Genomic DNA, 56,256 nt, shown 5'->3' with positions numbered 1-56,256 from the left:
CAAGTCTCGCCGCGCCGCTTGTCTCATCCGCTCTCGCGCCTGAGGCGCCGCGCTTACACTGCCGCGCATGCCAAACATCATCCGATTGTCCGGCAGCAGGCGGAAGTAATGCAGCAATGTCCGCGTGTCATATGCCATCTGATTGGAGAACCAGCCTGACGCTTGAGTTCCTCCTCAGACAGCGGGCGTGTCATCAGGATATTGGATTGCACCGGAAGATACTTGCCCGCCAGCCACTCCGGCATATTTTCAGAAGAATATCCGTTAGTGGCTAGCAACACCTTCTGCGCGCGCAAATGCCCCTTACGCACCTTCAGAACATACTGCCCATCATCAGCAGGCACGATGCTTAGCACTTCAGTTTGCTCATAAAAACGTGCACCTTGAGACTTCACAGCAGCAGCGAGGCCGCGCGCGTACTTGTAAGGGTGCAAGGCAAACCCAACGGGAATTGTCAGGCCAGCGGAGAGCCCGGACGCGTTCATTCCAAGTTCAGTCAGCTCATCCTTGCCATGAAAATGGCAGCTGATCCCGTAGCGTTTTTGAATGTCGGCAGCCGTATCTTTCAGCTGATCAACACGCCGCGGTTTATGCGCTAAGACCGTTTCCCCTTTTGAGGCCACATCTGCGTCGATCTCATACTGATCCAGCAGCTCGGCAACTAGATCAATGGCAGCTCGCTCCGCATAAAAATACCGCCGCGCCTCAACCTCGCCATAGCGTCGGATCAGCTCATCATCCTCCGCAATGGTCCCACCCAGACAGCAGAACCCGCCATTGCGACCTGAGGCGCCCCAGCCAATATGCCGGGCATCCAGCACAGCAACATCAACGCCTTGCTGAGCAAGCTTCAATGCGGCAGACAGGCCCGTGTAGCCACCACCAACAATCGCAACCTCACAGGAGTGCTCCTCCTGCAAGGGTTCACCCAGAACTTCCGGTTCAAATGCACGATGCCAGAAGTTCTGTGTCACCGGTTGCTGACCATAAGCATCAGCCTGAAATATGCGCTGCAAACTCAACCGAGTCTGTGCCTCCTCAAAAGCTACTTGATGCCTTGAGCAGTAACATCGGCAGCCGTCATATCCAACGCACGATGCGCCTTTTCAATCAGCTCATCCACCTCGCTGCGCGTGATTACCAGCGGCGGTGAGATGATCATGCTGTCGCCAACATGGCGCATCACCAACCCGCTCTCAAAGCAATGATCCCGGCAGATAGTGCCAACAGTACCTCTTTCAGCTTCAAACGACGCACGGTGTGCTTTGTCCGGCGAAAGCTCCAGAGCCCCAACCAGTCCACAAATCCGCGCCTCTCCAACCAGAGGATGCTCTCCCAGCATCTTCCATTTCTCAGCCAGATACAGCCCTGTATCATTCGCCACTCTTTCGGGCAGACGCTCATTCTCGATGATTTCAAGGTTCGCCAGTGCCGCCGCACACGCAGCTGGGTGCGCTGAGTAGGTAAAGCCGTGGTAGAACTCACCGCCATGCTCAATAAAGCCCTTGGCAACTTTCTCACTCACCACAACAGCACCAATCGGCAGATAGCCGGAAGACAGCCCTTTGGCGATCGGCATCAGATCTGGTTTGAAGTTGAATGTCTGCGAACCAAACCAGTTACCAGTCCGCCCAAACCCACAAATCACCTCATCTGCAATCAGCAGGATGTTCCTTTCCCGGCAGATACGCTGGATCTCAGGCCAGTATGTCTTCGGCGGAATAACAACACCACCCGCGCCCTGAATAGGCTCACCAATAAACGCGGCCACGTTGTCCTCGCCAAGGCGATCAATCTCCGCTTCCAGCTCGCGCGCCCGCATCAAACCAAACTCGGCGGGGTCCATGTCTCCACCTTCGCCATACCAATAAGGCTGGTTGATGTGGGTGATATCAGGAATTGGCAGCCCACCTTGCGCATGCATCGCACTCATGCCGCCCAGACTGGCCCCTGCATGGTGGACCCATGATAAGCATTGTGGCGAGAGATGATGGTCTTCTTGGTCGGCTTGCCTTCACTCGCCCAATAATGTCGCACCATACGCACTACGGTGTCATTAGCTTCGGATCCAGAGCCCGCAAAGAACACATGATCCAGCTGGTCCGGTGCCAGTTGGGCAATTTTCCCTGCAAGCGCGATGGCTGGCGGATGCGAAGTCTGGAAAAACGTATTGTAGTACGGCAGCTGCTGCATCTGCCGATGAACCGCCTCAATGATCTCCGTACGGCCATACCCCACATTCACACACCAGAGCCCAGCCATTCCATCAAGGATTTTGTGTCCCTCAGAATCCCAGAGATAAACACCCTCAGCCCGCGTGATCACGCGTGTGCCTTTAGCATTGAGGGATTTGGTATCCGTAAACGGATGCAGATGGTGGGCTGCATCTTTTTCCTGAAGAACATGGGTTGGCGGAAGATTAGCGATATAGTCCATGGGGGGTCTTTCCTTCCGAAAACATACCTGCCGCGCAATCTGGGCAAGAGAAGCAAACTCCCCATTATTTTGTGATCACAAATGAGAGAGAGTCAATCTCTATGTCTCAACCCCGACCACCATCGCCATCTTGCTAGTTGGCTCTCGCACCATAGAAACACTGCGAGAAGCAACAGATCATCAGGCTTTTTCAGAAAGGCTGAGGGACTCGCGGATGAACCCCATTCCTTGCGCGATGTCCTCTTCCAAAGCAGTTTGCAGTGCCTTCTGATCTCGTGCTTTCAGCGCCTCCAAAGCCTGTTTGTGCTGGTCTTCTAGATTCGCAGTGCCGGACCGTCCGTAAACAAGACGCATGAATGGACCGAACTGAACCCATAGGTTTTTGACGAGCTTGATAAGAACTTCGGACCGACTTTTTGAGTACAGATAAAAATGAAACTCGTAGTTTCCGCGCATGTAGCCTTCGACATCGCCTGTCTCCAAGGCAAGATCTATCTGATCATCAATGTCTTGCAGCGCCTTTATATCATCATCACCCAAATGGAGCAGAGCTTTAGATGCCAGCTCCACTTCCAGCAGGCGGCGAGCAGACCAAATTTCATCGACAATCTCTTGGGAAACATCGGGAATGGAAACACGTCTATTACCGTGTAATTCCAGCGCATTTTCTGCAATCAGGCGCCGTACAGCCTCGCGTACCGGCATGGCGCTCACCCCCAGCTCATCCGCCAGACCACGCAGGGTCACGGCCTTACCAGGAAGAAAGCCTCCAAACAAAATCCTCTCCCGCAACTGCCGGTAAACCTGCTCATGCACTGGGATGCCCGCGTCAGCTGCAACAGCACTTTGTAAAGTCATCTTACTCATGAAAGAACTATAGAAGCCCACGAACCAGCTGCAAAGATAATTTGATCACAAACTATTGCCTAGCTGAGAATTCTGTGGTCATCTTTCAAAACAGGCACACAAAAAAGAACAACGGAGACTGCCGGATCCAGACAGGCCAGCACCAATGCTGCGCAGCAATTTGAGGGGAAGATGAAATGAGCTCAAACTTCAAGTCCAGACTGACGGGAACTGTGGCAACCGCGATGATGGTTGCACTCGCAGCCAGCGCAGCACAGGCAGAGGGCATCGTCAATGTCTACAACTGGTCAGACTATATCGACGAGAGCGTCCTGAAGGATTTCGAGGCTGAAACCGGCATCAAGGTCAATTACGACGTCTTCGATTCAAACGAGGTTCTGGAAACCAAACTGCTCGCAGGCACCACTGGCTATGACATCGTTGTTCCAACCGGCAGCTTCCTTTCACGGCAAATTCAGGCAGGCGTCTTCCAGAAGCTGGACAAGGATGCCCTTCCCAATCTGAAGAACATGTGGTCCGTCGTCTCCGACAGAACTTCCATCTACGATCCGGGCAACGCTATTCCATCAACTACATGTGGGGCACCACCGGCATCGGTTACAATGTTGAAGCCGCCGCCAAGCGTCTGGATGGTAAGCCGGTCGACAGCTGGGAAATCATCTTCAATCCGGGCATCCTCGCCAAGTTTCAGGACTGCGGCATCCATATGCTGGATGCTCCAACAGAGCTCATCCCGGCAGCCCTCAACCACCTTGGCCTGAACCCGGACAGCCACGACAAAGCGGAAATCGAGAAAGCTGCAGAGTTGCTCAAAACCATCCGTCCATACGTGCAGAAGTTCCATAGCTCCGAGTACATCAACGCCCTTGCCAACGGCGACATCTGCCTCGCAATCGGCTGGTCCGGTGATGTGTTTCAGGCGCGTGACCGAGCCGCGGAAGCGGACAACGGCGTAACCGTCAACTACATCATCCCGAAGGAAGGCGCCTTGATGTGGTTTGACCAGATGGCAATCCCGACAGACGCTGCCAATTCCAAGGAAGCGCATATGTTCCTGGATTACATCATGCGCCCGGATGTCATCGCCAAGGCCTCCAACTACGTGGTCTACGCTAACGGCAACAAAGCCTCTCATGAGTATCTGGATCAGGAAGTGCTGGAAGATACAGCGGTGTATCCTGATGAAGCGACCATGGAAAACCTATACGTCACAACTCCTTACCCGCCAAAAATTCAGCGCGTTGTGACCCGTGCCTGGACCGCTGTGAAGTCCGGTCAGTAACTCCTGGCTGCCGCGGGCAATCTTCATTGCCCGCGCGCTCCCATGTTTCCTCGGAAGCGCAATGAAAACAGAGAGTGGAGCGGGCCACTATGGAAACTCTGGTCAACACGCAACCAGTCTGCAAGTTCGCACCTTGGGAAGATCCCACCCAGGAACCCTTGGTGCGTTTTGAAAATGTCACGAAGAAGTTCGGCGACTTCACTGCCATAGAGGATCTAACGCTCAACATCTACGAGCGTGAGTTCTTTGCCCTTCTCGGCCCATCCGGCTGCGGCAAAACCACCATGATGCGTATGTTGGCTGGCTTTGAATACCCCACAGCAGGCAACATCATGCTCGGCCAGAGCAATCTACAAAAAGCCCCGCCTCACAAGCGGCCCGTCAATATGATGTTCCAGTCCTACGCCCTTTTCCCGCACATGACGGTGGAACAGAACATCGGCTTCGGACTGAAGCAGGAAAAGACGCCCAAGCCAGAAATCAGACGACGCGTAGAAGAAATGCTGTCGCTGGTGCAGCTGGAACCCTTCGCCAAACGCAAGCCACACCAACTCTCAGGCGGCCAGAAGCAGCGCGTTGCCCTTGCCCGTTCGCTTGCCAAAAAACCCAAACTCCTCTTGCTGGATGAACCCCTCGGCGCACTGGATCGCAAGCTGCGCGAGCAGACCCAGTTTGAGCTGATGAACATTCAGGAACAGCTCGGCCTCACCTTCGTCATCGTCACCCACGATCAGGAAGAAGCCATGACGGTGGCTAGCCGCATCGCTGTGATGGACCACGGTAAGATCGTTCAGGTCGCCACACCCGCTGAAATCTACGAGTACCCGAACTCCCGCTACTCCGCAGACTTCCTTGGCGACGTCAACATCATCGAAGGCCACGTCGACGTCACCACGGGCGAAACAGCCAGCCTCCACTGGGCGGAAGGCGAGACGCCGCTAGCCGTCTCAACCAAACTGCGCCCACAAGCAGGCACCACAGCATGGCTCGCCGTACGCCCGGAAAAGCTGCGCATCTCCAAGGACAAACCAGAGAACACAGACAACTGCGTGAAAGGTGAAGTCTGGGATATCGGCTACACCGGCAACATCTCCACCTACCACGTCAAAGCTTCCAACGGCACGATCCTGAAAACGCAGGTGTCCAACCGCGAACACCTCGCCGACCGCCCAATCACATGGGAAGACACCGTCTATGTCTACTGGGAAAAAGGCGCCGGCGTCTTTCTGGAAACGTGAGGTGAGCCATGGCCGTTGCAGACATCACCTCACCCACGGAAGAAACGCAGGATACCACCAATCTGGACGCAGGTTGGGGCCGCAAACTACTCATTGCTGTCCCATACATCTGGCTCCTGATCTTCTTCCTCGCGCCATTCGCGATCGTTCTCAAGATCTCCCTGTCAGATGTCATCCTCGCACGTCCGCCCTACTTTCCAACCTTCGACTTTGCTGAAGGCTGGCAAGGCTTCTGGGCCATGTTGCAGGCGTTTGATCTGGAGAACTATGTCTGGCTAACCGAAGACTCGCTTTATCTGAACTCCTATCTCAGCAGCCTCAAGATCGCCTCGGTTTCGACCTTGCTCACGCTCCTGATCGGCTACCCGATCGCCTACTCCATGGCCAAAGCTCCCAAGGAGTGGCGAGCAACACTGTTGATGTTGGTGATCCTGCCCTTCTGGACCAGCTTCCTCATTCGCGTTTACGCATGGATTGGCATTCTGAAAAAAGAAGGTTTCCTCAATTACTTCCTGCTCTGGACAGGCATCATCGATGAGCCACTGACGATCCTGAACACAGACGCCGCCATCTACATCGGCATCGTCTATTCCTACCTGCCTTCATGGTGCTACCGCTCTACGCCGTGCTGGAAAAACTGGATGGATCATTGCTGGAAGCGGCAACGGATCTTGGCTGCTCTCCTATGAAGGCCTTCTGGGTCATCACGCTTCCGCTTTCCCTGCCTGGAGTATGGGCGGGTTGCTTCCTCGTCTTCATTCCTGCGGTGGGTGAGTTCGTCATTCCTGATATTCTGGGCGGCTCCAGCACCATCATGATCGGCAAAACGCTCTGGGTGGAATTCTTCTCCAATAGAGACTGGCCGGTGGCCTCAGCGGTGGCAATCCTATTGCTGCTCATGTTGATCCTGCCCATCATCTTGTTCCAGAAACAGCAGGAGAAACAAGCGGAGGCCAGCCAATGACCCGCTTCAACTGGTTCAACACCACAACGCTCACACTCGGCTTTGCCTTCCTGTATCTACCGATCATCCTGCTGATGATCTACTCTTTCAATGAATCCAGACTGGTCACCGTTTGGGCAGGTTTCTCCACCAAATGGTACCAGTCCGTCTTCTTCAATGAGAGTTTCATCAACGCCGCCTGGGTTACACTGCGCGTCGGTTTCATCTCCGCAAGCGTCGCCACCGTGCTCGGCACCATGGCCGCACTCGTTCTCAACCGCGCTGGCCCCTTTCACGGCAAAACCCTGTTCACGGGCATGATCTATGCACCCATGGTCATGCCAGAGGTCATCACCGGTCTGTCGCTGCTCCTGCTCTTCGTCTCGCTGGACTTCACCAGAGGTTTCTGGACAGTCACGCTGGCCCACATCACCTTTTCCATGTGCTATGCCGCCGTTGTCGTCTCCGCCCGTCTGGTAACGTTTGAACGCAGCCTTGAGGAAGCCGCACTGGATCTGGGCTGCACCCGCTTTTCAGCCTTTATGCAGGTGACACTGCCCGTCATCTTTCCGGCCATTCTGGCCGCATGGCTGCTGGCCTTCACGCTGTCGCTGGATGATCTGGTCATTGCCTCCTTCGCCTCCGGCCCCGGCGCCACAACATTGCCCATGAAAATCTATTCTCAGGTGCGCATTGGCGTTTCACCTGAAATCAATGCCCTGTCTTCCATCCTCATCGCTGTCGTTGCCGTTGGCGTGGTCACCGCCTCGCTGGTCACAAAACAGGCACAGGTCAAGCGCATGAAGGAAGAACGGCTGGCCATAAGCTCAACCTGATCGAGGAACGAAACGTGTCTGATGTAAAACACCCATCCTCGCTGGATGAATACTCGCATGGAGATCTGGCCTACACCCGCTCCACGCCCTACGGCACCATAGCTGAATCCAGCTATGCCGGTGCGCTCAGCTTCATGCGCCGCAAATTCACGAAAGACCTGACGGGCGTTGATGTCGCCGTTCTGGGCATTCCATTCGACACCTCCGTCAGCAACAGGCCGGGCTGCCGTTTTGGCCCACGCGCCATCAGGCAAGCCTCCTCTATTCTGGCTTGGGATCATGCATGGGGCTGGTCATTTGACCCGTTCGACCGACTTGCCGTTGTCGATTACGGCGATTTCATCTTCGATCCCGGCTATCCCATGAGTGTTCCTGAGGAGCTGGAACGTCAGGCTGCTAAGGTTCTTCAAGCAGATGTCGCTACACTCATGCTAGGCGGAGACCACTTCAGCACCTACCCCATGCTCAAGGCACATGCCCAAAAGCACGGGCCGTTGTCTCTCATCCAGTTTGATGCCCACAGCGATACATGGACGGACAACTCCACCCGCATCGATCACGGCACCATGTTCTACAGGGCTGTGAAAGACGGCCTGATCAATCCGGAAACATCGATACAGGTTGGTATCAGAACCAACAATGAAGACACGCAAGGCCTCACCACAATTACGGCGGACTGGGTGCGTAATAACGGGGCGCAGGCCACCATTGATCGCATGCTTAAAGTCACCGGACAAAGCGCTTGCTACATCAGTTTTGACATCGACTGCCTCGACCCAGCCTTTGCCCCGGGCACAGGCACACCAGTGGTCGGCGGGCTGAACACCGGAGAAACACGCGAGATACTGCGCGGACTTGCAGGAATAAACCTGAAAGGCATGGACCTTGTGGAAGTGGCGCCTGCCTACGATCATGCTGAAATCACGGCTCTTGCCGGAGCCACATTAGCGCTGGACTTGCTATGCATCTACGCCAGCCAAACCACCAGATAAAACAACAGACCAGATCACGACCAGAAGAGTTCGCATGCCTACCCTGACCGCTGTAAAGCCGCAATTGGATCAGTTTCGCCTAGAAGCCGATGCCTTCCTGAAACAACACCCGGATCTGGAAAAGATCGAGATCCTCTACGCAGGTTTCTGCGGCCCGCTCAGAGGCAAATGGCTGCCTGCCGAAATGCTGCAAAAGCTGACAGAAGGCGGTGTCCGTCTGCCTCTCTCAACGGTCGCCTTGGACATATGGGGCGTCGATGTTCCAGCAACTGGCCTCGCCATCGAGCGCGGTGATCCGGACGGTGTGTGCATTCCCATTCCCGGAACTTTGAAGCTCGTGCCATGGGCTAAAGTGCCGACCGCACAGGTGCTGGTGACACTCTTTGAAATTGATGATCAAAAACCAACTCCGCTGGACCCACGCTACGTGTTGGAAACGGTGGAGAAGAAATTCCAGAACAAGGGCCTGACACCCGTTGTCGCCACGGAGCTGGAGTTCTACTTCATCGATATTGAACCCGGCCCAACCGGCCTGCCACTGCCACCTTGCATTCCCGGCACCAATCAACGCCTGGAAGCTTCGCAGATTTATGATCTGGACATCATGGCCCAGTTTGAACCTCTCCTCATGGAGATCAATCAGGCCTGCAAGATTCAGGATATCCCGGCAGACACCACCATTTCCGAGTTCGGCCACGGCCAGTTCGAGATCAACCTCTTGCACGTGCCAAGCGCGGTGGAAGCGGCAGATCATTGTCTGATGTTCAAACGTGTTGTTCGCCACATCGCCCGCAAACACGGCATGGATGTCACGTTCATGTCCAAGCCATACGGCGAAGAAACCGGCAGCGGCTTCCACGTTCACACCAGTCTGCTGGATGCACATGGCACCAACATCTTTAGCGGCACAGCGGAAGAAGCCAATCCCGCGCTCCGCAATGCCATTGGCGGCCTGCTGGACACCATGCTGGACATGCAAATTCTGTTTGCCCCACACGCCAATTCCTATCGCCGCCTGCAACCCGGCTCCTACGCCCCCATCACGTGCTGCTGGGGCTACGATCACCGCGCCGCTGCCATTCGCGTGCCTGCAACCCACGGCAAAGGCGCACGGCTGGAACACCGCGTAGCTGGCGCAGATGCAAACCCTTATCTGGTTGTTGCTGCGATTTTGGAAGGCATTCATCTCGGCCTTGAAAACCAAAGCGACCCCGGCATGCCCATCACACTGGAGGCCGACCTGACCCAATATGACCACCTCACCGGAAACTGGGAAGTCGCCATCCAGACATGGCTGCAAAGCAAGGCCGCTGAACAGATGAGTACAGAAGAGTTCCACCGCATGTACGGCACCAGCAGAACGGCAGAATACGAGGTATTCGCAACAACAATCACAGGATTTGAGTGTCAGACCTACGCCAGGAAGGTCTGACACCTCATCGAAAGCATGGTCCCTGTGTTGGAAGCTAAAGTATAGCCGGGGACCAGCCTCAAATCGCAGAGCTTAGCTCGGCTCCTTGATGTTCCGTTCCATCAGCTTTTGATAAGCGCGTGGAGACACCCGGTTCAACCACCACGCCAGACTGGCGACACGACCAACCGGTTTCATACGGGTCTTGCGTTCATAAGCTTTGTAGATGATCTCCGCCGCCCGCTCCGCGCTCATGTAATCAACACCATCCGTTGAAGACCCCGGACGCACCAGCGTTCTCCTGCTTCTCAGCCCGGCCCACATTGGTGGCCACGAACGACGGCGCAGCAATCAGCGTGTGTACGCCGTAAGATTTCTCCTCTGATCGCAACGAGCTGAAGAACCCTTCCAACGCATGCTTACTGGCCGCATAAGCTGTCCGCTTGATAAGTGGTGAGAACCCTGCAACAGACGAGATCGCCAGATGACACCCTTTGGAAGCCCGCACCGCTTTTAGAAAAGCCCGCGCCGTATGCACCGCCCCAAAGTAGTTCACATCCAACACCTTGCGATGTGCACTCAGGTCCATATCCGCAAACAGTCCGATATGGGTAATGCCTGCATTGTAAACCACCAGATCGATGCTTGGACGCTCCGCAAGAACCTGCTCGGCCACCTGCTCAACTGCGCCACCATCAGTCAGATCACACGCATAGATGCTCTGCTTTTCATGACTGCCAAGAGCATCCAGCCCCGGCCCCGGCAAATCCAGTAGGACTGTATGCCAGTTCTCCCGCTGCAACCGGGCCGCAAGCGCCTGCCCCAGTCCACCGGCACCACCCGTTATAACCGCTGTCTTCATCAAAGCCCCACAGATACGCGCCAATGTTCAAACACCTCTGCACTCGTCTTCTCCGGCGTATAACCGAACTCAGACTTCAACCGATCATTGGCCAGCACAGGACGATATTGCAGAAACCGAACCTGCTCCGGCCCATAGCGCGACAATCGCAGCGGCTTTGCAACGCCCAGAACGAATTTGAGCAACCACGAGGGCAATTTCAGAACCGGCTTTCTCAGCACCTCCCCAAGCTGCTGTAAAGACAACGCCCCATCCCCGGCAACATTGTAGATCCCAGCAGGTGCCTCAGTCGCAGCACGCAGCAAGATGCGGGCAAGATCCTGCGTCCAGATAAACACAAACGCACTGTCTGATCCGGCAATGCCAAGCAGCCGAGGTTTATGGAAGAGTGAGGTGATCTGGTTGTCCATACCACTCCCAAGCACTGTCCCAACCCTCAGCACCACCTGCTCCAGCTCAGGCGCCTCATCTCGTGCTTTGGAAAGTGCCTTTTCTACCAGACGCTTGTGATAGGAATACGCAAACTCCTTGTTTCCGCGAAGGCCATCCTCTTCACGCAATGGAACCGGGTTATCCGCATGGTACCCATAAGCAGCGCCGGATGAGGTCACCACCAGCCGCTTCACGCCAGACCGGATCGCCCCATCAATCACGGCCTGCGTGCCTTCCACATCAACCAGATACTCAATCTCCCGCGTAGAGGTGGCCGATGGCGTCACAATGGAGGCCAGATGCACAATCACATCCGGTCGCTCCTCCTCAATCACCGCGCCAACCCTATCCGTGGTTACGTCCAATATCCGATATCGGGCAATCTCAGGCAGATCAGCAGGCTCGCGGATATCGGTCGCAACAATCTCCAGATCCGTCTGCGCCAGCTCCTTCAGGAATGCTTGCCCAACACCACCTGCAGCGCCTGTTATCAGCAGTTTGGTCATAGCGTTGCCTCCGCTGGAACCTTCACCGCCTTACGTGCCATGAAGCTGGCCAGCGCCAGACCGCTGATCGCATGCCAGATCCCCCAGGCTGCGGCCACAACAGACATACCGCCCAGCCCGCCAAAGAAGCTGAAGATCAACACCAGCCCGAGACCGGAGTTCTGAATGCCCGTCTCAATGGTGATCGCCCGCCGGTCATAAGCCGACACGCCCGCAACCGTCGCCAGCGTATAGCCAGCAGCCAGTGCCAGTCCGTTATGGAAGATCACCAAAGCAGCTACAGCGCCTACATAAGCCAGAAAGAAGTTCCAGTTGGCCACCAGCGCGATGAAGATGAAACCGATGAAGATCCCCATGGACGCCAACCGCAGAGGTTGCCGAATTTTCGCAGCAAGGCGTGGCTTCACCCGGTTGAGCAGAATGCCAAGAAACAGTGGTAGCACCAGCATGAAGCAAACCGTAATCGCAACTGAGAGCTTGTCGATATGTGTCTCCTGCAGGATCGCCCGCGTCGGCCCATAAAGGCTGCCCCAGAACGCGATGTTAAACGGCGTTGCCACAATCGCTCCCACCGTTGCAAAGGCCGTCATGGAAACAGAGAGCGCCGCATTACCGCCCGCCCGATGCGTGATGAAGTTGGAGATATTTCCACCCGGACACGCCGCCACCAGAATTAGCCCCAGCGCGATGGAAGGCCTTGGCTGCACAAGCAGCACCAGCAAAAACGTCAGGCTCGGCAACACCAGAAACTGCGAGCACAGGCCAATCACCACAGGTTTGGGTGCCAGCGTCAAACGTTTGAAGTCTGCAGGGCAAAGATCAATCGCGATGGAGAACATCACAATCGCCAGAATGCCATTGAGCAGCGTCAGTGAGCCGGAGTTGAAGTTGAGAACAACAAGGTCAATGTCACTCATGCCATCTCCCTCTTCAGCGCCTGCGTTCGTTTGTTGAGCGCGGAGCGATAGCTCTGTTTGTCCACGTAGTAGGCCATGCGCGCCAGTTTCAGGTAGTTCATTCCCCCGGTTTCACGCGCAAACTCTTTTGCCTTCTCTGCTTTGATCGCTTCTGCCGCAGCGCTGCCATCCTTAAGCCCGCGCAGATACCGCGCAACCAGCTCCGCCTGATCATGCCGCCCCTGCCAGCCCAGACCAGTCGCTTCAATCATGCCCATCACAAACAGATCATTCCGTTCCGGATGCATGCAGTTCAGGAACAGATGCGGCGCATCACCCTGCCAGTTCAAAAGTTCTTTATCGATGAAGGGGTAATGCAGCTTATAACCAGTGGCCGCAACAATCAGGTCATATTCCGCTTCTTCACCATCACGGAACCGTACCGTGTTTCCATCCAGCTCCTTGATATCAGCGCGAATGCCAATATCGCCGTGACCGGCATGATAGAGAATGAGCGAGTTCACCACCGGATGGCTCTCATAAAGCGCATAGTCCGGCTTTGGGAAGCCATAGGCCTGCGGATCACCAACAAACCATTTCAGTATTTTCTGATCCACACGTCGCTTCAGCCACAACGGCAGCTTCACCGCACCTCCCATGGTGTCCGCTGGTTTACCGAAAACATACTTGGGAACAAAGTAATAGCCACGCCGCATGGAGATATCGCAGTGAATGCCATGATGGATCGCATCAACGGCAATGTCGCAGCCTGAGTTGCCCGCCCCGACAATCAGCACCCGCTTGCCCGCAAATTGCTGTGCACTCTTGTATTTGCAGGAATGGATCAGCTCTCCCGCAAACTCGCCCTCAAACACTGGCATGTTTGGTTCTGACAACGTCCCATTCGCAATCAGCACCCCGGCAAACTCAGCTGAATGATCTCCGTCTTGATCTTTCCAGCTGACGGCCCACCCCGCACCGTCACCACCCAGCGGGGCAACACGGGTCACTTCCGCCCCAAAGTGATAGCGTCGCTTCAAATCAAACTGCTCGGCAAAATCCTGAAAGTATGTTTTCAGCTCACGATGACCGGGATACTCGGCGATATGATCGCCCATCGGAAAGTCCGTAAACTCGGTCATTTTCTTTGAGGAAATCAGATGCGCAGACTCATACATGGTCGATTTGGGACCATCAATATCCCAAAGCCCACCCACATCGCTGTGCAGCTCAAACCCCTGAAAATCTATTCCCTGCTCAATAAGTGTCTTCGCCGTGGCGAGCCCCATCGGCCCTGCCCCAATTAAGGCATAGCTCTCCTTTGAAATATTCACTGTTCGTCCCCCCTCAGAACTACAATTAGATTGAACAGTCGTACAAAATAAGGCAAGCTCTTTTTATGATTAAGAAGATTTCGCAGGAAAAACAAAGACAAAGAGCACCCTCAAAAAGCTCTTTGGAGACACGTCAGAAGATTCTCGACGCGGCTGAACACCTGTTTGCTTTTCGCAGTTATGACGCGGCATCCATCAGAGATATCGCTCAAAGAGCAGACGTGAAACTGGGCCTCGTAAACCACCATTTCGGCTCCAAAGAAGATCTATTCTTTAAAACAGTCGAGCGCCGCGCTGAGGAGTTGGCCCGCCTTCGTCTGGATGCACTGGACTTGCTGAAAGCATCCGGAGAGACGATCACCCTCAGGGGGGTTCTGGAGGCCTTTTTTTACCCTTATCTGGACAAGGCCGAAAACAGCGGTCCCGGCTGGCTCGCCTATGCCCGACTGGTGGCCATGGTCTCAGCGGAAGAACGATGGAGTACGATCTCCAGAGCTTGCTTTGATCCCACTGCAAAAGTGTTTCTCACTGAGATCGCAAAGCTCTACCCAGAAACAGACCTTCGCAAAGTCTCCGCCACCTTTGTCTTTTCCATCTCCTCCCAAATCGCCCTGTGCACCTCCGCCTGGCGTGTGGATGCGATGGCCGGCAAAGATCACACTTCAGGTATTGCTGAGCTGAAGACCTTGCTGGTGGACTTCGCCACGGCCGGCATCCATAGCGCACTGTCACAACAGGCACCCAATATATCTGCAAATGCATAGATAAAACGCTATAGTTTAATTATTTTAAGCTTGAATATATATGTATTTGTATGTACCCTCCATCTATTCTTAGGGCTTAAGCAATAGGTTACAGAGCGCATTTCATATAAAAAGACGTGTTAAGAGCGATTTTGCAAACTGACAAACCAACTCAGATTCATCAGGAAAAATCAGCGTTAGACTGAGCTCACCAGAGCATTTGGATCCAGCATTGACGAGAGCCCGCAGACAATTGCGCCAAACCTACGGAACACCGGCGCAATCTGGGAGGGATCTATGAAATTCAATTCTTTAAAACGTGCATTTGCATCTGTTATGATGGGTGCAGCACTTCCATCCATGTTGTTTGCCGGCTCCGCGCAGGCAGAAGAAATTCTCAAAGCAGTTTCAGCATTTCCAAAACCACTCGCGTTCACCCAGTCCTTTCTGGGCTATGTGGATCTGGTCAACGAACGCGGCAAAGGCGTCGTACAAATCCAGCATATCGGCGGCCCGGAAGTCTTCCCTTCCAATCAACAGGTGGCAGCAGTTGAACGCGGTATCGTAGACATTCACTACGGCCCTGCAGGATACCACCTTGGCTCCATGCCAGAAGCTGATGCGTGGCTCGGCTCTACCATCACTGCTGCTGAAGGACGCAAAAACGGCGGCTTTGCGCTGATGGAAAAAGCCTTCAAAGACCGCCTCGGCGTCAAGCTGATGGCCCACATCGACTCTGGTATCAAGTTTCACATCTACACCATCAGTGAGCCGCAAAAACGCGCGGATGGCAGTGCGGACCTGACAGGTAAACGCCTGCGCACCTCACCCGTTTACAAGAGCTTCTTCGAAGCACTGGACGCCATTCCCGTCTCAGCACCAGTGCCGGACATCTACACCGGTCTGGAACGCAACGTGTTTGATGGTGCGGGCTGGCCAATCGTCGCCATTCAGGACCTTTCATGGGATAAGTTCCTGAAATACCGCGTCGATCCTGGTTTCCTGCAAACGGATCTCTCCATCGTCATGAGCCCGGCCAAGTGGGAGAGCCTGAGCCCGGAAGCTCAGAAAGTCCTGCAGGATGCAGCCATTGAATATGAGCAAAAGTCTTACGACCAGTTCCAAACCATCATCGCTGCCACAGACACCAAGGTGCAGGAAGATGGCATGACTATTGTTCGCCTGGAAGGCAAAGCTGCTGACGACTATCTGGACAAAGCCTATGACGCTGTCTGGAACCGCATGAAGGCCAGCAACTCTCCGCTCTATGATGAGCTGAAGAAAGCCTATTACCAGCGTTAAACATGGAAGGGGCACCAGCCCCTTTCTCCTTGCAGAGAGAACCCATGTCTCTTCCCAAAATCTACTCCGGTCTCATCACCGGCCTTGCGGTGATTGGCGCCCTTTCCTTCGTGTTCATGACCTTCGCCATCGTAATCAACGTGATCCTGCGCAACACAGGGCAACAACCCATACAGGCGACCACCGCCCTGATCGAATACTCCTTGCTGTTCGCCACCATGGCCGGTGCGCCTTGGCTGGTCCGTCAGGGCGGGCACATCGCCATCACCTCATTCACCAGTTTCCTGCCACCAGTCATGAAAACAGCACTGGGCCGAGCCGTATTGCTGGCATCCGCAAGCATTCTTGCCGTACTCAGCTGGCGGGCGACCTTGCTGACAGCGCAGATGTGGGAACGCGGCACTTATGACATCAGATCAATCGCCATTCCTTCGTGGATTCTTTACGCCTTCCTCGCAGCGGGCTTCGGATTAATGGCACTTGAGTTCTTCAGGCTGCTACTTCGCGGAGATATCTACTCCGGCGAAAGCGCACAGCACTAACACCAAAGAAAAGGACCACACCTATGGACTGGCACCTTTCTCTGGTCGCAATGTTCACCACCATTCTGGCTTTGATGGCCATCGGCATGCCGGTTGCTGTTGCCTTTCTGACCATCAACTTGTTGGGTACACTCTACTTTATGGGTGGTCTGAGCGGCATTGATCAGCTCATCGCCAACTCCACCACCTCCATCACCAACTTCTCGCTGGTACCTGTACCTTTGTTTCTGGTGATGGGAGAGCTGCTGTTTCACACCGGTCTTGCCATGCGTGTGTTTGATGCGCTCGACAAATGTTTCGGCGGTATCAAAGGACGCCTCTCTTACATGACTGTGGTTGGGGGAACAGTCTTCGCAACGCTGTCCGGCTCCTCCATGGCCAACACCGCCATGCTTGGGTCAACCTTGATGCCGGATATGGTCAAGCGCGGATACAAACCGCATATGATCATGGGCCCAATCGTTGCCACCGGCGGCCTCGCCATGATCATCCCGCCCTCATCCCTTGCCGTTCTGCTGGGTTCTATCGGACGCATAGATGTTGGCGCACTGCTGATTGCAGGCATGATCCCCGGCCTTTTGCTGGCCCTGATGTTCATCCTTGTCATCCGCACCCAGATCTCACTGGACCCGGCTTCAGCGCCCGGTCACCCGGATGTAAAAGCCTCTGTGCCGGAAATGATCAAAGCCGTCACCTTCGACGTTCTACCCATGGGATTGGTCATCTTCGCAGTGGTCGGCCTGATCCTGCTGGGCTGGGCAACACCTTCAGAATCTGCCGCTTTCGGTGTACTGGCCGTAGCATTCCTCGCAGCGCTCTACAAAAAACTGACGATTGAAGCGATCACCAAATCTCTGCGCGGTGCACTGATCGTGTCAACGCTCATGCTGACCATCATCATCGGTTCCACCACCTTCTCGCAGATTCTGGCCTTTTCAGGAGCTTCTTCGGGCCTGATCATGTGGTCATCCGGCTTTGATCTCAACGCCTACACTATGCTGGCCATCCTGTTCCTGACACTGGTGTTCCTTGGCATGTTCATGGATCAGCTTTCCATCATGATGCTGACCCTGCCGGTCTTCATGCCACTGGTCAGCCTCTACGGGTTTGATCAGGTCTGGTTCGGCGTGGTCATGTTGCTGGCACTGGAGTTGAGCCTCGCAACACCACCATTCGGTCTGCTGTTGTTTGTGATGGTTGGCGTCAGCCCGAAAGGAACAACCATCGGTAACGTGGCGTGGGCCGCTTTGCCTTACATACTCTGTACACTCGCCCTGATTGTCGTGCTTGCCATTTTCCCTGAGCTGGCAACGTGGTTACCTCAAATCACGCGATAAGACGGGCTCAACTGGCCTTGAAGCGGATCACCTGCTTCAGGGCTTTTTCTTTTCTTTAAGTCTCACCTAATCAAACTCTGGCACGCGCCGCTCCAGAAAGGCATTGATCCCCTCCTGAGCTTCATCACCACCCAGCGCCTCCGCCATGGTGTCCCGCTCCAGATCCATCTGAGCTTCAAAACTGTTGCTGTCAGATGCTGCAACCAACCGCTTGATCGAAGCCTGAGCCCCAGCCGGACCTTGTGCAATGCGATCTGCCAGCAAATTCGCCTCAACCAGTGCAGGTTTATCACTGAGAACATTCACGACACCCAGTTGATGAAGCCGTTCGGCTGAAACAGGCTGCCCCAACAGACACATTTCAGTGAGCAATTGCCGGGGGATCAGGCGTGAAAGCGAAGCCGTCGCCCCGCCATCCGGCACCAGTCCCACCTTCACATAGGCCAGCGTAAACTCCGCCTGCCGATCCGCCACCACGAAGTCACAAGCCAAAGCCAGAGACACACCAGCCCCTGCTGCACCACCATCGACCGCCGCAATCACCGGCTTCGCACAACTCTTCACTTTTCGTACCAGATTATTGGAGCTTTTCGATATTATTTTTTCGCTCAGCAATTGTCATCTCGCGGCGCTTGACCAGCGTGTTCAGATCTCCACCCGCGCAGAAGTAACCACCTTCCCCCATCAGGATAACGGAGCGGATCTCAGCCTCCTCATTGGCCAGATCCAGCGCCTGCGAAAGCCCCTCGTAATACTCCGGTGAAAGCGCATTGCGACGGGAAGAGTTGCAGTTCATGACGATGAGGCGATCGGCTTTCCGCTCAACGCTGACAAGAGAAGCCCGTTTCATCATGAGATCTCCTGCGCAGCTTCCGCCTGCATAACACCAACAAAGCGTTCCAGATGGTAATCCACATCACCCAGCTGATGGTCGATCATCATCAGGCGTTTCGCATAGTGACCCAGAGCGTACTCCTCAGTCATCCCGATCCCGCCATGCAGCTGAATGGTTTCTTCGCAAACCAACTGAGCGACCCGGCCAATCAGGTTCTTCGCTGCACTCACATGCTTGTCCCGTAAGGATGGCTCGGCAGACAGGTGCCCGGCCACATTGATCAGTGCGGAGCGGGCCTGCTCAATCTCGATGAGGACAGTCGACATCCGGTGCTGGAGCGCCTGAAACTTGCCCAGCGCACGGCCAAACTGCGTTCGCACCCGCAAGTACTCAACCGTCAGATCCTTCGCCGCGTCCATAGCACCAACCGCCTCAGCACACACTGCAACAACACCAGCAGCACGCGCGGCTTCCAGAGCAGGAAGAACAGCTTGCGAAGCCCCCAGACGCGCAGAAGTCGGAACCTCCACATTCACCAGCGCAATGTCGCTGGCATGATACCCATCCAGATTGGGATAGGAGTACCGCTCCACACCCGCAGCATCAGCATCCACCACAAACAACAGCAAACCTTCATCACCGCGTGCACTCAAAATCAGCTTATCCGCACTCGGCCCACCAATTACCACGCTCTTGGTGCCATTCAATCGATAACCGTAATCGATCTGCTCAGCCTTCGTTTCCACCGCGTCCAGATCATAGCGCGACTGAGGTTCTTCCAGAGCTGGCACGACCTTCAGATCACCAGCAATCACCTCCCCAACCATCACCTTCTGCGCATCAGAACCAAGCACGCTGAGCAAGTGACCGGCCATAACGCCAGAGGCCATCAACGGCTCCACACAGGCAATGCGACCCAGCTCCTCAAACACAACGGCAATATCAAAACCACCGCCGCCAAAGCCACCGTCTGCTTCCGCAAACAGCGCACCGATCACCCCAAGCTCAGCAAAATCACTCCAGACCTTCTCCGAGTAGCCTTGCCCATGAGAAACAGCGGCAGAGCGCTGCTCACTGCCATAGTTATCAGAGAGATAGCGATGCAACGTCTCCTGAAGCATCCGTCGTTCTTCGCTATGATTGAAATCCATGGAACGCTCCTAGAGACCGAGAATGGCTTTGCTGATGATGTTGCGCTGGATCTCGTTGGATCCACCGAAGATGGAAAGCTTGCGGTTATTGAAGTAGCCCGGGCTCACAGAGGAAGCATAATCCGGCCCCACACCTTGCGCATTCGCTCCGCTATCCAACCCTTCAGAGACAAACGGCATGGCGTAGCGCCCAACCGCCCGCCGTGTCAGATCATTAATTGCCTGCCGGATCTCCGTGCCCTTGATCTTCAGCATGGAACTCTCCGCCCCTGGGGCCTGCCCAGCTGCCGCTTTGGCAATCATGCGCAGGTTGGTGGTCGCCATCGCCATCAGATCAATCTCTATCTGCGCAATCCGACCTGCAAAATACGGGTTCTCCAGCAAAGGCTTTCCACCTGACATCTGCTTGGTGCAAATCTCCTTCAGATGAGCCAATCCTGCAGTTGAAAAGCCAACACCAGCAATATTGGTACGCTCATGGGTCAGGAGGTACTTGGCGTAAGTCCAGCCTTTGTTCTCCTCTCCAACAAGGTTGGCCACCGGCACCCGCACGTCCTCAAAGAACACTTCATTCACTTCCTGCCCGCCATCTATCAGCGTGATGGGCCGAACAGTGACGCCTGGCGTCTTCATATCAATCAGCAGAAATGAGATGCCTTCCTGCGCTTTAACCTCGGCATCCGTGCGCACAAGACAGAAGATCCAATCCGCATGCTGTCCCAGTGTAGTCCAGGTTTTCTGACCGTTGACGACATAGTGGTCACCATCGCGAACAGCACGGGTCTTCAAAGAGGCCAGATCAGAACCCGCCCGCGGTTCCGAGTAACCCTGACACCACCAATCCGTTCCATCCAGAATGCGGGGAAGAAAATGATCCTGCTGAGCCTTACTGCCAAACTTCATCAGCACGGGCGCCAGCATGGAGAGCCCGAAGGGGACGGTCCGCGGCGCATCAGCAAGACAAAGCTCCTCCTCAAAGATATGCCGATAGACTGCATTCCAGCCCGTGCCGCCATGCTCAACAGGCCAGTTGATCGCCAGCCAGCCGCGCGTGTTCAACGTCGCATGCCATTCTTCATGATCTGTCTTGGAAAGACGCTTACCCAACCGGACTTTTTCCGAAAGTGTCGGCGAGAGGTTCTCTTTCAAAAAAGCGCGAACCTCATCGCGAAACGCCAGCTCATCAGCTGAATAGTTCAAGTCCATATGCCGCCCTCCCCGCTTCACTGGACATAACTGTCGGGAAAGGCTGGTACAGAACACACCACCTCACCCCATCATGAGGTCAGAGTATCGCGCATCCAGATTATTTCAATATGTAATTTACAATTCCATTATGTAGAATTTAAAAGTTACCCATAGCAGTCAGCACGCCAATCACAGCCAGAAGAAACGGGAAGAAAACTCAACCGCGGTTCACCAGAACGGAGGGCAAGCCAAGAGCGCGCTCCAGCTCTTTCACTCTGTCACGCAGCTTCGGCCCTACCTCGTCCTGCATGCGCTCATAGCTCAGCATATCCGGCGTCGCGCCACAGCTGATAGCAACCGGCTCGCCAAAGTCATAGGACCGGAACCCCGTTGAAACTGCATTGATGTTCTCAGCATAACGCTTGTCTTCATCAACAATCACAAAGCCTTGCGCCAACAGCTGAGAGTACCCCGCTGCTCGAACAGCCTCCAAGTCCTCAACAGAGATGCCCTCATCACGCCCATGCACACGCTCACACACCTGCTTGAACTCCTGATCGGACACACTGGCAGATAAGCATGGCCTGAAGATGAGCCGGTGATCGGAATACGGTGCCCTACTTCCAGCCAGATGGCAGGTACACCCTTTGGTCGCCATGTCTTGGTCAGCAGCATCTTGTTTTCATCAAGCACCGCAAGCAGCGCAAGCGTACCCGTTTCATCCGCCAGTTGCTGCATCATCGGGTTGGCCGCTTCAATGAAGGACACAGAGGCGCTTGCAATGTTGCCCAGCGCAAGAGCGGCAGGACCAAACCGGTACCGGTCATGCCGCCGTGCATGACTAAGGTAGCCAAGCTGCTGCAGGGTGAAGGTCAATCGGGAGACTGTAGACTTAGGGATTCCGGTGCGCTGAGAGATCTCCTGATTGCCAAGGCCGTCATCAGAAGCCCGGAAGGCCCGTAAAACCTGCAGTCCACGTGCCAGCGTTGTTGCAAACCGCCGGTCTTTTTCTTCATGTCCCGTCAACGCTCAAACCCCGTCTCAATCAGTCACACCCATTTGCCTAGCATAGATCACAGTCCTCAAAGAACACCCGCTTAGCGTGCAGCCGCACTTCTCCAAGAAAAAGGAGGATCACACCTCCAGCCATTCCCGCCGGATATCATCTCGCGCCCGGAACTCATCAGGTGTGCCGTGATAAACAATCTCTCCATGCCCCATCACATAGACCTGCTGTGCAATCTTCAGCGCAATGGAAAGTTTTTGCTCCACCAGCAGGATGGAAACACCCGCTCGCGCAATCTCGGCGATAAGCTCCCCCACTTGCGTTACGATCTTGGGTGCAAGACCTTCTGTCGGTTCATCAATGATGATCAGGTCCGGATCACCCATCAGCGTCCGACATATGGTCAGCATCTGCTTCTCACCACCAGAGAGCACCCCAGCTGCCGTATCTGCCCGTGATTTGAGGTTGGGGAACATGTCGAGCATCTGCTCAATGCTCCACTTGCCTGGCTTGCGCATATCCTTGATGCCCAGCAGCAGATTGTCTCGCACACTCATCATAGGAAAGATGTCGCGGTTTTCGGGCACATACCCAAGGCCTTTACGCGCAATGCTATGACTTGGCTGGCCGGAGATGTTCTCGCCCTTGAACCAGATGTCTCCCTTTGGCGCCACCTCCCCCATAATCGCTTTGGCGGTGGTGGAACGCCCGACGCCATTGCGCCCCAGTAATGCCGTTACGCTACCTTTGGGTACATCCATGCTCACTCCGCGCAGCACATGGCTTTTGCCATAAAACGCGTTCAGATCGCGGACTTTCAGCATTTCATTTGAAACAGGAGTGCTCATGCCGTCACCTCCGCGAAATCTGCCTCATCTCCCAGATACGCTTCCCGAACCCTTTCATTGCCGCGGATCTCCTCTGGTGTTCCAGTTGCGATGATCTCACCATAAACAAGCACGGAAATCCGATCGGACAGCCCAAAGACAACCCCCATATCATGTTCCACAATCAGCAGGGTTTTGCCTTCCGTTGCCATCTCAATCAGCTCGATTGCCCGGTCGGTTTCAGAATGGCTCATGCCCGCTGTCGGTTCATCCAGCAAGATCACATCAGCCCCACCAGCAATGGTGATGGCAATCTCCAAAGTACGCTGATCCGCGTAGGTCAAAAGCACGGCAGGCACATCAGCCTTCTCTGTCAGTCCTACCTTCTCCAGCACTTCTGCTGTCTTGCGTTGCACTTCTCTCAAGTTGCCGATGTTGCGCCAGAAGCTGTGCCCATAGCCAAGTGACCACAGCACCCCGCAGCGCACATTCTCTCGCACGGACATGTTGGCAAAGATGTTGGAGACCTGAAAACTCCGCGATAGCCCAAGCCGATTGATCTCATAGGGTTTCAGGCCGGAGATCTGCCGCCCACCCAGACTGATTGTGCCGGAACTTGGCGGAAACGAACCGGAGATCAGGTTGAATAGTGTAGACTTGCCAGCCCCGTTCGGTCCAATGATCGCGTGGCGCTCTCCTCGTACGATTTCTAGAGAGACCCCTTCAATGATCTTTGCAGGACCAAAGCTTTTACGCACATCCGTCAGCTGTAAAGCAGGAGCTGTCATGAGCCAGTCCCTCCCTGTCTGGAAAGCACTCTGAGCAAGCCCATGCCGACACACGCCAACACAAGGCCAATCACCCATGGCATCACCTGATCTGGCGCCAGATGCCAGCCAAACGGCTCAAACGCTTCGCCAAAACCATTGGAATGACGAACAGCCAGTTCCACCAGCACAACAACACCTGCTAATGCAAGCAGCGCAGAAATCAGATAAGCCCCAAGCCGGAGGAACTCCTTCACTCCAAAGGAACTCTTGAAAGCATTGGCCCCACTCAGCAACAAACCAGCAAGACCGCCCGGCGCAAACAGGATCATCCCGATAAACAACAGGCCCAGATAAAGCAGCCAGGCTTCAGAGTAATCAGAGAGGTTGGACTGCATATAAGTGAGCACTACAGCACCAAGGATCGGCCCGGCAAAGTAGCGGGCACCGCCGATGTACGCCATCAGCAACACCAAACCGGACGGCACCACACTCAGGCTCTCCGGTGTAAAGATCTCATAGTTCACCGCAGACATACCGCCCGCCAAACCAGCAAACCCACCGGCAGCAATGAACACCAGATAGCGAACCCGGTTAGGGTTATAGCCCACAAACTGAACCCGCTCCGGATTATCCCGCACCGCTTGCGCCAACTTGCCAAGCGGAGTTCGCGTGAAGGCATACATCAATGCTGTACCAAGAAACGTCCAGAAGGCGATGAACCAGTAAACCTCGCCCAGAGGACCAAGCGACAAGCCAAACAGCTCAATGCCATTCATCCGGTCACCGGTGATCCCCTCTTCTCCACCAAACACGCTGATGAACATAAACCCGGCAGCAGCCACCAACTCGGCAATACCAAGCGAGATCATGGCAAACGGCACCCCAGCCCTCCGGCAAGATGGCCAGCCGATCACGGCTCCCGCCAGTGCTCCGCCAGCAAAGCCCACCAATGGCAAGGCAAACATGGGAAACGACGTCCATACACCACCATCATAGCTGGCGTTCTCAATGGCGTTCATCGCATGCATCGCCGCATAGCCACCAAGGCCAAAGTAAACCGCATGGCCAAATGAAAGCATACCCGCCTGCCCCAGCAACATGTTGTAGGAGAGCGCAAAAACCATGTTGATGCCGATGGCATTGAACAGCGACAGCCATGTTCTGGAAGGCTCAAACAGCGGAATGCTCAAAAGGATCAATGCAAGCAGCAGAAGTGGCAGTACCCGTGTTGCAAACTTGTAGCGCGCACTCGGCGCCAGATCAGGCAACCGGTCAAGACTGTAGTCGGTCAAAACTCACGCTCCCCCATCAGGCCGCGCGGACGCAGCATCAACATCAAAACCAGAAGAATAAACGGCAACATGGGCGCCAGAGACGCAATCGTAATGCGCCCGACATCTCCATCCGCACTCAAACCTGCAAACGAGAAGATCTCGGCAAAGCTGGCATCAATGGAAATGGCGAAGGTCTGCAAGAAGCCAATCAGCAAGCTGGCGATAAACGCCCCTTCCAAACTGCCCATACCGCCAACCACGACCACCACAAACACAATCGGCCCAATGGAAAACGCCATGGAGGGCTCAGTCACCAGATAGTTGCCGCCGATTACGCCAGCGAGCCCCGCCAGCGCACATCCCGCTGCAAACACCAGCATGAAAATCCTCGGCACGTTATGTCCCAGATGAGACACCATATGCGGATGGGTCAGCGAAGCCTGAATGATAAGCCCGATCCGAGTACGCTTCAGCAGGTACCACAGTCCCGCCAGCATCCCGATGGACACAGCCAGCATGAAAATCCGGTAAGCCGGATACTGCGACCCGAAAAGTTCAAAGAGAGAAAAATTCAACTCAGGTGGAATCTCGTAGGCAACAGCAAACTTACCCCAGATGATCTTCACCAGCTCCTCAATCACATAAGCCAGCCCGAAAGTGAAAAGCAGCTCGGCCACATGCCCGCTGGCGTGCACTTTGCGCAAGCCCCACTTTTCAACGCACGCTCCAGCGGCTCCAACGCAAATCGGCGCCAAAAATAACGCAAACCAGAATCCAGTGTGCTGGCCAAGGGTAAAAGCAAAATAGGCACCCAGCATATAAAAGCTGGCATGAGCCATATTAAGAACGCCCATCATACTGAAAATCAACGTCAATCCGCTGGACAGCATGAAGAGCAACAGGCCATAGATCAGCCCGTTGAGCAGAGCAAAAACAACCGTCTCCATAACATCCCCTAGAAAACTGGGCGTACTCAGACCCGATTGCCCGAGCACGCCATTGATCAGACGAGAATGTTAGGAAGGACGCCGCATCCTGCACGTGGTCGGTGTTTCAGTCGCCGCTGCCGGAATGGTAATATCTGTCTTGAACCCGTAACCGGTGTTCTCAACATCACGGGCAACACCCTCAGAAAACGTAGAGATATAAAGCGGTTGCATCAGCTGGTGATCATCCGCTCGCATGGTCACCTCACCATAAGGGGTCTCATAAGTCATCCCTTCCAGCGCCGCCGCAATCTTGGGAACGTCCACCGAACCCACACCGTCAACCGCTTTATCCAGCATGTTCATCAGCGTGAAAACACGCTCATAATAGTAATCGAGGCTATTGGTTTTCTCAAAATCATCCACCCGAGCCATCTGCTTCTCAGAGGCTTCAATATTTTCATGGAACTCGGTGATCTGCTTCACCAATCCAACCGCGCTTTGCCCCATGGCCGTCGGAGCCCCGAGACCACCACCATAGAACGTCAGATACGGCACGGTGTGACCAGACGCATTGGCTGCCTTCACCAGCAAGGTCATATCTGTCCCCCAGTTGCCGGTGAACACAACATCAGCCTTCGCACTCATCATCTTCTGAACGTAAGGCGTGAAATCCTTAACCTTGCCAATAGGATGAAGCTCAGCCCCAACAATCTTGATATCCGGACGTTTCTCCTCAATCATGGACTTCGCAGCAGCCGTGAATGCCCGCCCGTAAGAGTAATCCTGCGCCAGAATATAAGCGGACTTGATGTCTTTCTGATCCCGCAACCAGTCCGTCAGACCCGCCATTTTCATGTCCACATGCGCATCAAACCGGAAGTGCCAGTAGTTGCATTTCTTGTTGGTGAGCGCGGGATCAACCGCCGCATAGTTTAGGAAAAGTACCTCTTCTCCCGGATTACGCTTGTTGTGCTTGGCAATCGCGTCCGTCAAAGCATTGGCAACACTCGACCCGTTCCCCTGCGCGATAAAGCGAACACCCTGATCAATCGCCTTCTGCAGCTGAACAAGGCTCTCTTTCGGATTGATTTTATTATCAAAAGCAACCACTTCCACCTGCATGCCGCCCATGCCACCTGCAGCATTAATCTCATCTGCCGCATACCGGAAGTGCTTTAACCCCGCATCACCCGTACTCCCAAACGGACCAGACAGCGGATCAATATAGCCAATCTTAATTGTCTCAGCTTCCGCAGAGAGAACTCCACCGGAAAGCAGAAGTGCAGTTAGACTAGTTTTCCAGAAAACACCTTTAGACAAAACAACCCCTCCCCCAAAATGATTTTTCTTTATAATTTTATTAAGGCAATGAGATCTGCAACACGTTCTATTGTCAAGCAATAAGTAAAACTCAATTCTACATAGTGACTTAAGCCAGTTTCACATCCATTTCACATGTGATTCAGCCGCAGAAAGTCTTCATCACAAGTAACGCCGCAGCAGTATTGTATGCGGCCTGCAAATTTCTTCTTCAAACACCAGTGTTTTGTATCAAACAGCACAACACCTGCATGAGACGCCCCCTACAGAATAACGCAGATAAATCAGTAGAGTTAGGGACTGTCGAATGGACAACTTCAAAATCATTCACGACTTGATGGTTGAAGTCGGGCCGCTTCTGGAAGCCTTGGAAATATCAGAGTACGCCGAAGCAAAAACCTGGACCATTCTTCTGGAAGATTTCCTGCTCATTCTGGAGAGTGATGAGGACAACGGCATCCTACACATCTCCACGATCCTCGCAGCCCCAACACCAGAAGCACGGCAGGAAACCTATCAAAAAGTCCTCTACTACTCCGGCGAGCAACAAGCCGAAGACAACTATCGCGTTGGTCTTGTTGAGAAAGATGGTGACCTTGCGCTGATCAAGACAGAGTACACCAACAACCTCGACAAGAACAAACTCTACACCACGCTCAAAAACTTCGTCAGCGAAGCCTCAAAGCTCAACGACATGATCGAGACCAGCGCCGCACCCCAAATCGCGCTGACTGAAAACACCGGCGAGATCATCTTACCTGCGTAATTGGCATTTCCGTGCAGGAAAAACCCGAAATCATCTCTTAAATTTTTACTCAAGTGTTTGCTGCGGCACACCTGTGGCTTTTTCCAATTGTTAGAAGCGAAAGGTGAGTTGGCCTGAAAGCAAGAGCAGGCTGAAATCAGGAGCAGGACGTGCAAAAAATCTTTCAAACGATGTCGCAGAGAAATGACGTTCTCTTGGCATTTCTGTTGATCGCAATCGTATTTATGATGATCCTCCCGTTGCCGACGGTTCTCGTGGATACGCTCATTGCCATCAACCTCAGCCTTGCAGCAATCCTGCTCATGGCCGCGCTCTACCTGAAGGATGTTGTCGCCCTCTCGGCGTTCCCGTCCATCTTGCTTCTGACAACCCTCTTCCGCTTGTCGCTGTCCATCACGACGACCCGTCTGATCCTGCTGAAAGCCGATGCCGGTGAAATCATCGACACCTTTGGCAACTTCGTGGTGCAAGGCAATCTGGTCGTCGGTATTGTTATCTTCCTGATCCTCACCATCGTGAACTTCCTCGTAATCACCAAGGGCTCCGAACGCGTGGCAGAAGTTTCCGCCCGCTTCTCCCTTGATGCGATGCCGGGCAAGCAGATGTCTATCGACTCTGACATGCGGGCCGGCCAGATCGAGCTGGACGAAGCAAAGCGCCGCCGGTCCAAGCTGGAAAAAGAAAGCCAGCTTTATGGCTCCATGGACGGCGCTATGAAGTTCGTGAAGGGCGATGCCATCGCGGGCCTGATCATCACCGCCGTTAACATTATCGGCGGCGTCATCATCGGCACCTCCCAGCACGGCATGAGCGCTGTTGATGCGCTGGATCGCTACACCATCCTCACCATTGGTGACGGTCTGGTTGCTCAGATCCCGGCTCTGTTCATCTCCATCACCGCTGGCTTCATGGTTACCCGCGTAAGCACCGATGACTCCAGCGATCTTGGCTCTGACATCGCCAAACAGTTGAACGGTGAACCGAAAGCCCTGATGATCGCAGCAGCGATCATGGTTGGCTTCGCGCTGATCCCTGGCTTCCCTTCTGTTATCTTCCTGCTGCTGGCAGCTATCTTTGGCTCCATCGCTTACTTTGCAATGCGCCGGACCAAGACCCAGTCTGCGAAGAAAGACTCTCAGCAGCTCTCAGCTTTTGCCCCGCTATAGCGCCGGAAGGTGAAGCGCAGATGATGCCAGATGAGGACATGGCAACCGAGGTGGAAGCCGCACAGGATCTGGCGATTACCATCACGGTTCCTTTGATCGTCGATATCTCGTCCTCCGTACGCTCTACCCTCAACCCGAAGAAGCTGGACAGAGAAGTCGCAAAGGTTCGCAAGGCGCTTTACTTCGATCTCGGCGTCCCCTTCCCTGGCATCAAGCTGCGGCTGAACGAAAGCCTGCCTGAAGGCGAGTATCGCATCCTCGTCAATGAGGTGCCGGTTGCCCGTGGCGCAGCCCGTTCTGGTTACTTCATTGCCCGCGAAACACCGCCAAACCTTGCCATGTTCAACATCCCTTACGAGGAAGGTGACAGCTTCTTGCCGAACACTCCATCCTTCTGGGTGAGCAACAGGCACTTTGAGCAGGCAACCCGCGCAGGCATTCAAACCCTGACTCTGACCGGCATGCTCAGCCTGCATCTGGCTCATGTCCTCAAGCAGCACGCAGCAGAATTCCTCGGCATTCAGGAATGCATGTTCCTGCTCAAGCACATGGAAAGCGATTTTGACGAGCTGGTGCGCGAAGTAAACCGCGCCGTCCCGCTCATCTCACTCGCTGATGTTCTCAAACGATTGGTCCGTGAAGACATCTCCATCCGTGACATGCGCACCATCCTTCAGGCCATCGTGGAATGGGGCCAGAAGGAAAAAGACCCGCTTATGCTGACGGAACACATCCGCATGGCATTGAGCCGCTACATCACACACAAGTACTCTGCAGGCCAGCACATCATCCCGGCGTACCTCATCGACAAGGACATCGAGGACGAGGTGCGCGGCGCGATCAGACAGACCAGCGGCGCGTCCTATCTGGCTCTGTCACCGGACACCCACCGCCAGCTCATCACCGTCATGCGCAGCGCCATCGGCGATAATCTGGCGCACAACGGCATTGCGCCGGTAATCCTGGTGCCAATGGATATCCGCCGGTTCTTCCGCAAAGTGATCGAGCGTGATTACGCGGATCTGGCAGTGCTCTCCTTCCAGGAGCTGGCACCAAACGCGAACATCCAGCCACTAGAGAAAATCAGTTTACGCGGCAAGGTTGGCACCCTACCAGCCTGATCCCCGAATACCGCGTAAAACCTGCCCTTTGCCCGGGCAGTGAAGGTGGAACCCGAATAACCAAAATCAGAAGCCCCAACTTCGGGTAATCGGGTTCCACCTATTCCTCAGAAATCTTCACATGTCGGGAAAATGTCGTCTTGTTCTGACACCACCTTCCTCAAGTAACTTTCTCTGCAACAGCCCTGCAACAAGCACCAAAAGCACCGCATGACCTGTCATGCAGTGGGGAAGCTAAGATCCCGAAAAACGGGGAGAGCAAGGCGAGCAGGCAGTGCCTGCGCATTGTAAATAAGTTAGTTTCTTCGGCATTGGCTGCTCGCCTCGCCCGGGCGTTTTTGTATGAAACAAGATCTCCACCGAAAGGCATTGGGAGCAGGTGCCTACCCATCAGGATCAGCCCTCACAAAGCACAAGGCTTTGATCAGAACCTCCCCCTCTGAGCAGTTGCTATCTGGAACAGTTTGACCTGTCCGTGACAGCTGCAGCTGCCAGTGTAGACGCCCATCGGGTGACCAGCTTCCGCTTGGTCCCTGCACTAAAGACTTTCAAGGGGTGTTTCAACGAACCCGCCAGATGATGCGTTACTTCACCCGGTAGCCCCGCCCAGCCCACGCCGCACTGACGGTCGGTCCGCCAGCTGCCCGTTTACGTGGACATAAGTTAAGTATGGGGCTGGCAGACCTAAGGGGAATAACTTTTCCGCTCAAGGCATCACGCGCTTAAGGAATGGCTCCACAACATGGCCCCAAATCTCAGGTCCGTTATCCCAAAGAAACACGCCATGACCTTTTTCACCATCTAGTGGCAAAATAACAAGCTCCTGCTCTGCATCACTCTCTGATGTAAAAGCTTCAAAATAGAACTGAGCTAATTTGGGGCTAAATAACTCATCATTATCTGCATAAATCCAGAGAACAGGCACTTTTACGGTAGAGCCGTACGCTCTGAAATCACGCTTAACCCGATCTGTATTGCCTAGTTCATCACGGTTGATTGCTCCAGCTCCGGGAGCGAACGTGACGACTCCAAGAACACCTTCAGGGGCTTTACTGGCAACACCAAGAACGCCATTACCTCCCGCAGAAAGCCCAACAAGAACAACTTTATCATTTGCAACAAACTGTTGCTTCCGGAAATAACTAACAGCGCTCTTGATATCGTGAATAGTCTCTTCAAAAAGCTCAAGCGCATAAGATGAGTTATCTCCCTTCACAACAGAACGCACGCCTTCAGAACGCCCATATCCTCGGCGAATGACCACGGCAACAGCATACCCCCGTGCCAAAAACCACCGGATTGCAGCATCAGGCCGAAAGTCATAAGCACCATCAGTTGGCGCATCCGCCGCCATACCGTGGTTGAAGACCGCCAAAGGAAACGCCCCCTCTCCATCCGGCTTAAAAACAGTTGCCTCCAGCGTGATTGTCCCACTGCCATCTTCCAACTCAACCGGCGCACGCCAAACCTGCATGTTGAGTTCACCGAGTGGTTCACCAATCGCACCAGTCTTAAACTCAGCAGCCTCTCCTAATGCCGGAAAGGCCAAAGACACACCGATGATTGCTAAAGCACACGCCAGCCAACATCGTTTTTTAAATATTGAAAACACAGCAACCTCATTTGAAATACAATTGAATTACAAATCAACTGCAAATGAAGCACGATTCCTTAGTGACGGCAAGTTGTGTTTTTTGAGAGATGCAGCCAGCACAACTCCTCAGAGCATAGGAGCCTTAGCCTTTTGAGAAAGATAACAGGAGCTTAGTTCGGCTTGTCTTCGCCAGTCTTTTTCTCATGCTCAAGATCGATCACACCGCGTTCAAGCGGTCCGTTGTAAAGGATGTCTTTGTTCTGATCGATCCAGACAAGGATCTCCGCAACCGCAGCAAACATATCCTGCGGAATAAGTTCTTCAATCTGCACTTCTGCATGCAGCATGCGGGCAAGTTTCACATTGGCAAAGATCGGCACACCAGCGGCCTCTGCTTCCGCACGCATTTTAAGCGCGGTCAGATCAAGCCCCTTGGCAACAACCAGCGGCACAGCAACTTCATCCGGGCGATAGGAGATCGCAACCGCATAGTGGGTCGGGTTCACAACCACCGCACTGGCTTTGCGGGTGTTCTCAAGGTTATCGCTCATCAGGATTTCCTGAGAAATCCGCTTCCGCTGCCCTTTAATTTCAGGGCTGCCCTCAGACTCTTTATGTTCCCGCTTCACCTCTTCCTTGGTCATCTTCAGGCTCTTGATGTGCGTATGCTTCTGGAACATGAAGTCAAGGATGGCCACGCCCACAAATGCCAGAAACGAAATCCCAAGGATCAGTTTCATGATCGCACCACTGATGTTCGTGATGCAGGGAATACCGCAGGAGAGAGAGTTGATGTAAGCGCCAATGGCATACTTCACGGTGAAGTACAGCATGGTGCTGAGCAGAACGATTTTCAGGATCGACTTAAGAACCTGTACCACTTGCTTGAGCGAGAAGATACGCTTGAAGCCCTCTGCCGGACTGATCTTGCTTAGCTTGGGCATGATGCTGTCGACAGCCCACAGGAAGCCAAACTGTACAAAGTTTCCGAAAATACCGGCAGCAATCGCAACACCGATCAACGGCAGGACAATATCCATAAAAGTGGAGAAGACACCAAACACCCCTTCCCCGGCTGAAGAAGAGAAGTCACGCCGTGTTGCCAGATCGGCAAGATCATCCATCAACCCGACAAGCTTGGAAAAGTTCAGATCCCAGGAGAACCAGAGATAAGCAATCACTGAAAACAACGAGATCGTCGTCGTTACTTCGGTACTCTTAGCCACCTGCCCTTTCTCACGAGATTCACGTTCTCGTTTGGGGGTGGGGAGTTCGGTCTTTTCGCCGGAACTCTGCCCACTCATGGACCGACCTCCAGCTTCTGATCCTGATAGATCTCCTGCCCCTTCTCAAAGATCCCGAACATCTCATCCGTAAACAACTTCAGCTCAATCTGATGCTCCGCCGCTTCCGGCAGCAGGAAAGAGAGATAGAAGGTAAGCAGAATGACAGCCACGCCACTCTTGATCGGCATCGCCAGAATGAACACCTGAATTTGCGGATCAAACCGACTGATAATCGCCAGTGCAAACTCTGAGAGGAACATCAGAATAACCAGCGGCGCTGCCATGATGAACATCAGACGCATGGCATTATCGAAGATGGACAGGATCAACTCAGGAAATTCTTCCGGCAGCACAGGCACAAACTCGGTGACCGGAAAGATCATGTAGGAGTTGTAGACCAGCGTCAGAATGAAGAAGAAGCCCGGTGTCAGGAAGAGGTAGAGAATAAACGCACGGGAGAACAAATCCCCGATCGGCGAGCTTTCATTGCCCAGCATCGGATCAATACTGGACGCAACGGCTGCACCGCGCTGGTTGTCAATCAACGTACCGGCAGACTGCACAGCCCACAGCAGACAGGAGATTGTATAGCCAATCAGGAACCCGATGGCATACTCCTTGAAGAAGTAGACGATAAACATCGATCCGGTGGGCGAAAATCCGTCCACATACTGCAGGTTATAAGGGTAAAGCGGGATCGCAATCACCATGACAACCACGTTGCGCGCCATACGCGACATGAGCGTGGCGTTAAACAGCTGGGATGTCGCAAACACCGCGAAAATGCGCGGAAACGTCAGCAACAACACCAGAAAGGCGTCACGATGGAGTGAGGTGATCTCCGCAATCAGGTTCATCGGCGTTACCTGACCAGTGTCGGGAAGTCGTCAAACAAAGCCTGCGTGAAACCGATGGTCTCCGACCCAAGAAAGCTGGACATCATGAACAGCGTCAGCGCCACGGCAATCAGCTTCACACCAAACTGGATCGTCTGTTCCTGCATCTGTGTCAGAGCCTGCAGCAAGGACACCGCAAGACCAACCAGCGAAGCCACAATGATCGGCGGCAGAGACAGCATCATCACAAGGATCATGGCCTCGGAAATGCGGTAGACGGCGTCTTCTGGTGACATAGGCTACTCCTCTCACATTTCCGGTTAAACGTAGGTCTTGATCAGACCAAGGATCAGGCGCGACCACCCATCAACCGCCACAAACAGGAACAGCTTGAACGGCAGCGAAATGGTCAGCGGCGACACCATCATCATGCCCATGGCGAGCAGGATGTTGGAGACCACAAGGTCAATCGCCAGGAACGGCAGATAAAGCAGGAAGCCAATCTCAAAGGCCTCCCGAAGCTGAGAAACCGTGTAAGCCGGCAGCAGGATCGCAATGCTGTCAGCACTCATGCTGTCAGCAACCTCCGCAGGCCACAGTTGGCGGGAAGCTTCCAGAAAGAACGCCTTTTCCTTACTATCCGCATGCTTGGCCAAAAACTCTTCCAGCGGCCCTTTGGCGGCGACAAACGTCGTCTTCATATCCTCCACCGTGGCGATGGAGTAGTTCCCCTTCTCCAAAATCTCAAAGGTCTGGAGGAAGACTGGCAGCATGATGTAGCCAGACAGAATAATCGCCAGAGCATTCAACGCCATATTCGGCGGAATTTGCTGCACACCCAGCGCGTTACGCACCAGCAGCAAGACCACCGACAGCTTGATAAAGGACGTGGCAACAATGGCCAGAAACGGGACAAGGGCCACGACCACAAGTGCCAATATGAGCGTGAATGGATCAGACGTCATCAGCAAATCTCTGGTTGGGCACCTTCAAGGCGCCTCTGGTTTTCGTTGGCTTTGGCGTGACCTAAAGAAGCTTAAAGGCCTGCGCCCCGATCAGTTTTGGAAATGCGCAGCGCAACGCGCTCATCAATCTGCACCAGATGCCCCTTGGCAATCCGCTTGCCCGCAGCACGCACATAAACAGGTGTCTCTTCATTGAGCGCAGGCACATCAATGTTCACCAACGTTCCAGCCGCCCAGCTCTCAAGCTCAGCAATGGAAATCTCACGCTCATCCACCTCAAAACGCACCGGCACACCCATCTGAGAAAGATCAATGGAACCAATCTCTTCCGCGCCTGCTTCAGCAGTTTGCTCTGCATTCACCTGTTCGGCTAACTCACTCATACCATTTACACTTTCAATTCGTTCGCAGCCCCATCCCTGCTCCACCAACACCAGGTGATGACGGCTGAGCGGCCCGTCCACAGTGATGCGTTGCCCAAGCGCGGGCGCATCCAGAACGACAAGATCTCCGCTGCGCAGATTGGCAACATCCGCACTCGGCAAAGCCGCTTCGCAAAGGGTCAGGCTGATGGAGGTGTTCAGTTGCTCACGAACAGCACGCCACGCAGGCTGAGCTGTCAGCGGCAAACCACCTAGCAGACTGGAAAGCGCATCCGGCCTCACACCAACTTTCGCCAGAACCGCAGGCCCACCAATCTCGCCATACCGAACTGAGAACCAGCTCAGCTGCTCCAGCTCACCAACGGAAAGCAGCGTAGAAACTGATTGGAACGGCAGCTCAGCCTGAACCTTGGTGAAGTCCGCTGGCAGTTCATTACGTAGGTTGACAACAATGCCCTCAATCAGTGCATCACGTAGCCCTGCATCCAGCTCCAGAACATCCGCATAAGCCAACGGCACACTCAGCTGAGCTTCAAACGGAAAATCTTCCAGCACGAGCACAGCAGTTGCGCCGGTATCCCCACGCAGCATGCAGCCTTGCGCGAAGGACGAAGGCGCATCGCACACCTGAAAGTTCAGCGTGTGCGTGCTCTCAATCGTAATGTCCTGCTCCGCATAGCTGAGCGCGGCGTTCCAATAGTCGAGCGGATCTGTTTTAGTTTGATAATTCAATGCATTCATGACGTGGTGCTGTTCCCCGCAAAGATTGAGGAAAGTCCCATCATGGAAGAAGAACCGGCATCAACGCTTTCAATCTCCTGCTGTTCCAGTCGATCAAGAATACGGATTTTCCGGTCAGGAAAACGCTGCTGCAACGTGCTCATAAGACCCTGCGCGGCCGCCTGAACCTCACCAGCAATCCGGTCACCGGTGACGCGTTCCAGCACAACGGCAAGCCCACCTTGCGTAGACATCACCTTCAACCCAGCAAGACCAAAGCGGTTGGCATCAAGAGAAAGGCTCAAAACGCGCCCATCGCTCTTATCCGCCATGGCTTCCGCCCGCATGGCCTGCTCAATCTGGTTCGCAATCGCCGTCATCGCCTTATCAACGCGCGCTTCTGTTGAGGTCTGGCGCACGGAGCTGAACAGCTCAGAAGGGTTGGAGACGGAAATTGTGCGGGCTTCAGCGGGATCAGAAGCAGCCAGCAATCGCGCATGGCTCAGGTCCAGCGGGTCAGTCTGCCCTTGCTGCGATCCTTCGCCCTCATCCTGTAAAGCATCTTTGGCGAGAACTGGAACGGATTTGCCCTCGGCAGTACGCAGCTGTTCCTGAAACAGGCTGACATCATGACGGTTAAGCCCGTCAGAGAACCTGTTACCCTGCTGCTTGCCGGACATTTTGCCGTGTTCTCGCGGCTGCTTGCCACGGATATTTTCAAGATTTTGCTGCTGCTCAAGAGGCTGCGAACCCTGAGAAACCTTCATACTTCCACTTGCCTTCGCCCGGAAAACTGCTCCTCGATCTCCTGCTCCTCCGCAGCCTCCATTAAGGCATTGGCTTCACTCCGAAGATCATCCGCAACCTTTCCATACTTATCTTTGATGCGAAGTGCTTTTTGATACTCAAGGCGGGCGGCCTCCGCATTTTTAAGTGCGCGATCATAAACATAGGCCGCGCGTTCCGCTGCGTCCTCCAGCTTTTTCACCGCGTTTTCAAGGATCTGCGCCTGCTCTTTCACTTTATCGAGATCATCGGTTGAGATGACCTTCTTGATGATTTCCTCATAAAGCGCGTCTTGCTTGGCAGGCAGAGCGGCGCGTTCGTCCGCAGCCGTCTTGCGCTTCTGTTCCAGCTGCTCCTTGGCACGCCGGACCTTTTCCAGCTCAGCATTCAGTTCACGCTGAGCCTTTTGCTCCTTAAGTGTCTTGACCAAATGTAGCTTTTTTATCTGGTTGATCACGCAACTGTGCTCTTCAGCTTGCCAAGGGCAACATCAAACCCGTCAAACTCATCCGTGCGCTGCTGCAAGAACTCCTTGATCGGTTTGTTCTTGGCAATCGCCAGATCAGCCTCTGTATCCGCGCCTTTCTGATACTCACCAATCTGCACCAGCAGCTCAACTTCCTCATACTTTGCCAGCAAGGAGTTCACTTTGCCGGACATCTCACGATGTTCAGGGGAAGTGACTGCCGTCATCACACGGCTTTTGGAGTTCAGAATATCGATGGCCGGATAATGGTTGGCTGCGGCCAGCTTGCGCGACAGCACGATATGCCCATCCAGAATGGATCGCGTTTCATCAGAAACTGGCTCATTCATATCATCGCCTTCCATGAGCACCGTATAGAACGCAGTAATTGAGCCCTTATCATTCATACCAGCCCGCTCCATCAGGCGCGGCAGCGTGGCAAACACAGAGGGCGGGAAACCGCGACGGGTTGGCGGCTCGCCAACAGCAAGACCGATCTCACGTTGAGCACGGGCAAAACGGGTCACGGAGTCCATAAGCAGCAACACACGCTTGCCCTGATCGCGGAAGTATTCTGCAATCGAAGTCGCAACAAACGCAGCTTTAGACCGCTCCAAAGAACTCTTGTCTGACGTCGCAACCACAACAACAGACTTCTTCATGCCCTCAGGTCCAAGATCATGCTCAATGAACTCGCGCACCTCACGGCCACGCTCACCAATCAACGCCAGCACGGTCACATCGACTGCTGCGCCTTTCACCAGCATCGCCATCAGCGTGGACTTACCGCCACCAGCCGACGCAAAGATGCCCATACGCTGACCTTCACCAGTGGTGAGCATACCGTCGATGGCCCGCACACCCATTGGCAAAGGTTTGTCGATGATCTGACGCTGCATAGGATCTGGCGGATCCTGATTGACCGGGTAATGGGTCTCAGGCATAAACTCCTGATCAACTCCGTCAATGAAGTTGCCCATGCCGTCCAGCACACGGCCCAGCAGCCCTTCGCCTACAGCAACGGTTTGTACGTGCCCGGTTGGACGTACCTCGGTATCAGGCCCGACACCATAAAGCTCACCAATTGGGGACAGCAGTGCTTCATCATCATGAAACCCAACCACTTCGGCCATGAGCCTGCGACCGGTTGAGCGGGTATAAAGCTCTGCAATCTCACCAATTTCCACCTTGGGCACGACCGCGTGGATGAGCGTGCCCACCACTTTGCGCACCCGGCCTGTTAGCGGATAGGGCTCCACATCAGTTGACGCTTTGACCAATGCACGACCAAGCCCCGGCAACCGGGATCCGATCTGCTTGCTGCGCTCTTCAACATGCTCAGCGGGTTCAATGATGGAGGCCATTATCCCTCCGCAAGCTTATTGGTGGACGCTTGACCAGATGATGTTCTGCGCAGGATCTCTTCAATCTCTTCCAGCCGAACCTGCAGGTTGCCATCCACACGGCCAACAGGTGCATCCAGCACGATATGCGCACCTTGCAGCTCGCCATCCTCAACGATCTCAAGAAACTCAATCTGCTTGAAACCATCGGTGATCGCGCGAGTCATCGCCGTTGCTTTGACGTACATTTCCGGTGCCACATGTAAGCGAACACGCTTTTCAGCGCGCAAGGACTTCAGCATGCTGCGCGCCATCAAGCGCACACGCTCTGCATCATCAAACTCATCCAGCAAACGGCGCAGCAGTGTAATGGTCACGGTGACAACATCATGTTCCACCTCTCGCAGGCGCGTATCCAGCAAAGCTTGCTCCGCTATAATACGCTCACACGCCTCCGACTGCGCCTTGCGAACGCCGTCTTCATATCCCTGCTTTTTCTGCTCTTCATAAACACGCGTCGCATCCTGCAGAATTTCCTCTGCCCTGCGCTGCGCTGTCGCGATGATCTGATCAGCCGTTTCAACAGAAGCAAACTCAGCTTCCTTGATGATGTGAGTGCCTGGCGTCAGCTGAGCGCCCAGCTCTTTCAGTCTATAAATGCTCGCCATTGTGGCAATCTCCGACGCAAATACTGGACAAAATGCTCTTGCTGCTCTGCTCGCATCACCTGCAAGCGAGCGCTGAGTTTCTCGTTAAGTTCATTGGAAAAACGTAGGTGCACCAACGGTTCAAGCTTCTCATCAACCGCACTTACAAAAGCCAGAATACCTTCAGCACCAATCAAAGTGAGAGCCTGCAAAGCCTCTTCATCGCTGCCGCCACATAGCTGATCAAATGCATCATCTTCTTCAGCTGAATATCCAAGAGTGCCAAAGAAAAACGCCACATCACGGATGGCGATATCAAACACATCCTCGCCGAACAGCGCTTCCATCCGTTGGCAATGGCTCTTGAGCACAAGACGCCCGATCATGTCATGAACGCGTGCAATCGCGATTATGCGCAACACACCGCCAAAATCCTCAGCACCCAGACTGCACAGCATCAACGCCAATCGCGCCTGATCAGAACCAGTAAGTTTGTCAGTTGCAGCAGCATCAACAGCAAGGCCATTGAGCCCAAGCAAACGCGATACATGGGTGTTTAAGGGACGGCGGAAATCATCATGCCCGGAAAGACCGCGCAACACGCCAAGCTCCAATCCGGCTGCAGCCAGATGGTCATCATGCGCAAAGGCAAGAGGGTTCAGCAAAGATGCAGCAAGTCTGGCCTGCAAAGGCCAGACTGCAGAGTGATGTGGAGTGCCCGTCATCATGCCCTATCCTGCACTAAGCAAGTTCTTCAGGCAGAAGCTCGTCGTCTTCTCCACCCTTGCTTTTTTAGTGCCAGAGCTGAACTGCTTGAACAGCAGGAAGCCAACGCCAGCAATCAGCAGCAGCAGCACAACACCAACGCCGCCAAGGATCTGCCAGAAGACACCGGCATCATCACGGGCGATACGCAGTCCAGGAAGCACAGCTTCATACTCCTGTGCAGTACGCTGAGAAACAGGCTTCAACTCACGAGCTGGCACAAGCGCAACCGAGACATTGGCGTATTCAACGCCCTCAATCGCATTGCTGACCAGTCGCTTGATCTGCGGGATCAGAAACTCGATATCAAACTCAGGACGATGCTTGATGAAGATCGCAGCAGAAGACGGCTTCACTTCTTCACCCAGATCTGCTTTTTCCGGCAAAACGATGTGAACGCGTGCAGAAACGATACCGTCAATCTCGGTGATGGTCTCAGAAACTTCCTCGCTCAACGCATAAATAAAGCGAATGCGCTCCTCAAATGGGGAGGAAATAATGCCAGACTTCTGGAAGACCTGACCCAGCGTATCACGCGCACGCTTCGGCAGCCCGTTTGCATTCAGGATTGTGACCGCACGCTGAATATCGTCGTCATCCACCTGCAGGGTCACGAGCCCGTCACCCAGACCAACTTTCTGAGCAGACACACCATTTTCCAAAAGCAGGCTCAGCATGGTGTTTGCTTCCTGTTCGGACAGGTTGGTGTACAGATCCGTGTTGCAGGCGGCCAAACCAATCACCATGCCTACAATTGTAATAAAACGCCGAATATTCATTTAGACTTTCACTATACCTATTGAATGCGCAGTCTTAATCAACGCATCAAAGCGTCCATACCTTGCGTGGTTTTGCCCGCAATTTTCGAGCTCACATCAACCAGCAAAGAATAGTTCGCCACTTCAATCTGCATGTTGATCAGCTTATCGAACTGGCTGAGCTGCCCACCTTCAGAAATCGCATTGATGCTGTCACTGGTCTCAGCAAAAACACCCCTCACCTTGGCAAGGCCGTCAATGAGGAAGTTGCTGTCTGTTGGATTGACGGAAGCAACCTGAGTAGGCGCTTGAACCGCAGCCACATTTTGCGCGGCGTTCACCTGATCCACACCACCAATCACCACGTTGCCATTGACGATCTGGCCGGAAACTGGCGCTTGCACACCACCAGCAGCACTCAGCGCTGTCTGAAACTGATCTTCAAGACCCGTCACGTCGCCCGCTGCTGCAGCGCCAGTCGATCCTGCTCCACCCTGCAGCGCCTGCTGCAGCTGAGAGGTGAGTGAACTGTCCAAAAATGTTGTCATGAATGCTCCTCACTATTTGCTGAAACTCGTTTCGCCTGAGGTCAACGCCTATTAGCGGACCATCATCGCACTGACAGGATTGGCAAGCTCATCCCTGGAGGAAAGCGCCTGAGCCGCGATCTCCGCACACGGCGTGCCCGCAGCCATCTCGCAAACTTCACTCAGGATCTCACAGGCCGTATCAATCTCGCCCTTCCGCAACAGCGCAAGACCGCGATAGGTCTGGATCGTGTCAGTTGGCGGCGCATTTTCAAGGCAAGCAAGCGCCTCATCAACATTGCCACGCGTCATCGCAGCAAGACTACGCCCCAAGGGACCAGCCTCCTGATCAGGGCGCATCACCTGAAACGCCTTGAAGATGGAGTCAGCATGCTCGGCAAGACCATAGGAGACAGCGATAAAGCCCAGCTCTGCAAGCATCTTGACGGTTTCACTATCAAAATCTTCTACGTTCATTCCACCCTCATTCCAAAGCCTGCATGCGACTTGCTCCAATCATTAAGCAAGCCGCATACGAATTCTTGTTCTCAGTCGATCAAGCAGGTCTCCCCACTCGAACCTAACGATTTTCCCAACGCGCGCCCTTGTGAGCCGGCACTGGCGGAGGAGTTTCCCCTAAAGGTGTTCCATCCCTCGAGATGTTCCCATAAATCGGCTGATCATCACCAAGAAGCACATCAGGATAATCGCCGCTGTTCTCTACAGCACTCTCTGTCTCTGAATTTGCGTAGAGAGGTTCATTGTTCACAGTGCCACCGGTCTCCAACCTCGCGTAGGTTGGATCAAGCAGGAAGCTCCCCGGCTCAGACAACTGCCCATTGTTATGGTCCAATCTGCTGTAAGGGTTCTCATTCTCAATGACCTGGCGATCAATATCAGCCAGCACCCGCGCAGCTTCCTTACGCTCATTTGCTTCTGCAGCACGTTGCTGATTTGGCGTGTAATGCCGAAGGATCGGAGCACCTTCTGTATCGCCGCCGCGCTTGTTAACTTCTGCGTACAGTTGCTCACCAAGTTCTGGCGTACTCTGCCCACCTTCAGAACGAACAGGCGCCCCCTCTTTGCCGCCCGGCAGCTCTGAATATGCCAAGCCGTAAATAGAGTTCGGCAGAACCACTGCACCGTCCCTATCAATGAAGCGGCCACCTGTTGGGTTGATAGACACCTCTTCGTAGGCAGCGTCAGACAAAGCTTCATTCACCAGCTCATTGATTGTGGTGCCAAGCTCCTTCAGCGCACCAAAACGCACGTCATTGTCATGAAATGTCGGATTTTTCTGAATACGCTCAAACGCAGCACTAAGAACCTCATCAGTCTTTGCCTGATGGTTTTGAACGCCACCCTGTTGTAAGCCCGCCGAAATTTCATTCTTCGCCAGCTGGGTAAACACAGGCCAGTTGTTCAGCTTCTTATCGTGAGTTTGCAACGCATTGCCAAACAGCTTACCGCCTGTCAGTTTCGCGACAGATGCTTTGGAAACCTTACTGTTTCCATCCTTTGTATCTGCCTGATAAATCGTTTCGCCGCCTTCGGTCCTTTGACCTCCAATACGAACCTGCGCATTATCTTTAACAAAATCTTTGTTGGCTTGATGATCGATACGATCCAAAACAGCTGACAAGTGATCTGTGCTGGAAAAGCTAACTCCGGTCATGATTGCCTCGCATTCCTTTAGCCTCAAACGGCTAGTGATTTGATATCTCTTGAGTTTAGAATGCACGCTTAAGGCGATGAGGTGAGTGCCGTTGGTTACAGGCAGAGGAAATTCTTTCAAAAAAAGCGGCAAAACACGAATTGGTTATTCTTCGTGATCTCAATGACTTAAGGTCAGGTATCAAACAGCACAAAGGCCGGTCCGTTCAGAACCGGCCTTGCTGACACAGCATGATTTCCGCTCAAGATCTAAGCAACCGCCATCTGACGAGCAATCGCCCGCATCTCCAACTCATCCCAGGCTTTCATTTGCTCTTTGAAGCTTCGCATCTGATCATTGGAAGCCGAGATACTCGCTCGATCTGCCGACCCGAACGCTTTGAGCATGATCTCTGCCAGAACCTCTTCCGCAGTCTCGTCTTGAACACAGCCACTGGTCCGGGCCAGATAAATGAGCCCTAACTCGATCGTCTCTTCCGCAACATCAAACATCTTCGTGGCAATGGAAAAGACCGGCGCAGGAGGCAGCACATCTTTGACAATGTCATTGATGCGCGTCAGTTCACCAAAACTCAAAGGCACATCTGATGGATCTCCTTCACCAAACAGCTCTTTGAGGATCAGCTCCCTGTACTCCACAACGTCACAGTCATGCGCTTTGATCTGGTTTTCAATCAAAACCACAAAATCGAACCAGCTACCAGCATCTTCCAGATCAAGCTTTTGCTGCTCAAGCGCTTCAATTTTGCGGGTCACGAATGCGCCTTTAAGCCCAAGCTTCCAAAGCGGAGTAAACCAGCTGAAAGCACGTGGCTTCACCAGCTTGGTTTGAAAGACAAGCTCATCCTCACTGCGGGCACGTGCCTTCTTCAGCGGTGGGATAAGCAGATCGGACTTCTTGATTTTCAGATTCAACTCACTGCTGAGAAGTCCACTTAGCAGGTCGTCCAGTGTTGGCCTTGATGGAAGAACAAGGTCAATCATAAAGCATCATTCCAGTTGTTTTTTATTATTGAGTAGGTGCGGTTTGTGAGCTGCTCACAGTGCGAACCGCATGCGCATTTTTGCTTTGATATGCCCGGTCAAAAGCGTGCACTTTTACCCGGCGCTCAGCACGTTTTTCTTCCTCGCTCTGACGCTCCAGAGCATCCTCTTCAGCACCAGCAAACGGATCCTCAACCTGCACTTCCATCCCACCTTCGCTTGCAGGATCACTCTCCTCTCCAAGTGGAGTGATCTTGGCAGCTTTGGTTTTCAGCTTATCGCGGCTATAGGCTTTATCCCGCACAGCCTCATCCTCATCAGGACCACCCGTCTCGACCTCGCCTTTCTCATCAAGAAGGTCACGGGATTGCTGAAGGGAGAGTTCAGATGCAGCAGCTTCATTCATGCTGTTAAAGACAGCCTCATAAGTCGGCTGCTCTTCATGCGGTATTTCAGGTTGAGTTCCATCCATCGGATGAACCTCTTCACCATGGCCCTGATCGCCAGTTGGTTGCACAGTGTCGTCCAGCGAAGGACGTGTATCCAGATAATCATCCAGATCCCGCTTACCCACGCCGGCATACGCAAAGCGGAAATTGTCATCGCTGACATACCGCATCTGGTCCCCGGCGAGCTGAAAACCCAGAGATGACATCAACAACGCACTGGAAACACCAACGGTTGCCTTCGGCTCCTCTTTGATTGAAGGCGGCAAGGACACAACAGAGCTCTGGCCTTTGAGGTAAGAACTCAGGTTCCTCAAAGAAGAAAACTTCAGACCTCTTGGATCGCTCTTTTCTTCCTCATAGACAAACTGAGAAATATAACTGATAGCCTCCTCAAATCGATCCTGCCGCTGCTCGCGTGCATGCTCATAAAGCTCTGCGCCGCTTCATTCCGGAGCAACTGATAGAACACATTCCAGTTGGAGACCTTCTGCTCAGGCCTTTCTGCCTTGTTCTGCAAAAAGCGAGTGTGCCGCGTCACCGCACGACAAAGGCCAAGCACCTTTTCACTCAAGCCATCTTTATTGTCCTGAGACACAGTCGCCTTGTAGAGCACCTCACCATTTTTGCTGGCGCTCTTGGTCAGGCTCACCCGCGCATCCTGAACCGATTTGCCGGAAATCGCAGCTTCAAGACGCGCAATAACGTTGGTGTAACGATCATTTTGAGAAAAGAGAATTTCTGTCATGGTGGCCCGCCCGGTACAGGCAATCGCCTCTGACCCTCCTCGGCATCAGATGAATGGCGTTGCCTTATGTTTTAAAAAGGAAATTGCGGCCCGATGGGGATGGGCCGACACGCTTAAAGGCTGATCAGTGTGGCAGGTTCAAATGTATCCTGCGTCAGGTCATCAGATGAGGCTTCAGCCTGAGCACCCATCTCACGCACGATCTTCAGCCAACCGGCGGAGACATCAGCAAACGCCAGCACAAACTTGGCCAGCTTTTCAGCATCCCAGGCTACAGCACGCAGATCGTTGTGCATCACAAGAGCATCATTTTCGATGAGAACCAGACGCATCCCGCCGGACTGAAAGCTTTGAGTGTTATAGACGAGAACAAGCTCAAGAATACGGTCTCGTTGAACCGGCGTCAGCTCACACAGACAGGCAGAAACGCAGATGCGATCACTGTCCGGTACGAGTTTGAATTTCAGAGAAAAAGCATCCAGATCAACAATACGAATAGATTGATCCTGTTCATCTTCTTTTGGCTCAACACCTAATATCTGACATGCATCACTGAGCAATTTCTCGAGCATGATGGGACTCCGCTTCCTTACTTTCTTAGCCATGACATTGCCAGAAAGCGGAGCAACCTAAAGTGTCAAACGATACAGTTTGAATAAGATACAATCGCAATTAGCATTTATTTTTCCGCCGGTTATGGAAGCACTTACAAGCGCCGGAAAATGAATTTCCCTCACCTGTCTGCAACTTAAAAAAGAAATCCCCCAGAACGCAGAAGCACTCCGGGGGATAGGTGTTGCAGCTGTTGCTAACCTTAGAAAGCTGAAAGCTCGCGGCGCAGTTTCTGCGTAATGTTCTGCAGCTCAGACTGCTTGCGAACAACACGCGGTGTGATCATCACCAGCAGTTCCGTCCGCCGTGTGTCGTTTGTGGTGTTCTCTTTGAACAACTCACCAAACACAGGGATCTTGCGCAGGATCGGCACACCAGACTCACCATTCTCTTTACGCTCCTGAATGAGGCCACCCAGCAAAATGGTACGGCCAGATTCAACAACGATATCCGAGTTGATGGTACGCGTCGCAATCGTTGGTGTCAGAGACCCTTCTTCGGTCTTGTTCTGCACTACGTTACTCACCTCCTGCTGGATCTGTAGCAGAACGGAGTTGTTGGAACGAATGTTCGGCTCAACCTGCAAAACAATACCAGTGTCTTTCACGTCCACTTCGTTGGTCACAGTCACATTGCCATCATTGCTGGAAGACTGACTGCGGGACGCAAACGGTACCTGATCACCAATCACAAGACGCGCCTTACGACCATCCAGAACGGTCAGGTAAGGAGAAGAAATCACCTTAACCTTCGTAATGTTCTGCAGAGCCTTCAACACCACATCAACACCAACAGTGTTCAGAGAAAGTGCGCCACCAGCCGCCTTTGTCGGACGAGACGCACCATCGGCCACAGCACCAATGCCACCTGCAAAGTTGCCTTTGGCCAGATACCACTGCACACCGTAGGACAGGTTATCGTTGATGTTCACTTCCGCAATAGTCGCTTCAATCACCACCTGAGACAGCGGCAGATCAAGCGCCTGCACCACATCCCGGATATGCTTGAACTCTTTATAGGTTGAATTCACCAGCAATGCATTGTTACGGCTGTCGGCCACGATGCCAACTTTACTGCCTACTGCAACACGGGAGCTCGGAGCATCAGTCAGACCATCAAACAGCTTGTTTGCATTGCTGAAACGGTTGCTGATGGAATCCTCTGCTGGCCCGACAAACTCGCCATTTGCAGAAACCGGGAACTTGCGTGCAGAAGAACCATTCCCACGAGAAGCCTGCTGACGCTGCTCAACTGGTGGCGCTGCAACACCACTACCGCCCTCACCTTCAAGGATCTGCGTCAGCTGTGTCGCAATCTCATTTGCAGGCAGGTACTTCAGAGTGATGATACGAACCTTCGGAGTATCCAGCAGGTTGTAGTCGACCTCTTTCGTAATCCGTCGCACGCGCTGCAACATCTCACGGCTCTGCACCGCGACGAGCAATGACTGCTGCGTTTCCAGCGGAATGATCGTCAGCGGTGAGTTCAGCTGATTAGGATAAAGCTGCTGGAACAGAGTGGTAATCTGCTTCGCCACCTGGCTCGCAGAGCTCTGCTGCAGACGCAATACGGAAACGATCGTCTTGTCATTGTCGCGATTGTAAAGGCTGTTCACCAGCTCCTCAGCCGCTCCGATATCTTCCGGACGAGCGCGAATAGCGATCTTGTTGGACCCTTCCACAGCAACAGCAGAGGCACCAGCTGGCAGAATAGCCTGCAAAACCTTCGCCGCATCATCAGAGGATGCAGAACGGACAGGCAAAATGCGCAGCTTCAGATCACCAGCAGAACCAACACCGGAAAACTGCTCAATCGCCTGAATGGTCTCAGGACGACCAATATGGAAGATCTGGTCGATCAACTTCAGGATGTAACCATTACGCCCAAGCAGAACGCGGACCAAAGACAACATCTGGTCTTTGGCGATAGGATTTTCTGTCTGGAAAGTAACAGTGCCTTCCAGAGGCTCATCTATCACGTAGTTGACCTGAAGAATGCCACCCAGCGTCTGCTGAATGAAATACTCCAGCGATTCACCACGGAAGTTCAGGCGCACCACATCAGAGGTTGCCTTGGCATCACTGGCCTGAGCAACTCGGATTTCCTGGCGGTTGGCACTGTTAAGACGAGCATCAGCCAGCAGAACCTTGGCTTCTTCATCGTTAAAGAAGAACGCCGTGCCCGGTCTGCCCTGCGCCGCATTTTCACTGTTCACCCAACGGGTGTTGATCGAACGACCCAGAGTGCCGCGTGAGTGAGATGCCAGTCGCGGTTGGCCTGAAAGGGCAAGATGAACATCACGCTGGTTATCTTCTGAGAAGAAATATTGCAGCTGTTCTGTAAGCCCCGCTGGCGGAGCTGTGTCTTCCCATTCCTGATCAGCTGGCTGGGTCGTTGTACAGCCCAGCAGGATCACGGAAATTGAAAATACGCCTGCTGTCTTGCGCAGCATTGAACTTAGTTTAGCACCAATCATTTCAAACCTATGCGTTCAGCACAAGCGCCCAACACGAACCCCGGGGCTAAACGAACCCGGGGCAATCGCACATGTGCTGCCCGAACTTTTTTCGATTAAGTTAGACGCGGCCGTTATCCAACAGCAGCTGAACCCTTCCGGTGGTATCTGTTGTGTCCTGCCCACCTACCGACTGCTCTGCCACAGAAAGTGACTTGGAGATGGAGTTGGATACAAAGCCGACCAGACGCAGCGCATATTCCGCTTCAAGAAGCGTCATGAGTGCCTTCTCGTCTTTCACGCGCTCATCAGCCAGCTCACGCACTTCTTTGCGCAGCTCTTCAATGATGGTGTGGCGCTGATCAAACTCAGGCTTGGCTGCATTGAGCTTGGTCGCTGCATCCGTCAAAACGCCTTCCAGAGTAGATTGACCACTCTCATCCATCTCGCCAGTCTTTGGTGCACCAGCCATCTCCTCAAGCGCAGTGCGCAGCAAGGACTGCACAGCATCACTCTCGCTGAGATCTTCCAGCTTCACGTCAAGCTGCGCAACGGTGTCAGCAATCGCTGTTTCCACTTCACCGATGGATGTGTTGATCTGCGCAATCTCACCATTCAGACGCGCAACCTCTTTCGGATCCTTAATAAGCTCGCTGTCTGGATCATCAGGATCACTCGGCACAGTCGCTGGCAGGTTCGCCAACTCATCCTGTTTGGAGGCAAGGCTGGTTTGCAGATCAGACAACTGGCCTTCCTGTTCCTGCTGCTGCAGGTCCAGCGCCTCGATATCAGCAGCAATGTCTTCCTGCAGCGCCAGTGATTGCAGCAGTTCAGTACGCGCAGAGCGAACCTTTTCAGATTGCCCAATCAGGTTTTGCTCTTTCAACGAAGTCTGAATTTCTTCAAAGCGTGCAACAACCTGACCAACAAGCACCTCAAGGTTTGCTGTGTCTGGCGGTGGCTGCAAACCAAACGCTGCTGAAACGCCAACTGAAAGGAGCTGACTGGCAGACGGAATAGCTTCAACACTCTTGGCCGCCGCCGGACGATCAAGCTGGATATTGCCATCTAATGCGTTGGATACAGGTGTAGAACCAATCGACGATACTGCAGTCATGTCAGACTCCTTGAATTATCTCCACCTATATGTCGCAGATAACCCAGCGGTCATGTTGTGCCTTAAAACACAGAGCCTGCCCTCTAATGGACATTATTGGGGTAATTACGGAGTGAAATAATCGTTACTGTCATGTGTGTGCTGAACGTACAACACCTACAGCATCCAACTGATGCAAAACAAAGAATAAGATCGACAACAGATCAAAGGAACAACTTCCCCTTAGATGATCAGGTCAAACCGGTCCATCATCTCCAGTGGTCGCATCCTGCTTCGCAAGCGCCGCTCTCAGAGCTGACAAAACACCATCCGTGAGCAACATGAAAGCATAGGCATAACCAGGTCGCCGCTTGTGCTCACTCAGCCTTGGCAATTGCGTGTATAGACGTTGCAACAGGTGATACCTGTTCTCAATCTTGGCAATCAGTTCATGAAGGTCAGTCGGAGAGGAAGACCCAACCGAAAACGCCTCCAAGCCAACCCGCGTCTCATCCGAAAATGTCAGGCTCGGTTTTTCGTAGGCAAACCAACGGGATAAATCAAACTGCGCGCTGTATTTCAGATAAAGGTGTTCAGCATCCCGCAATCGATTGACCGTCTGGACGGCCCGCTGTGAATACTCAAAACTATGATCTTTAGGCAGCACTCTGGTGCGCGCCAGCTCAGTGCCATATTGCAGCGCCAACTGCCGCTCAACCGACATACTGCCCGAACCGCGCGGCTTCACAGCCTCAATCCTGCGCGCAGATTTCAGCAAGCCCGCAGTAAATGACAGATCCCGATACAGGATCCCGATATCGCCAGAAATCTTGGAGTACTTCTCTGCCTGCGCAGGAGCCGTCAGTTCAACAATCCCGTTCTCATCCTCACCCAGCTCATAGGGCAGATGTAGATATCCGGAGGTTGCGATCATGACGCATCGCTGTCGCGCACCGCAGCTTTCTTTTGCGCCTCCAGCGCGTAGGCAAGGCGCTTGGAATAGTCGATCAGGCTAGGCAGTGGCCGCGTCTTCATCAGCTTATAGAAGCGCACCAACTCGGAGGTCGCCTCATCTAGCTTGCGGGACCACAACCAATGCTCGGCCAACCGAAGCGCAACAGCGGGGTTGGCCTCATCAACCTGCTTTGCCTGACGAAGCGAGGTCTCAACCTCATCACCACCCAGTGGCCAACTCGCATGGCTTAAAGCCAGTCCCAGCCAGTACTCAGCATTCTTAGGGTTGAGCAAGCAAAGCACTTTGAACTGCTCTTCAGCAGAAGCCTTCTGCTGCAAATGCAAGGCTTGATACGCAAACTGGTAAAGCACCTTCTCCAGTTTACCGTCCGCATTGAGAACGGCCGAAAGCCCCTGCCCTGAACGTAGCGCATCGAGCACCGCACGTGCACTCACATCGCCGCCGCCAAGCCCCTGAAAGACAGCATCAAGATCAATCTCAACATCGGATGGCAGCTCGTCAGAAGCCGGAGCATTTTGTGTAGCAGGTGCTTGTGACATCGTTTGTCCCCGGCCTCAGGTTTTTATGAAAGTATCAGCGCAAAAACGCTAGGCGTTGTTCAAACCAGACAGCAGCTTTTGAGCCGCCTGATGGATCTCAGCATCCTTACGTTCCAAAGCGTACTTCAGCGTATCTTCCAGATCTTCTTTCGCCTCGGTGATATGGCCGAGAGCAAGACAGGCAACACCGGAGAAGTAGTATGGACGCGGATTGGTCGGATCGAGCACCATAGCAGCAGAGGCTGCCTGAACTGCCAGCGTGTACTGCTGCAGCTGCACCGCGCAGTTTGCCAGACCAAGCTGAACATCAACGTTGATCGGCTCAAGCAACACCAGTCCGGTATAGATCTCAAGAGCCTTCTCTGTCCGGCCTGTATCCATCAATCCCTTGGCCATCACCAGCCCCGGATTGATATCGTCTTTTGTCAGCCCCAAACTCCGACCAATCGCGCCCTTTGCAATTGCCTTAATGTCTTCTTCTGGAGATTTGCCCAGTTCTGGAACAAGCTCAGTCATAACGTGCCTCTTTGCGGCTCTAAAATTAGTTTGTTTTGAAGGATATCGGCGAGCTTAAAGGTGAAACACCATAGCGCCATCCAGCTCATCAGAGAGCGTCGTCTGCCCCGCGCCCAACAATGGATTGCTGGCATACCCATCTGCATCTGCTGAAACCAGCGGCTGATAAAGACTCACAACCGACAACAACTCTTCCACCAGCGCTGTCAGCTTGTCCAAATCCGTGTAACCACGACAGCTCACAGAAAGCACCAGTTCCTCTGCGCCTTCGCTCGTCTTACGAAGGTTTGCCAGACACCGGAATTGAGAGAGACAAGCCAGATTAAGATGCAGGATCTCTTCGATCTGCCTGTTTCGCGTTCCAACCGTTTCACTCAGCACACCAATCACAGTGGTGACATCTATACCCCCACCATCAAGCGCGTCTGAAAACACAAGTTGAACCCCGTCAACATTCATTGAAGCGGTGTTCTGCTCGGAGAATATTGGAGCTCCCAACCCCAGCTTTCGCCAGAGCTTTTCCAAGCACCCTGAGTAGTTTATGGCGAACACGAGAAATCCTCTCTGAGATGCGCAAGATCAGCAGCCAATCAGCAAACGCAGAAAAACAGGTGTGCGTTGAGGGTAATAAACGCACACCTGCTTTTTCGGCTTAACCGCGAGTAATCGCAGCCGCCCGTTCGTTTTCGATTTCCCGGGATTCTTTCAGGAACTGAATGATCGCGCGGATGATATCGTCCAGAGCTTTCTGGATGGATTCAGCCTGATCATTCTCCTTACGAACCTCTTCTGCCGCAGCAGCCAGTTCTTGAGAAATCGCTTCATCTTCTTTTGCATTCGCCTGAGTAAACGCACTCGCAGCCTGCGAAGTCGTGTTACCCAGAGTGTTCGCTACGCCACCAATTGTGGCGATGGACTGAGCACGGGAACCAGATGCACTTGCAACAGCATCAAAGCCTTTTGCCTGAGAGCGGAAGTCACCTGCACGCTGAGAGTAGAAGTCACCCAGCTTGCCGCCTTTACCTGGCGCAACATCTGCAGCTTTGGCATCCATCTTCGCTGCCTGCGAGTTCGCATTAGCTGAGTTCTTTGCAGCACCCAGACCTTTAGCAGCACTACCAATCGCAACAGCAGACATCACGATGGAAACAGCGGAAGAAACAACAGTCACAACAAGACTGATGATCGCACCCGTGCGGGTCTCTTCAGCTGCATCACGGCTTTTGCCAGCCTGTGCGTGCATCTGCGTCTTCACGGTTTCACGCGCAATCAGGCGAGATTCCAGCTCATTGTTGCGCTGGTTGATGGCTGACTTGAACAGCGCCTGCGCAATCAGGCGGGACAGGTTACCAGTGCTGTCGATCTTATCCAGAGAGCCGATCGCAACAGTTGCAGCTTCCAGGCGTCCCAGAACTTCATCAGTGGTCGCCTGATCAAAATCTGCACTTGCTGCAAACTGCGGCAAGGAGACGAGAGACAGGAAAGTACCATGATGCTCTGGTGGCAAAGTTGCCAGACGGGCTTCTACGCTCTGCTGGAACTTAGTTGCACGCTCTTCAGAAACGGCAAGCTTGCGTCCTGAAAGAAACTAGGCGGCAGATAGTCACGATTGTAATTAGTACCTACAGTTGCGTTCATAAATACCTCCTTTTAACCTGCAAACTTGGTTCTGCTCAGCGTGTCAGCACGCTCATTCATGGAGCTCACTGTTCCATCCAGCGCATCTGCAAACTGCTCACCAGCCTTCGTCAGAATTGCCAGCAACTGGTCAATAATCTGACTGAGCAACTGGATGAATGCGTCAAGGTCTGCAGCATCTGCCTGCAGTTCTTTCGCCTGCGCAGCATCCTGACTTGCGGTGTAAGAAACCGCACCAGCAGCGATGGAACCAGCACTACTACCGATCTGAATGATCGCGGACGTGATGGAAGAGATCGCCTGGATCATCGCACCAACACTGCCTGCCTGAGCACCAGGAATAAAGAAGGACGCAGCAGCCATAACGATACCAACAACGGCACCAACCACCTTCATCGCAATGTCCACCTTCATGATGGTATCTTCATCAGCTCCGGCGGCGGCAGCTATGTGCCCGGCGATACTTCGTCCCGTGGCCGCTTGCACCGTGGCATCAATGGCCATGGCAAGCTGCACCACCCCGGCAGCAATCATAAACGCCCCGACAACCTGAAGCCCTGGAATAACCGCCAGAATACTACCCGCCACGATGGAGATTGCCGCAGCAATCCACTGGAACGCCAGAGAAATCTTCTGCCAGATGCTGAGACCCTTCTGCTTCTTCTCAGCTTCTTCCTGCTTACGGATAGATTCTTCGAGCTTGATCGCCTTATCCTGCAAAGCACCTTTCTGCTTCGCCTGAGTGAGGTTCACCTTGTTCTTCTCAACCGCTTCCTGAGTGCCCTGCATCTTGTCCAGAACGGACGCAACAAGCACTTCAATATCCTGGAAGCTGGAAGTCGTCAGAGGTGTGTCAGAACCAACCTGAGTGAGGCTGTTTGAAAGACGCGTAATGTGCTGCGCAAACGCAATGGTCGCAATCATTGGCGTACCACCAACAGACGCCAGCGCACCCGGACCAACTTTACCCGCACCTTTTACATCACCAGCCTTGCCAGTCATCTCAGAGGTCGTATCAAAAATATCGCCCAGACTATTGCTGTTCAGACCCAGGCCCAGACCTTTAGGAAGCTCCATATCTATTCTCCATACTTAAATTATTGGGATAAAAGCTAATGTCAGACCAGCTTCTGGCGCGCGCTCTTCATCATGGTTTGCGCATACTTTTTGTCATCGTAATTTTTGACAGGATCATCAAACATGCGCAGCGCAGCCTCAAAAGCATCACCCGCTTCCTGATACTCTTTCGCAGCCATCAGGCACTCACCAAGACGCAGGTAACCCTGAGGGTTCGTCGCATCCATGCTGATGAAGTGCAGATAGAGCTTCACAGCCATGCGCACATCACCCTGAATCTGATAGGTCATTGCAAGGCCATAGGTGTACTGCTCTTCCATCGGCGCGATCTGCACCAGCATAATGAACAGCGACTTCGCCTTCTCGACCTGTCCGACGGAGATATTGCGGCGCGCCATTTCATAAACAGCACCCAGCTCCTCTTTGGAGAGATCAAGCATCTCAGAGATGGAAACACCCTGCTTCAGCAACTGGTAAAATTGCTCGTCTTTGAAGCCCAGTGAATCAACATGCTCGATGAGCGGCTCAGCGATCTCTTTAATCGTTTCGACAAAGAGTTCCGGTGATTGTTTTGGCATATCCAGAAGTGACATGGCGCTCTTTCTTTATCTCTGACTAATTCAGCATTTAAGAAAACAATAGAGCGCAATCAGAAGGTGTTCTGTGCCAAACAGAACACAAGAATAGGCAATACACATTGTGCAGTGATTTTTTATGCGTCACGAATATGTGAGCGAAGACAACACACTGCCGAACCACAGATCAAAGCAGCGCATTTCAATCAAAAAGAGAGGAACTCTGCCCTCTCCTTGATCTCAACCCAATTTTATTGAGAGAGTTTTTGCCGTCGATTGCCCAGATAGATGTCAATTGCATCCTTGGCTTTGTCTGCATCGTGGAGCGTATAAAGACAGCGCGCCCGAATATAATGGCGCATGGACTGCTCATCGGAGCGCGTGTAGTTTCCAAACTGCTCAAGCGGATCCTGCAGGTCCAGCTCCCGCAAACTCTCAAGTGCCAGATCAAACCGATTGAGCAAGAAGAGAAGGATGGTGCGAGCGAGCAAAACCTCCTTGGAGTCATCCTCCATCACCATCATGCCCTGCACCATGGTCAAAGCTTCAGCATACTTGCAGTTCTGCGTCATGATGTAGACGCTCAAGAGCAAAAAATCTCGCTGCCGACTGTTAAGAGCTGCCATAACCTCTACCCCTGCAACAACATGGCAAGCGCAGCTTGCAGGTCTTCATCAAGCAGGACATCACCCATCAGTAGATCAGCAACACTTTTAAGGATGCGCTTTCTTTCCCCCTGCTCCCGCAGAGCAGCAGCAGCAAACAAGCGCTGAAGCTCCTTGCGCATTTCACTCAGCTCAGTCGGAAGAAGAATGTCTGTCTCTGACAGATCCGGCAACAACAGGGCCGGCAACCGCTCATCCAAAGTTGGACGATGAAGCACTTCATGCAAAGGCCGGACTTCAGGTAAGAATACGGGAGCAAGCTTCTTGCCCTCAGGCAACTGAACCTGATCTTCAACCTTCCAGTTGGAGACCTCGTTCACCCCAATTGTAATTGATGCAACCCGCATTCCGAATTCCGTACTCAGTTAAAGCAAAAGGCAGCCCTGACTACAAAAGCCAGAACCGCCAACTCTATAAATGTATCCTAGGAGAAGCCGCGTGCGATCTGAATGTTCAGATCAAAGCTACGACGTACCGTACCCGTCGCCTGCTCATAAGAACGGTTCTGCTCACGGTTATCCTGGTTGATATCGTTGGTCAGCAGCTGCGGGTTCAACAAAGTCACCGCATCACTCAACTGCGTAGAAAACCGCTCCCACTGCGTACGCTTAAAGGAGTTCTTACTTCCGCTACTATTGCTGATCATGTCATGCGTTGGGCGCGTAATATTGAACTCTTTTTCGACTGGATGCGGCTGGGCCGAAGCATAGTCTTCAAACATGTAAGCAACAGCAGTGCTGAACTGACTAGGATTATCGAAAGATACAGAAATGGTGTGCTTTTCTTTGTCCGCATCCTTTCCGGTATCAACAAACTTCTTTAGCGTCTCATTCACAATACGCTGCATTTCTGCATAGCTTGCGACAA

At 53.5% G+C, this 56,256-nt stretch carries 63 protein-coding genes and 3 pseudogenes (2 of these 66 running past the window's edge); 14 read left to right on the top strand and 52 right to left on the bottom strand.

Features of this window, described 5'->3' with window-relative positions:
- From JCM12308_RS29335 to JCM12308_RS07640, 4 genes and pseudogenes are all read right to left on the bottom strand, one after another.
- Window positions 1-138, bottom strand: the 5' portion of a protein-coding gene (locus JCM12308_RS29335) for an NAD(P)/FAD-dependent oxidoreductase (RefSeq protein WP_208978365.1). The gene continues 327 nt to the left of window position 1, outside the view; 138 of the gene's 465 nt are visible here — the first part of the coding sequence; it begins with the start codon at window positions 136-138; its stop codon lies off the left edge, out of view.
- Entirely contained in the window at window positions 78-1,022 is a 945-nt protein-coding gene (locus JCM12308_RS07650; RefSeq protein WP_208978364.1) for an NAD(P)/FAD-dependent oxidoreductase, read from the bottom strand. The genes JCM12308_RS29335 and JCM12308_RS07650 overlap by 61 nt, the downstream gene beginning before the upstream one ends.
- Before the next feature lie 23 nt (window positions 1,023-1,045).
- Window positions 1,046-2,436 (bottom strand): annotated as a pseudogene (locus tag JCM12308_RS07645) (aspartate aminotransferase family protein).
- 180 nt (window positions 2,437-2,616) lie between these two features.
- Window positions 2,617-3,303: a GntR family transcriptional regulator gene (locus tag JCM12308_RS07640; protein ID WP_208978363.1), complete on the bottom strand. Its 687-nt coding sequence runs from the start codon at window positions 3,301-3,303 to the stop codon at window positions 2,617-2,619.
- Window positions 3,304-3,479: 176 nt separating this feature from the next.
- Between JCM12308_RS07640 and JCM12308_RS07635 the strand changes: the two are divergent.
- From JCM12308_RS07635 to JCM12308_RS07610, 6 genes and pseudogenes are all read left to right on the top strand, one after another.
- A pseudogene (locus tag JCM12308_RS07635) lies at window positions 3,480-4,585 on the top strand (polyamine ABC transporter substrate-binding protein).
- Window positions 4,586-4,674: 89 nt separating this feature from the next.
- Window positions 4,675-5,823, top strand: a complete 1,149-nt coding sequence (locus tag JCM12308_RS07630) for an ABC transporter ATP-binding protein (protein ID WP_054783353.1) — start codon at window positions 4,675-4,677, stop codon at window positions 5,821-5,823.
- Between the two features lie 8 nt (window positions 5,824-5,831).
- Window positions 5,832-6,787, top strand: a pseudogene (locus tag JCM12308_RS07625) (ABC transporter permease subunit).
- The gene (locus JCM12308_RS07620; protein WP_054783352.1) at window positions 6,784-7,602 is read left to right on the top strand and encodes an ABC transporter permease; all 819 of its coding nucleotides are present in this window, start codon (window positions 6,784-6,786) and stop codon (window positions 7,600-7,602) included. Before JCM12308_RS07625 ends, JCM12308_RS07620 begins: the two are co-directional and overlap by 4 nt.
- 14 nt (window positions 7,603-7,616) lie before the next feature.
- Entirely contained in the window at window positions 7,617-8,594 is a 978-nt protein-coding gene (speB, locus tag JCM12308_RS07615) for an agmatinase (protein WP_054783351.1), read from the top strand.
- A gap of 34 nt (window positions 8,595-8,628) precedes the next feature.
- On the top strand, window positions 8,629-10,026 hold the full coding sequence (locus JCM12308_RS07610; RefSeq protein ID WP_054783350.1) for a glutamine synthetase family protein: 1,398 nt from the start codon (window positions 8,629-8,631) through the stop codon (window positions 10,024-10,026).
- Between the two features lie 72 nt (window positions 10,027-10,098).
- Here the strand turns inward: JCM12308_RS07610 and JCM12308_RS29330 are convergent, their stop codons facing one another.
- From JCM12308_RS29330 to JCM12308_RS07590, 5 genes are read right to left on the bottom strand one after another with little or no spacing between them, the layout of a single operon-like run.
- Window positions 10,099-10,296, bottom strand: a complete 198-nt coding sequence (locus JCM12308_RS29330) for a hypothetical protein (RefSeq protein WP_208978362.1) — start codon at window positions 10,294-10,296, stop codon at window positions 10,099-10,101.
- Window positions 10,265-10,867 (bottom strand): SDR family NAD(P)-dependent oxidoreductase, encoded by a 603-nt coding sequence (locus JCM12308_RS07605; RefSeq protein ID WP_208978361.1) that lies wholly within the window; start codon window positions 10,865-10,867, stop codon window positions 10,265-10,267. The genes JCM12308_RS29330 and JCM12308_RS07605 overlap by 32 nt, the downstream gene beginning before the upstream one ends.
- A complete protein-coding gene (locus tag JCM12308_RS07600; protein WP_054783349.1) occupies window positions 10,867-11,805 on the bottom strand; it encodes an SDR family oxidoreductase in 939 nt (312 codons plus the stop codon). Before JCM12308_RS07600 ends, JCM12308_RS07605 begins: the two co-directional genes overlap by 1 nt.
- Complete coding sequence (locus JCM12308_RS07595; RefSeq protein WP_008546980.1) at window positions 11,802-12,722, bottom strand: bile acid:sodium symporter family protein; 921 nt, start codon at window positions 12,720-12,722, stop codon at window positions 11,802-11,804. The genes JCM12308_RS07600 and JCM12308_RS07595 overlap by 4 nt, the downstream gene beginning before the upstream one ends.
- Window positions 12,719-14,035 carry a flavin-containing monooxygenase gene (locus JCM12308_RS07590; protein ID WP_054783348.1) on the bottom strand — a complete coding sequence of 439 codons (1,317 nt, stop codon included), beginning with the start codon at window positions 14,033-14,035 and terminating at the stop codon, window positions 12,719-12,721. The genes JCM12308_RS07595 and JCM12308_RS07590 overlap by 4 nt, the downstream gene beginning before the upstream one ends.
- Before the next feature lie 122 nt (window positions 14,036-14,157).
- On the opposite strand from JCM12308_RS07590, the gene JCM12308_RS07585 reads away from it, so the two are divergent.
- The 4 genes from JCM12308_RS07585 to JCM12308_RS07570 all read left to right on the top strand — a co-directional run bounded on the left by JCM12308_RS07585 (window position 14,158) and on the right by JCM12308_RS07570 (window position 17,959).
- On the top strand, window positions 14,158-14,799 hold the full coding sequence (locus JCM12308_RS07585) for a TetR/AcrR family transcriptional regulator (protein WP_208978360.1): 642 nt from the start codon (window positions 14,158-14,160) through the stop codon (window positions 14,797-14,799).
- Between the two features lie 276 nt (window positions 14,800-15,075).
- Window positions 15,076-16,080, top strand: coding sequence for a TRAP transporter substrate-binding protein DctP (gene dctP, locus JCM12308_RS07580; protein ID WP_054783346.1), 1,005 nt, complete (start codon window positions 15,076-15,078; stop codon window positions 16,078-16,080).
- A 44-nt stretch (window positions 16,081-16,124) separates the two neighbouring features.
- The gene (locus JCM12308_RS07575) at window positions 16,125-16,622 is read left to right on the top strand and encodes a TRAP transporter small permease (RefSeq protein ID WP_054783455.1); all 498 of its coding nucleotides are present in this window, start codon (window positions 16,125-16,127) and stop codon (window positions 16,620-16,622) included.
- A gap of 23 nt (window positions 16,623-16,645) precedes the next feature.
- Complete coding sequence (locus tag JCM12308_RS07570; protein ID WP_008547157.1) at window positions 16,646-17,959, top strand: TRAP transporter large permease; 1,314 nt, start codon at window positions 16,646-16,648, stop codon at window positions 17,957-17,959.
- A 66-nt stretch (window positions 17,960-18,025) separates the two neighbouring features.
- Here the strand turns inward: JCM12308_RS07570 and JCM12308_RS29325 are convergent, their stop codons facing one another.
- From JCM12308_RS29325 to JCM12308_RS07525, 11 genes are all read right to left on the bottom strand, one after another.
- A complete protein-coding gene (locus tag JCM12308_RS29325) occupies window positions 18,026-18,523 on the bottom strand; it encodes an enoyl-CoA hydratase-related protein (protein WP_208978359.1) in 498 nt (165 codons plus the stop codon).
- Between the two features lie 13 nt (window positions 18,524-18,536).
- The gene (locus JCM12308_RS32170; protein ID WP_208978358.1) at window positions 18,537-18,809 is read right to left on the bottom strand and encodes an enoyl-CoA hydratase-related protein; all 273 of its coding nucleotides are present in this window, start codon (window positions 18,807-18,809) and stop codon (window positions 18,537-18,539) included.
- The gene (locus JCM12308_RS07560) at window positions 18,809-19,945 is read right to left on the bottom strand and encodes an acyl-CoA dehydrogenase family protein (protein ID WP_054783345.1); all 1,137 of its coding nucleotides are present in this window, start codon (window positions 19,943-19,945) and stop codon (window positions 18,809-18,811) included. The genes JCM12308_RS32170 and JCM12308_RS07560 overlap by 1 nt, the downstream gene beginning before the upstream one ends.
- Before the next feature lie 9 nt (window positions 19,946-19,954).
- Complete coding sequence (locus JCM12308_RS07555; RefSeq protein ID WP_054783344.1) at window positions 19,955-21,151, bottom strand: acyl-CoA dehydrogenase family protein; 1,197 nt, start codon at window positions 21,149-21,151, stop codon at window positions 19,955-19,957.
- A 199-nt stretch (window positions 21,152-21,350) separates the two neighbouring features.
- Window positions 21,351-21,590, bottom strand: a complete 240-nt coding sequence (locus JCM12308_RS29315) for an IclR family transcriptional regulator (protein WP_208978357.1) — start codon at window positions 21,588-21,590, stop codon at window positions 21,351-21,353.
- A complete protein-coding gene (locus tag JCM12308_RS07550) occupies window positions 21,572-22,159 on the bottom strand; it encodes an IclR family transcriptional regulator (RefSeq protein WP_208978356.1) in 588 nt (195 codons plus the stop codon). The genes JCM12308_RS29315 and JCM12308_RS07550 overlap by 19 nt, the downstream gene beginning before the upstream one ends.
- Before the next feature lie 108 nt (window positions 22,160-22,267).
- A complete protein-coding gene (locus JCM12308_RS07545) occupies window positions 22,268-22,963 on the bottom strand; it encodes an ABC transporter ATP-binding protein (protein WP_054783454.1) in 696 nt (231 codons plus the stop codon).
- Window positions 22,964-22,983: 20 nt separating this feature from the next.
- Window positions 22,984-23,754 (bottom strand): ABC transporter ATP-binding protein, encoded by a 771-nt coding sequence (locus tag JCM12308_RS07540; RefSeq protein ID WP_054783343.1) that lies wholly within the window; start codon window positions 23,752-23,754, stop codon window positions 22,984-22,986.
- Entirely contained in the window at window positions 23,751-25,028 is a 1,278-nt protein-coding gene (locus tag JCM12308_RS07535) for a branched-chain amino acid ABC transporter permease (RefSeq protein ID WP_054783342.1), read from the bottom strand. The genes JCM12308_RS07540 and JCM12308_RS07535 overlap by 4 nt, the downstream gene beginning before the upstream one ends.
- Window positions 25,025-25,957, bottom strand: a complete 933-nt coding sequence (locus tag JCM12308_RS07530; protein WP_054783341.1) for a branched-chain amino acid ABC transporter permease — start codon at window positions 25,955-25,957, stop codon at window positions 25,025-25,027. Before JCM12308_RS07530 ends, JCM12308_RS07535 begins: the two co-directional genes overlap by 4 nt.
- 69 nt (window positions 25,958-26,026) lie before the next feature.
- Complete coding sequence (locus tag JCM12308_RS07525) at window positions 26,027-27,259, bottom strand: branched-chain amino acid ABC transporter substrate-binding protein (RefSeq protein ID WP_054783340.1); 1,233 nt, start codon at window positions 27,257-27,259, stop codon at window positions 26,027-26,029.
- A gap of 307 nt (window positions 27,260-27,566) precedes the next feature.
- Here JCM12308_RS07525 and JCM12308_RS07520 point away from each other — a divergent pair, with 307 nt between their 5' ends.
- From JCM12308_RS07520 to JCM12308_RS32160, 3 genes are all read left to right on the top strand, one after another.
- Window positions 27,567-28,025, top strand: coding sequence for a type III secretion system chaperone (locus JCM12308_RS07520; RefSeq protein ID WP_054783339.1), 459 nt, complete (start codon window positions 27,567-27,569; stop codon window positions 28,023-28,025).
- Between the two features lie 170 nt (window positions 28,026-28,195).
- The gene (locus JCM12308_RS32165) at window positions 28,196-29,191 is read left to right on the top strand and encodes an FHIPEP family type III secretion protein (RefSeq protein WP_280138360.1); all 996 of its coding nucleotides are present in this window, start codon (window positions 28,196-28,198) and stop codon (window positions 29,189-29,191) included.
- 20 nt (window positions 29,192-29,211) lie between these two features.
- The gene (locus JCM12308_RS32160; RefSeq protein WP_280138359.1) at window positions 29,212-30,312 is read left to right on the top strand and encodes an FHIPEP family type III secretion protein; all 1,101 of its coding nucleotides are present in this window, start codon (window positions 29,212-29,214) and stop codon (window positions 30,310-30,312) included.
- 706 nt (window positions 30,313-31,018) lie between these two features.
- On the opposite strand, the gene JCM12308_RS07510 is transcribed toward JCM12308_RS32160, so the two are convergent.
- Entirely contained in the window at window positions 31,019-31,867 is an 849-nt protein-coding gene (locus tag JCM12308_RS07510) for an alpha/beta hydrolase family protein (RefSeq protein WP_208608981.1), read from the bottom strand.
- A gap of 4 nt (window positions 31,868-31,871) precedes the next feature.
- On the opposite strand from JCM12308_RS07510, the gene JCM12308_RS28255 reads away from it, so the two are divergent.
- Window positions 31,872-32,060: a hypothetical protein gene (locus JCM12308_RS28255; RefSeq protein ID WP_164845278.1), complete on the top strand. Its 189-nt coding sequence runs from the start codon at window positions 31,872-31,874 to the stop codon at window positions 32,058-32,060.
- 16 nt (window positions 32,061-32,076) lie between these two features.
- On the opposite strand, the gene sctU is transcribed toward JCM12308_RS28255, so the two are convergent.
- From sctU to JCM12308_RS29295, 31 genes are all read right to left on the bottom strand, one after another.
- The gene (sctU, locus tag JCM12308_RS07505) at window positions 32,077-33,210 is read right to left on the bottom strand and encodes a type III secretion system export apparatus subunit SctU (RefSeq protein ID WP_008547285.1); all 1,134 of its coding nucleotides are present in this window, start codon (window positions 33,208-33,210) and stop codon (window positions 32,077-32,079) included.
- The gene (gene sctT, locus JCM12308_RS07500; RefSeq protein WP_008547110.1) at window positions 33,207-34,049 is read right to left on the bottom strand and encodes a type III secretion system export apparatus subunit SctT; all 843 of its coding nucleotides are present in this window, start codon (window positions 34,047-34,049) and stop codon (window positions 33,207-33,209) included. Before sctT ends, sctU begins: the two co-directional genes overlap by 4 nt.
- Window positions 34,050-34,054: 5 nt before the next feature.
- Window positions 34,055-34,324, bottom strand: coding sequence for a type III secretion system export apparatus subunit SctS (gene sctS / locus JCM12308_RS07495; protein WP_008546860.1), 270 nt, complete (start codon window positions 34,322-34,324; stop codon window positions 34,055-34,057).
- 24 nt (window positions 34,325-34,348) lie between these two features.
- Complete coding sequence (sctR, locus tag JCM12308_RS07490) at window positions 34,349-34,993, bottom strand: type III secretion system export apparatus subunit SctR (protein ID WP_041768662.1); 645 nt, start codon at window positions 34,991-34,993, stop codon at window positions 34,349-34,351.
- A gap of 71 nt (window positions 34,994-35,064) precedes the next feature.
- Window positions 35,065-36,117 carry a FliM/FliN family flagellar motor switch protein gene (locus JCM12308_RS07485; protein ID WP_054783337.1) on the bottom strand — a complete coding sequence of 351 codons (1,053 nt, stop codon included), beginning with the start codon at window positions 36,115-36,117 and terminating at the stop codon, window positions 35,065-35,067.
- A complete protein-coding gene (locus JCM12308_RS07480; RefSeq protein WP_054783336.1) occupies window positions 36,114-36,863 on the bottom strand; it encodes a hypothetical protein in 750 nt (249 codons plus the stop codon). The genes JCM12308_RS07485 and JCM12308_RS07480 overlap by 4 nt, the downstream gene beginning before the upstream one ends.
- The gene (gene sctO / locus JCM12308_RS07475) at window positions 36,860-37,339 is read right to left on the bottom strand and encodes a type III secretion system stalk subunit SctO (RefSeq protein ID WP_054783335.1); all 480 of its coding nucleotides are present in this window, start codon (window positions 37,337-37,339) and stop codon (window positions 36,860-36,862) included. The genes JCM12308_RS07480 and sctO overlap by 4 nt, the downstream gene beginning before the upstream one ends.
- Window positions 37,336-38,712, bottom strand: a complete 1,377-nt coding sequence (gene sctN, locus JCM12308_RS07470; protein WP_054783334.1) for a type III secretion system ATPase SctN — start codon at window positions 38,710-38,712, stop codon at window positions 37,336-37,338. The genes sctO and sctN overlap by 4 nt, the downstream gene beginning before the upstream one ends.
- Window positions 38,712-39,359 carry a type III secretion system stator protein SctL gene (gene sctL, locus JCM12308_RS07465; RefSeq protein WP_054783333.1) on the bottom strand — a complete coding sequence of 216 codons (648 nt, stop codon included), beginning with the start codon at window positions 39,357-39,359 and terminating at the stop codon, window positions 38,712-38,714. Before sctL ends, sctN begins: the two co-directional genes overlap by 1 nt.
- A complete protein-coding gene (locus JCM12308_RS07460; RefSeq protein ID WP_208978355.1) occupies window positions 39,338-40,063 on the bottom strand; it encodes a hypothetical protein in 726 nt (241 codons plus the stop codon). The genes sctL and JCM12308_RS07460 overlap by 22 nt, the downstream gene beginning before the upstream one ends.
- Window positions 40,064-40,069: 6 nt before the next feature.
- A complete protein-coding gene (gene sctJ / locus JCM12308_RS07455) occupies window positions 40,070-40,882 on the bottom strand; it encodes a type III secretion system inner membrane ring lipoprotein SctJ (protein ID WP_164845279.1) in 813 nt (270 codons plus the stop codon).
- Between the two features lie 38 nt (window positions 40,883-40,920).
- A complete protein-coding gene (locus tag JCM12308_RS07450) occupies window positions 40,921-41,409 on the bottom strand; it encodes an EscF/YscF/HrpA family type III secretion system needle major subunit (RefSeq protein WP_054783331.1) in 489 nt (162 codons plus the stop codon).
- Between the two features lie 51 nt (window positions 41,410-41,460).
- On the bottom strand, window positions 41,461-41,865 hold the full coding sequence (locus JCM12308_RS07445) for a hypothetical protein (protein ID WP_054783330.1): 405 nt from the start codon (window positions 41,863-41,865) through the stop codon (window positions 41,461-41,463).
- Window positions 41,866-41,968: 103 nt separating this feature from the next.
- Window positions 41,969-43,063, bottom strand: coding sequence for a hypothetical protein (locus JCM12308_RS07440; RefSeq protein WP_054783329.1), 1,095 nt, complete (start codon window positions 43,061-43,063; stop codon window positions 41,969-41,971).
- A gap of 248 nt (window positions 43,064-43,311) precedes the next feature.
- Complete coding sequence (locus tag JCM12308_RS07435; RefSeq protein WP_054783328.1) at window positions 43,312-44,046, bottom strand: hypothetical protein; 735 nt, start codon at window positions 44,044-44,046, stop codon at window positions 43,312-43,314.
- 25 nt (window positions 44,047-44,071) lie between these two features.
- Window positions 44,072-44,809: a hypothetical protein gene (locus JCM12308_RS29310; protein WP_208978354.1), complete on the bottom strand. Its 738-nt coding sequence runs from the start codon at window positions 44,807-44,809 to the stop codon at window positions 44,072-44,074.
- 11 nt (window positions 44,810-44,820) lie between these two features.
- The gene (locus JCM12308_RS29305; RefSeq protein ID WP_208978353.1) at window positions 44,821-45,240 is read right to left on the bottom strand and encodes a hypothetical protein; all 420 of its coding nucleotides are present in this window, start codon (window positions 45,238-45,240) and stop codon (window positions 44,821-44,823) included.
- 113 nt (window positions 45,241-45,353) lie between these two features.
- Complete coding sequence (locus JCM12308_RS07425; protein ID WP_054783327.1) at window positions 45,354-45,812, bottom strand: type III secretion system chaperone; 459 nt, start codon at window positions 45,810-45,812, stop codon at window positions 45,354-45,356.
- Window positions 45,813-46,054: 242 nt separating this feature from the next.
- Window positions 46,055-48,304, bottom strand: a complete 2,250-nt coding sequence (gene gspD / locus JCM12308_RS07420; RefSeq protein ID WP_054783326.1) for a type II secretion system secretin GspD — start codon at window positions 48,302-48,304, stop codon at window positions 46,055-46,057.
- Between the two features lie 124 nt (window positions 48,305-48,428).
- A complete protein-coding gene (locus JCM12308_RS07415) occupies window positions 48,429-49,424 on the bottom strand; it encodes a hypothetical protein (protein WP_054783325.1) in 996 nt (331 codons plus the stop codon).
- Between the two features lie 235 nt (window positions 49,425-49,659).
- Window positions 49,660-50,337: a hypothetical protein gene (locus JCM12308_RS07410; RefSeq protein ID WP_054783324.1), complete on the bottom strand. Its 678-nt coding sequence runs from the start codon at window positions 50,335-50,337 to the stop codon at window positions 49,660-49,662.
- Window positions 50,334-50,918: a hypothetical protein gene (locus JCM12308_RS07405; protein WP_054783323.1), complete on the bottom strand. Its 585-nt coding sequence runs from the start codon at window positions 50,916-50,918 to the stop codon at window positions 50,334-50,336. Before JCM12308_RS07405 ends, JCM12308_RS07410 begins: the two co-directional genes overlap by 4 nt.
- Window positions 50,919-50,966: 48 nt before the next feature.
- Complete coding sequence (locus JCM12308_RS07400; RefSeq protein WP_014286165.1) at window positions 50,967-51,434, bottom strand: tetratricopeptide repeat protein; 468 nt, start codon at window positions 51,432-51,434, stop codon at window positions 50,967-50,969.
- Window positions 51,435-51,488: 54 nt separating this feature from the next.
- Window positions 51,489-51,893 carry a hypothetical protein gene (locus JCM12308_RS07395; protein ID WP_208978352.1) on the bottom strand — a complete coding sequence of 135 codons (405 nt, stop codon included), beginning with the start codon at window positions 51,891-51,893 and terminating at the stop codon, window positions 51,489-51,491.
- A gap of 193 nt (window positions 51,894-52,086) precedes the next feature.
- The gene (locus JCM12308_RS07390; RefSeq protein WP_208978351.1) at window positions 52,087-52,941 is read right to left on the bottom strand and encodes a hypothetical protein; all 855 of its coding nucleotides are present in this window, start codon (window positions 52,939-52,941) and stop codon (window positions 52,087-52,089) included.
- A gap of 143 nt (window positions 52,942-53,084) precedes the next feature.
- Window positions 53,085-54,149: a type III secretion system translocon subunit SseC family protein gene (gene sctE, locus JCM12308_RS07385; protein ID WP_008546475.1), complete on the bottom strand. Its 1,065-nt coding sequence runs from the start codon at window positions 54,147-54,149 to the stop codon at window positions 53,085-53,087.
- Between the two features lie 41 nt (window positions 54,150-54,190).
- Window positions 54,191-54,742: a hypothetical protein gene (locus tag JCM12308_RS07380; RefSeq protein ID WP_008546676.1), complete on the bottom strand. Its 552-nt coding sequence runs from the start codon at window positions 54,740-54,742 to the stop codon at window positions 54,191-54,193.
- A 233-nt stretch (window positions 54,743-54,975) separates the two neighbouring features.
- Entirely contained in the window at window positions 54,976-55,296 is a 321-nt protein-coding gene (locus JCM12308_RS07375) for a hypothetical protein (RefSeq protein ID WP_208978350.1), read from the bottom strand.
- Between the two features lie 59 nt (window positions 55,297-55,355).
- Complete coding sequence (sctX, locus tag JCM12308_RS07370) at window positions 55,356-55,736, bottom strand: type III secretion apparatus assembly protein SctX (protein WP_008546577.1); 381 nt, start codon at window positions 55,734-55,736, stop codon at window positions 55,356-55,358.
- 77 nt (window positions 55,737-55,813) lie between these two features.
- Window positions 55,814-56,236 carry a hypothetical protein gene (locus JCM12308_RS29300; RefSeq protein ID WP_208978349.1) on the bottom strand — a complete coding sequence of 141 codons (423 nt, stop codon included), beginning with the start codon at window positions 56,234-56,236 and terminating at the stop codon, window positions 55,814-55,816.
- Window positions 56,221-56,256: the 3' portion of a hypothetical protein gene (locus JCM12308_RS29295; protein WP_208978348.1), read on the bottom strand. The gene runs 741 nt beyond the window's last position; 36 of the gene's 777 nt are visible here — the last part of the coding sequence; the start codon falls outside the window, past its right edge — the gene reads right to left on this strand; its stop codon occupies window positions 56,221-56,223. The genes JCM12308_RS29300 and JCM12308_RS29295 overlap by 16 nt, the downstream gene beginning before the upstream one ends.

This window comes from Pseudovibrio denitrificans JCM 12308 (genome assembly GCF_001310815.1).
Lineage (GTDB): Bacteria > Pseudomonadota > Alphaproteobacteria > Rhizobiales > Stappiaceae > Pseudovibrio > Pseudovibrio denitrificans.
The sequence above is the reverse complement of the archived record's forward strand: the minus strand, read 5'-3'. Positions and strand labels throughout refer to the sequence as shown.

Excerpts from the sequence above, each read along its gene's own strand:
- JCM12308_RS07620 (WP_054783352.1), top strand. The coding sequence starts at position 6,784 with ATGACCCGCTTCAACTGGTTCAACACCACAACGCTCACACTCGGCTTT.
- JCM12308_RS07555 (WP_054783344.1), bottom strand. The coding sequence starts at position 21,151 with ATGGACTTGAACTATTCAGCTGATGAGCTGGCGTTTCGCGATGAGGTT.
- JCM12308_RS07485 (WP_054783337.1), bottom strand. The coding sequence starts at position 36,117 with ATGAATGCATTGAATTATCAAACTAAAACAGATCCGCTCGACTATTGG.
- sctL (WP_054783333.1), bottom strand. The coding sequence starts at position 39,359 with ATGGCGAGCATTTATAGACTGAAAGAGCTGGGCGCTCAGCTGACGCCA.
- JCM12308_RS07410 (WP_054783324.1), bottom strand. The coding sequence starts at position 50,337 with ATGATCGCAACCTCCGGATATCTACATCTGCCCTATGAGCTGGGTGAG.
- JCM12308_RS07400 (WP_014286165.1), bottom strand. The coding sequence starts at position 51,434 with ATGACTGAGCTTGTTCCAGAACTGGGCAAATCTCCAGAAGAAGACATT.
- JCM12308_RS07450 (WP_054783331.1), bottom strand. The coding sequence starts at position 41,409 with ATGACAACATTTTTGGACAGTTCACTCACCTCTCAGCTGCAGCAGGCG.
- JCM12308_RS07440 (WP_054783329.1), bottom strand. The coding sequence starts at position 43,063 with ATGACCGGAGTTAGCTTTTCCAGCACAGATCACTTGTCAGCTGTTTTG.
- JCM12308_RS32165 (WP_280138360.1), top strand. The coding sequence starts at position 28,196 with ATGTCGCAGAGAAATGACGTTCTCTTGGCATTTCTGTTGATCGCAATC.
- JCM12308_RS07595 (WP_008546980.1), bottom strand. The coding sequence starts at position 12,722 with ATGAGTGACATTGACCTTGTTGTTCTCAACTTCAACTCCGGCTCACTG.
- JCM12308_RS07605 (WP_208978361.1), bottom strand. The coding sequence starts at position 10,867 with ATGAAGACAGCGGTTATAACGGGTGGTGCCGGTGGACTGGGGCAGGCG.
- JCM12308_RS07575 (WP_054783455.1), top strand. The coding sequence starts at position 16,125 with ATGTCTCTTCCCAAAATCTACTCCGGTCTCATCACCGGCCTTGCGGTG.
- JCM12308_RS07425 (WP_054783327.1), bottom strand. The coding sequence starts at position 45,812 with ATGCTCGAGAAATTGCTCAGTGATGCATGTCAGATATTAGGTGTTGAG.
- dctP (WP_054783346.1), top strand. The coding sequence starts at position 15,076 with ATGAAATTCAATTCTTTAAAACGTGCATTTGCATCTGTTATGATGGGT.
- JCM12308_RS07405 (WP_054783323.1), bottom strand. The coding sequence starts at position 50,918 with ATGTCACAAGCACCTGCTACACAAAATGCTCCGGCTTCTGACGAGCTG.
- JCM12308_RS29305 (WP_208978353.1), bottom strand. The coding sequence starts at position 45,240 with ATGACAGAAATTCTCTTTTCTCAAAATGATCGTTACACCAACGTTATT.
- JCM12308_RS07480 (WP_054783336.1), bottom strand. The coding sequence starts at position 36,863 with ATGAAGGTTTCTCAGGGTTCGCAGCCTCTTGAGCAGCAGCAAAATCTT.
- JCM12308_RS07375 (WP_208978350.1), bottom strand. The coding sequence starts at position 55,296 with ATGACGCAGAACTGCAAGTATGCTGAAGCTTTGACCATGGTGCAGGGC.
- JCM12308_RS32160 (WP_280138359.1), top strand. The coding sequence starts at position 29,212 with ATGATGCCAGATGAGGACATGGCAACCGAGGTGGAAGCCGCACAGGAT.
- JCM12308_RS29300 (WP_208978349.1), bottom strand. The coding sequence starts at position 56,236 with ATGCAGCGTATTGTGAATGAGACGCTAAAGAAGTTTGTTGATACCGGA.
- JCM12308_RS07640 (WP_208978363.1), bottom strand. The coding sequence starts at position 3,303 with ATGAGTAAGATGACTTTACAAAGTGCTGTTGCAGCTGACGCGGGCATC.
- JCM12308_RS07415 (WP_054783325.1), bottom strand. The coding sequence starts at position 49,424 with ATGACTGCAGTATCGTCGATTGGTTCTACACCTGTATCCAACGCATTA.
- JCM12308_RS07380 (WP_008546676.1), bottom strand. The coding sequence starts at position 54,742 with ATGTCACTTCTGGATATGCCAAAACAATCACCGGAACTCTTTGTCGAA.
- sctJ (WP_164845279.1), bottom strand. The coding sequence starts at position 40,882 with ATGAATATTCGGCGTTTTATTACAATTGTAGGCATGGTGATTGGTTTG.
- JCM12308_RS07435 (WP_054783328.1), bottom strand. The coding sequence starts at position 44,046 with ATGATTGACCTTGTTCTTCCATCAAGGCCAACACTGGACGACCTGCTA.
- gspD (WP_054783326.1), bottom strand. The coding sequence starts at position 48,304 with ATGCTGCGCAAGACAGCAGGCGTATTTTCAATTTCCGTGATCCTGCTG.
- sctX (WP_008546577.1), bottom strand. The coding sequence starts at position 55,736 with ATGCGGGTTGCATCAATTACAATTGGGGTGAACGAGGTCTCCAACTGG.
- JCM12308_RS07540 (WP_054783343.1), bottom strand. The coding sequence starts at position 23,754 with ATGACAGCTCCTGCTTTACAGCTGACGGATGTGCGTAAAAGCTTTGGT.
- JCM12308_RS07460 (WP_208978355.1), bottom strand. The coding sequence starts at position 40,063 with ATGACGGGCACTCCACATCACTCTGCAGTCTGGCCTTTGCAGGCCAGA.
- JCM12308_RS07545 (WP_054783454.1), bottom strand. The coding sequence starts at position 22,963 with ATGCTGAAAGTCCGCGATCTGAACGCGTTTTATGGCAAAAGCCATGTG.
- JCM12308_RS07445 (WP_054783330.1), bottom strand. The coding sequence starts at position 41,865 with ATGAACGTAGAAGATTTTGATAGTGAAACCGTCAAGATGCTTGCAGAG.
- sctU (WP_008547285.1), bottom strand. The coding sequence starts at position 33,210 with ATGAGTGGGCAGAGTTCCGGCGAAAAGACCGAACTCCCCACCCCCAAA.
- sctS (WP_008546860.1), bottom strand. The coding sequence starts at position 34,324 with ATGTCACCAGAAGACGCCGTCTACCGCATTTCCGAGGCCATGATCCTT.
- JCM12308_RS07395 (WP_208978352.1), bottom strand. The coding sequence starts at position 51,893 with ATGAATGTTGACGGGGTTCAACTTGTGTTTTCAGACGCGCTTGATGGT.
- sctR (WP_041768662.1), bottom strand. The coding sequence starts at position 34,993 with ATGACGTCTGATCCATTCACGCTCATATTGGCACTTGTGGTCGTGGCC.
- JCM12308_RS07570 (WP_008547157.1), top strand. The coding sequence starts at position 16,646 with ATGGACTGGCACCTTTCTCTGGTCGCAATGTTCACCACCATTCTGGCT.
- sctN (WP_054783334.1), bottom strand. The coding sequence starts at position 38,712 with ATGGCCTCCATCATTGAACCCGCTGAGCATGTTGAAGAGCGCAGCAAG.
- JCM12308_RS07600 (WP_054783349.1), bottom strand. The coding sequence starts at position 11,805 with ATGACCAAACTGCTGATAACAGGCGCTGCAGGTGGTGTTGGGCAAGCA.
- JCM12308_RS32170 (WP_208978358.1), bottom strand. The coding sequence starts at position 18,809 with ATGAAACGGGCTTCTCTTGTCAGCGTTGAGCGGAAAGCCGATCGCCTC.
- sctE (WP_008546475.1), bottom strand. The coding sequence starts at position 54,149 with ATGGAGCTTCCTAAAGGTCTGGGCCTGGGTCTGAACAGCAATAGTCTG.
- sctT (WP_008547110.1), bottom strand. The coding sequence starts at position 34,049 with ATGAACCTGATTGCGGAGATCACCTCACTCCATCGTGACGCCTTTCTG.
- JCM12308_RS07610 (WP_054783350.1), top strand. The coding sequence starts at position 8,629 with ATGCCTACCCTGACCGCTGTAAAGCCGCAATTGGATCAGTTTCGCCTA.
- JCM12308_RS07530 (WP_054783341.1), bottom strand. The coding sequence starts at position 25,957 with ATGGAGACGGTTGTTTTTGCTCTGCTCAACGGGCTGATCTATGGCCTG.
- JCM12308_RS07560 (WP_054783345.1), bottom strand. The coding sequence starts at position 19,945 with ATGGATTTCAATCATAGCGAAGAACGACGGATGCTTCAGGAGACGTTG.
- JCM12308_RS07630 (WP_054783353.1), top strand. The coding sequence starts at position 4,675 with ATGGAAACTCTGGTCAACACGCAACCAGTCTGCAAGTTCGCACCTTGG.
- JCM12308_RS07520 (WP_054783339.1), top strand. The coding sequence starts at position 27,567 with ATGGACAACTTCAAAATCATTCACGACTTGATGGTTGAAGTCGGGCCG.
- JCM12308_RS28255 (WP_164845278.1), top strand. The coding sequence starts at position 31,872 with ATGATTGCTAAAGCACACGCCAGCCAACATCGTTTTTTAAATATTGAA.